Source organism: Lactiplantibacillus paraxiangfangensis (assembly GCF_036246185.1).
In the GTDB taxonomy this organism is placed as follows: Bacteria; Bacillota; Bacilli; order Lactobacillales; family Lactobacillaceae; genus Lactiplantibacillus; species Lactiplantibacillus paraxiangfangensis.
Genome location: NZ_BTPW01000017.1, coordinates 1 through 57,318, shown reverse-complemented (window position 1 = coordinate 57,318; position 57,318 = coordinate 1). Strand labels below are relative to the sequence as shown.

The window sequence follows — 57,318 nt, the reverse complement described above, 5'->3', positions numbered from 1 at the left end:
AAGTCGGCGCCACCAGTTGAGTGTCAGTGGCGGGACGGGGTGTTGCGCACTTCTAAATTGCGCCAGACCCAGAATAAGAAGCAGTGTCAGGTTCAGAATTGCGGTTGGTCCCTTTGGCAGTAAGCAGGCGTTACCGAGTGTACCAAGGAGGGCTAACGGCAAGAAACGTTGTAGCGTTGCGCGTGAGAAAAATAACTGTGCAAATGAGCAATCGATAATAATCACCTACTTAATGGTTCTTTTGGTTCATATTTTAGCAAGCTGATTCGTAAATGGTATTGGACGGAACTTGATTGATAAAATAAATAAACTAAGGGCAACTAGTGTCAATGAATTCAGTAAGTGTGTGAATATCATTGATTAGAGAAGCACGTTTTTTGCTCAACGAAGCAACTATTATTTATTTAAATAACTAAGGATTAATTGCTGTCGTATGAATATCTAGATCAATAAAATTAACTAATTGTAAGTCATTCCGGTTGTCACTAATGACATGCAATTAGCTGATGGTAATAACATCTAGTAAGACTGTTTTGAGCGCAGTCGGACAGAGTTGGTGTGCTGTGTCGGCAAGATTGGCAGGTGTTTCTTATCTGCCAATCTTGCGGGGCGATTCAAAGACGCGGGTTATCGGCTTTGAATCGAGCTTCCAGACCGTCCTGTGGCTGGAACCGTCCCCCAGAGCACCCAACTCTGTCCGACGGAGCGGTGATAATTTAGAAATAACGATCGGTACTGTTACGCTGTTGAGGGCAGGTTTAAACTTTTCAATCTTTAGCTAAATAAATATAAAAATAATGCAAAAAAGGGCTTGCCTTCGACCAACACGAAGCGACTAAAGTAAAGGTACACGCTGAAACAAAAGCGTCGTTTTAAACAAGGGAGCCAGATCAATAAATGAAAAAAATTAATCAACAATATTTAACTGGGGAACGCGCCTTATTTAAGGCCCGTGATCTCCAAATTAATAACAGTACGTTTGCTGACGGTGAATCACCGCTAAAAGAAAGTCGAAATATCAACTTGGATCAGTCAATCTTCAAGTGGAAGTACCCGTTATGGTACAGCGAACATGTTAACGTGACGCACTCAATTTTTGAAGAAATGTCACGTTCCGGAATTTGGTATACCAAGGATATTTCAATTGAAAACAGTACGTTACAAGCCCCTAAGCTGTTTCGGCGGGCCAGTCAAATTAAATTAGATCACGTGCATTTCTCACACGCCGAAGAAACGTTGTGGAACTGTACGGACATCGAGATGCACGACGTTCAGGCTGCCGGCGATTACTTTGGGATGAACAGCCAGAATATTAACATCGACGGGTTTAACTTGGTCGGTAATTACGCGTTTGACGGCGCCAAGAACGTGGAGATTCACAACGCCACGTTGATGACTAAGGACGCTTTATGGAACTGTGAAAACGTCACGGTTTATGATTCTCAAATCATTGGGGAATACTTAGGCTGGAACTCTAAAAACATTCGCTTCGTCAACTGTACGATTGAAAGTGACCAGGGCCTCTGTTACATGGACCACGTGACGTTGGAAAATTGTACGTTACTTAACACGGACCTCGCCTTTGAATATTGCAGCAACATCGATGCCGATGTGATTTCGACTATCGATAGTGTTAAGAATCCAATCAGTGGCAAGATTCACGCTCATGGAATTCAACAAATTATTATGGATGACCCTGAAATTGATACAACGAAGACGATTATCAGTGTTGACCAAGAAAGTCAGGCCAACCATGCCGTATGATTTTGAAACTGTGATTAATCGGCGCCACACAAATTCGGTCAAGTGGGACGTTGGTCCGAATGAACTACCCATGTGGGTGGCGGATATGGACTTTGCGACGGCGCCTGCCATTACCGATGCATTAACCAAACGGGCGCAGTTTGGCCTGTTCGGTTATGAAGAAGTCCCCACGGCGTATTACCAAGCCGTAGCCGATTGGTGGGCTAATGAACACCACTTTCGGCCTCAATTAGATTGGCTGATGTTTTGTACCGGCGTCGTACCGGCGATTTCATCGATCGTGCGGAAAATGACGGCACCGGGGGATCAAATCTTAGTGCAAGCACCGGTCTATAATATCTTTTACCATTCAATTGAAAATAATGGTCGGCACACGCTAGCAAGTAACCTTGTTTATAAAGATGGGCAGTACCAGATTGACTGGGCTGACTTGGAGCGTAAGCTGGCGGAACCTTTGACGACGATGATGATCCTATGTAATCCTCAAAACCCAATCGGTATCGTCTGGTCACGGGCCACGTTACAACGAATCGGTGATTTGGCATTGAAGCACCACGTGTTGATCGTGGCTGATGAAATTCACTGCGACTTGACGTTGAACGGCAACGAATACGTGCCATTTTCGTCACTATCTGACGAAGTGGCCGCTAACAGTATCAGTTGCGTGTCGCCAAGCAAAACGTTTAATGTGGCGGCCTTACACGCGGCAACGTTAATTATTCCGGATGCTCACGTCCGGGACTTAGTGAGCCGGGGAATCAATAATGATGAGCTCGCTGAACCGAACTCGTTTGCCATTCCGGGAAGTATTGCGGCCTATACGCAGGGTCAAGACTGGGTCCACGCCCTCCGAGAAAAGTTGGCGGCTAACCAGCGCCAAGTGCAACAGTTTATGGCAGCGGTGCCCCAGGTGACGGTGATTGAAGCACAGGCGACGTATTTAATCTGGTTGGATGTAAGTCGGATTACGACCGATAGTGCTAAGTTGGCGCAAGCGATTCGGGCACAAACCGGGTTGTTCTTGTCAGCTGGGGATGTTTACCGGGGTGATGGGAATCGTTTCTTGCGGATGAACATTGCTTGTCCAACTGCGGAATTGACCGATGGCTTAACTCGCTTAAAACAGGGCATTGAAGGCTATTTAGCCGATAATAAGGGTTAGTTGAAAAGCGTATGCGCTGATGAGTGCGTACGCTTTTTGAGTGCATTCAAGTTTAAAAATCGGTATGATTAATTTGAGGCGGTGATTAGTATGGAAATTGGAATTATTGGTGCGGGGACGGTCGGGACCGTTTTAGCAAAGACGTTTGCGCGTGGTGGACACCAAGTGATGCTTAGTCGGCACAGTGGTGCGGCAAGTTTGGCACCGCGGCGGCAAGAGTTTGCGGATAACGTCAGTTTTGTGGAAGTCGCAACGGCGTTACAGCAACCGCTAGTTGTTATTGCGGTGCCATTTGAACAGGCGCCGGCCGTTTTACAGCAAGTCACCGATTACCAGCAGCGGATCGTGGTTGACGTGACGAATCAGTTTACGGCGGACTTCAAGAAAATTAAAACGGCCCCGTTAACGGGGAGTGAAGTGCTGGCTAAGTCGGCCAATAATGCCCGGGTGATCAAAGCCTTTAATACGTTGCCACCCGAATTTATGGATGGGCACGTCGACGGTATGGGGCGGCGAGTCTTGTTCTACGCGGGAGACGACGTCGCGGCTAAAAAGGAATTCGCAGCCCTAGTCCGTCCGTTGAATTTCCGGCCGGTTAACCTGGGAAAATTACGTCACGGAGGTAGCGTTATGCAAGTCGGTGGCGGTCTTGGCAACACGCACTTTGTACAGATCGATGAATAAATTGTAGCAGTTTAATAATGAACCTGAAACCAAATTAAAATCACTGTTCAGAAATGTGGCATGTTTCTGAACAGTGATTTTTCTATTATTATGGTCAAAACGAAACATGTCACACTTTACTAAGTAGTAACTGCTGTAACTGGTCAAAGTTAGTGACGGTAGCGGTGGGATGGACGTCACTAAGATTAGCTAGGTGATGCGGATTGAACCAGATACTCGGCAGGCCAACGTTGACCGCACCCGCGATGTCTGAGGCTAAACTGTCGCCAACCATCACGGCATTTTTAGATGACAGGTCGGGATACGTCGTAAAGATGGCGTCAAAGAAACGCCGGTCCGGCTTGGCAAAGCCCACTGATTCTGAAATGAAGACGTGGTCAAATTGGGGTGCTAAGCCTGAACCTGCTAGCCGGTTTAACTGGGTGTCCTGAACGCCGTTAGTCCCAATGAGTAACACCAGTCCAGCACTTTTTAACTTTGTAATCATGGAATCAACGCCAGGTAAAACTTGAAAACCTTGCCCCAGTAAGTCGTTATATTCATGCTGAACCTTGGGCCCGTCAACGGTAATACCCAGTTTAGCAAACACAATTTGAAACCGCTGGTCCAGTAAGTGGTCACGGTCAGCGCCGTGTTCAATCTGCTGCCAGACTTGCCGGTTATACGTGAGGTAAACCCGTTTGGCAACGGCTAAATCGGGGACGTGGTAACGAGTTAAAATAGTTGTTAAACTCGCCTGTTCAGCCGCTTGAAAGTCTAATAGCGTATCGTCCAAGTCAAAAATAACGTATTTCACTACAGCCCACCACCTTAATCATGATAGGGCCATCATACAGCAAATTTTGTGAGTGTGGTATGCTTAAACTATCAACTATTAAAGGAAGTTTAATTAAAAAATGGAAATCGATAACGATCCGGCGTACCAACAGATGATCAACGGCGAACTTTATATGGAATCCCCGATTTTACAAGAACGGCGGCGGGAAGTCCGCACTAAAATTATGCAGTATAACCAGATTGCTGATAGCGACGAACGAAACACGAAGATGAAAAGGTTGTTACGTTCAGTAGGTGACCGTTTTTTTGTAGAGCCAACCTTTGAATTTAGCTACGGTGTCAACATTACGATTGGTAATCATTTCTATGCGAACCACGGGGTCACGATTTGTGACGAAGGCCTGGTTAAAATTGGGAATGATTGTAAATTTGGTCCTAAAGTTGGCTTATATACGCCGCAACACCCTCTTGATCCAACGGTACGGCGTACGGAAGCCGAACGAACAGCGCCGATTACAATCGGTAACGATGTTTGGATCGGGGGGAGTGCCATTATTCTTCCCGGCGTAACGTTAGGGAACAACGTGATTGTGGGTGCCGGCGCGGTCGTCACGCATTCTTTCCCAGGTAACGTGATCGTTGTTGGGAATCCGGCCCGTGTTCTGAAGGAAAATAAACCGAACGCCTAAATTGACAACTGGTCATGAAACAGTGAAAATAAAGATGAAATCTGTCTAAATTTTCCAGATGAGGAGTGGATCAATATGTCAGATATGAGTCCCAAGGAATTTAAACATATTTTAGTTGGGGTCGATGACTCCGATGATGCTCAGATGGCTTTTCGGTATGCCATCAACCGTGCTAAAACGGACGGTGCTAAGTTAACCATTGTGTCAATTTTAGAGCAACAAAATATGAACGTGTACGAGGCAATGAGTAAGGACTTTATCCATGGTCAGCGTAAGGATTTGGAAGAGCACGTTGTGGAGTATCAAAAGTTAGCGCAGGAATTTGGGGTTAAAGACGTTAACGTCGTCGTTGACGAAGGTGACCCTGGTGAAACCATCGTTAAGGATATCATTCCAGCGATTAAGCCTGATTTATTAGTGATCGGCTCCGTTTCCAAGCAGGGCGTTCGGAAGTATTTCGGCTCACAAGCGGCCTACATGGCTAAGAATGCGCCAATTTCTGTGTTAGTGATTCGCTAAGCAGGACGGTATTAATTTAAATAAAAAAAGCGAGTGGCCCCGTGGTCGCTCGCTTTTGTGCTAAAATGGTTGAACAATCTAAAACTAAACGGAGAATACCATGAAATCAATCAACTTACATTTGGTCGTTGCGGGGACGACTTACTTTAATCAATTGGACCGGTTCCAAGGATGGAGTGGCACCCCACTAACGACCGCGGGTCAACAAGCAAGCTCAAACGTCGGCCAACAGTTGACGGACGTTCATTTTGATACGGCGTTTGCTAATGATACGAGTCGGAGTATTCAGACCGGCCAAGCGGTACTCAAAGCGGCAACTGCTAATGTCGAACTCCAACTTCTCAGTACGTTACGGGCACCGTTTTTTGGTGGTTTTGAAGGCTTAAACCGTGCCGATGTCTGGTCGGGGTTTGCAACCAAGTTGGGTTATAGTAGCTTGGAAGCTTTTGCTGCGGATCAAACGCCTAGCGAATTGCAGACGTTACTGCATGACCATGATAGTGAAGGGTTGGCAGAAAGTGGTATGGAGTTTTGGCAACGGTATACCCAGGGCTTAAAGGCCGTTTGGACCGCCACACCGGATCATGGCAACGCACTTCTGATTTTAGACGATGCCAGTTTACGTGATTTGTGGTACCGGGCGACCGGCGAACAAGCGCACCGCGCAACTTTGGCGCCCAGCCAATATGTCCACATGACCTTTGATGGGGATAACTTAACTTTGGTAGATTAAAAGTTATGCACAGTGGATAACGGATAAAAATGTTATCCACAAGGTGTTTATCCCCACGCTTGCGATGGTCTGAAAAATGCGCTAATGTGGATTTGAATTAAAATTAATTAACTAGGAGTTTTTAAAGATGCAAGTAAACGTAGTAACGAGTGTTGTAGCGGGCCAAGAAACGGTTAAGACCGCTGACGTCCAGGCTTTTATGGATGCTTTAAGTGAGCAAGCGGGTAAGAACTTTACGTTTGTCATGGATACGGATTACGGCCAAAGTTTGACGGATCACAGTGCGGATGTCTACTTGGTTTACTTTGGTTCACAAGCAAACTTATCACCAGAACAACGGGCCCAAATGATCATCTACTATTCTGATGAAGATGTGCATAACTTGGATACCCACCGGTTTGTGGATATGTTACAACAACTAGATAAGAAATAAACGGATTTGTGTTAGGAAGTGTGCACATGCAGTTGTTAATATTAGGACTCATTGCCATTGGCTTATTTGTTTTAGAAGAATTCGTATTTACGGCGAGTCGGTACTTTTGGGTAGGCGGCATTGTGCCCATCCTGTGGACGCTCTTTTTGGCGTACCTAGTGGTCATGAATGCGGCTAACTTGGATGTTCGCGACTATACGCTGGCCATCATTGCCGTTGTTATTCCCTACGTTTGTTGGGGCAATGGGTATCAGCGGGGCGTTAACCGGCGGGCAAAGCGATGATTAGCGCGGTTAAAGCGGACCAGCTTCCGCGTGAATTATTGCTGGCAGCTGATCCCGATTGGTCAATCGTCCAAAAGTATTTGGAACATGCGGCCTGTTATGCCGAATGGGTAGACGATCAGATTGTCGGTCTGATCGTTTTGACGTCTCGGGATGCAACAACGTATGAAGTACAAAACTTGGCAGTTGCGCCGAGTTATCAACACCGGGGGATTGCAAAGCGCTTGTTGGCGTTTGCAATTCAGCGTTGTCGTCAAGATAAGACCTGTCAGACCCTCTGGGTTGGGACGGGCAACTCGTCTTTACGTCAGTTAGCGTTATATCAGCACGCTGGTTTTGAGATGCAGACGGTGTTGGTGGACTATTTTGTGGATAACTATCCAGAGCCGATCTACGAAGACGGATTGCAGTGCAAAAGTATGGTGCGACTGTGCATAAAAACTAATTAGGGAGTGAAGGATCGATGTGGCGAGCAGGAAACTTAATCAGTAGTTGGTTTTACGGCGCAATTGCGGTCTTTATGATCATGTTCTTTACGGCTCATCAGACCGTTAACCGGATTATTTTACAATTTAACCCGCTGGTGATTTACAGTATTATCTGTGCGTTGATTCTTTTTCCAATTGTTAAATACCGGTGGCCTAAGATTTTTCAAGTCTGGCATAAGAAGCCGACGCCCCCGTCGACGCGACCAGATGATGACCAGGTTATTCAAGATTCCGGTCGGCCGTGGTCGGTGGCGGCTAAGCGGACCAAGCCAAAGCCCGTACCAAGTGCGTTAACACCACAAGTGGAAGCCAAGAGTGACTTTATGGATGGCTTCATCAACTTTTTCAAAAATATTTTGATGGCCTTGATTTTGGTACCGCTGAGCCCGTTTGTGTGTGGCTTTTTCTGGGTTCAAGATCGGCGAACGGGTGACCACCATTAAACGGCAACGACAGGTCAGTCACTGGCTAGTGCCCATTATGATGGTGTTAGTTATTGGTGGAATGGCGTTGGTTAGCCCGAACCAGTGGGGACAATTTACCGTCTTACTGGTGGGGTTGATCTTAGTGGACCAGTGCCGGCCAGGCCGTGCGTTGAATAGTTTAGTTATCCACTTATTAACGAAGTAAATAAAAGTTATCAACTGTGGATAAACCAGTATGTGGGTTTTCAACAGCCCATGTGGTGATAACTGTGACTAAAAAGGCGACCAGAAATCGGAAAATTTCTGGTCACTTTTATTTTGGATAACTTTGAGTCAAACAAACCCGCAAGTCAAAATGGCTTGCGGGTTTGTTTATTAAACATTATGGTTGGAAGTTGTTAATGTACTGTTTCCGGTTTTGCCAAGGCCAAGCCTTAACAACACCAATCATTTTACTTTGTGGCACGAGTCCCCAGTAACGACTATCGTTGGAGACGCTGCGGTGATCCCCCATGACGAAGTAGTAGCCCTTAGGAACCTTATTCGTCGTAACGGACTTCTTCCAGCCCTGATCGTGGCTCAGACTGTCGAGTGTCCAGCCGGTCACCTTACTGTGGCTGTTAGGCATGAAGGAACCGGTCGTCTGTTGTGACTGGTTCTTCAAGTAGGTCTGCTTAACCAGCTTGTTGTTGACGTACAGCTGACCGCTACTGGTATAACGGACGGAATCCCCAGGCATCCCGATGACTCGCTTCACGTAAACGGCGTTTTTAACGGTTTGATCTGGATCTAAGTTGTACGCGTCAAAGACGACAACTGATCCAGCTTTAATCTTGCTTGTTTTGAAAGCGACGACGCGTTCGTTATTCTGAAGGTTAGGTTGCATCGACGTCCCGTCAACCTTGACCATCGTAAACCAGAATTGACGAATCAGGAATGCGAGCAGTAGCCCGATGACAATCGGCACGACCCAGCTCATGATTGTTTTAAATGTTTTCACGATTTTATCTCCCTTAAATATGTGTATAACTCTTATTATAAACGATGGGTCCCATTTGGCGAGCTAAAAAAAGCTTAAAAGTTAGTTATAGTTAAGAAAATGGGCGTGATTGCTTTTAGAAATGGTTGTTATCGGTATTGAAATCGGTCTCATTATTTGGTTAACTAGGTCGGTAAGCTAAATTAGGATGGTGAATTAAAGTGAAATCACAAAAAGAACGCATGCTAGCGGGTGAGTTGTACGTTGCCCAAGATGAAGAATTAGGCCGTGAAAATAAACGCGCCAAGCGGTTGACGCGCTTATTCAACCAATCAACTGAGGAACAGCAAGAAGAACGGCAACGCTTATTAAACGCCATGTTTAAGCAATTTGGTGCTGGGGGTTACGTCGAACCACCGTTTCATACTGATTACGGGACCAATACGGTTATTGGCAAAAACTTTTATGCCAACTATGACGCTATCTTTGTAGATTGTGGTCCCATCACGATTGGGGATAACGTCTTTATGGGTCCCCGCGTGGGCTTGTATACGGCGGGTCACCCCATTGATGCGGGCATTCGAGCGGAGCAGTTGGAATATGGTAAGGGAATTACGATTGGCGACGACGTCTGGTTTGGCGGTAACGTGGTCGTGAATCCCGGTGTCACCATCGGTAGTAACGTGGTGATTGGGTCCGGTTCAATCGTGACCCACGATATTCCCGATAACGTGGTGGCGGTTGGCAATCCGTGCCGGGTCTTGCGTCCCATTACGCAACAGGATCATGATGAGTGGGCCAAACAGAAAGCTGCTTATTACGCGGATCGGTAGAGCTACGGTAATGCACACAAAAAGGCTTCTCAGAACCTTCTGAGAGGCCTTTTTTCTTTATACGAAGGTTGAAATTAATGTATTTTGGTGTCCTTATTCTTTTTAGTGTCTGCTTGATCCTTTTTCTCAATTCGTCGGAAAAATAGGGTGTTTAAAAAGTAGGTGAACGCAATCATGAAGACGATGAGTAATAAGATGGTTCCGACAGCTTCGGTGACCATGGGATTTGTCCCCCTTTTAAAATGATGTTAACTCATTGTAGGACCGGATTAGGGCGTTTGCAAGTTTGCTTAGTTTAATAGTGTAAACTTAACCGCCCGGATGAAAAGTGGGGTATCATAAAGTGTAAGCGAATACATTAGGAGGTGCTGGGATGGCCTATATTGAAGTCATTAACGAAGCACGTACATTTAAAAATGGTGAGCAGCAGACGGTTGCGAACGCGGATATCTCGTTTGAGGTTGCCAGGGGAAGCGTTGTGACAATCCTGGGTCCTAGTGGTGCCGGAAAATCGACGTTACTGAACATTCTAGGTGGCATGGATAGCCCAACGAGTGGGCAAGTATTGGTGGATGGAACCGATATTGCCCAATTATCAGCCCGGCAGTTGACCACTTACCGGCGCCAAGACGTTGGCTTTGTTTTCCAATTTTATAACTTAGTCCCGAACTTAACGGCCCGGGAAAATGTGGAACTGGCGTCACAGATCACTAAGGGTGCGTTGGACGTTGACCAGACGTTGGCGCTAGTCGGACTGACCGAGCGCGCCCGGAACTTTCCCGCCCAATTGTCAGGTGGGGAACAACAGCGGGTCGCCATTGCGCGGGCCGTTGCTAAGCAACCTAAATTATTGCTGTGTGATGAGCCGACCGGTGCGCTGGACTATCAAACGGGGAAACAAGTTTTGCAGGTGATTCAAGACGCCGCCCGTAAAACGCAAACAACGGTCATTATCGTGACCCATAATAGTGCGATTGCGCAGATGGGGGATCAGATTATCAGGATCAATGATGCCCGGGTTCAGTCGGTCCAACATAATGCGCACCCGACGCCACTAGCCGAAATCGAATGGTAGGTGGGAAGCAATGACAACCGCATATTTAAAGACAATTTTGCGCGAAATCTGGTCGTCTAAGGCCAGATTCGCTTCAATACTATTGATCATTTTCCTCGGCGTTGCTTTTTATACGGGGATTCGGGCGACCGGTCCCGATATGTCGCAAGCTGCTAAGGACTATTACCACCAGCAACAGCTGGCCACCAACAGTGTTCAATCCACGATGGGGCTGACAAAACACGATACGCAGGCTTTGGCGCAGCACAAGGACCAGATTATCACCCAACCCGTTAAGTATTTAGATGTGAATCAGCTTAATAATAACCGGGTCGTACGGGTCACCGAATTGCCTAAGACCCAGAAGCTGAATCAGTTGCGGCTGGTTGCGGGGCGGTTACCCAAGGCGGCTAACGAGATCGTCCTGGATAACCAAGCCCGGCAGTTACAATCGAAACTCAAAGTTGGGGCCACTTATCGAATTGTGAGCACGAAGGCCCTGAATAAAAAGTTGACCCGCCAGACGTTTAAAATTGTTGGCTTTGTGAACTCACCGACTTACGTCGAAAATGCGAGTCGTGGGGTAACGAACGTTGGTAAGGGAACCTTGGATTATCTCGTGTACGTTCAACCGAAAACGTTGAAGCAGTCCGTTTACAGTAGAATCGATGTTCAGTTTAAGAACCTCACCAACGTCACGCCGTATTCGACGCAGTATCGGCGGTTAAACCGGCAGAATAAGGTGGCACTGAAACGCTGGTTAAAGCCCCAAGCTAAAAAACGGCAGGCGACTTTAAGGGCGTCAGCGAGCCGTAAACTAGCGCTGCTACAAACGGCGGTAACTGGTCTGCAGGCACAACTGCCAGCCAATGCGCCTCAACTGGTGGCGTTACAGGGTAAGTTAAAAGCTGCCCAATCCCAGGTTGCGGCAATTAAGACGCCGACTTATTTATACAGCGACCGTAATGATAACCCGGGTTATACCGAGTACCATGAAAATACGCAGCGGGTGGTCGCGTTATCCACCGTCTTTCCACTGTTCTTCATCGCAATCGCCGCGTTAATTTGTTTAACAACGATGACGCGAATGGTTGAAGAACTCCGGTTACAGATGGGGACCTTAAAAGCGTTAGGCTACAGCAATACTGCAATTGGCAGTGAATTCTTGATTTACGGGGGGCTCGCCGCATTGATTGGGACCGTCCTGGGGGTGGCCTTTGGGGTTAACTTCTTCCCACGGTTCATCGCGCAGGCGTACGGCAGTATGTATAATTTACCAGCTATTCATGTCCAATACCTCTGGACCGATATCTGGGTGGCGTTAGCGATTGCGTTAGTCTGCACGTTAGGAACGGCGCTCGTTGTTTTGCGGGTCGATCTGCGCAGTAACCCTACACAGCTACTTCAACCGAAAGCCCCTAAAGCGGGACAAACGTTATGGCTAGAACGCTGGCAAGGATTATGGCGCCGGCTAAGCTTTAACCATAAGATTACGTTACGGAATCTCTTCCGTTATAAACAACGACTGTTGATGACCGTGTTAGGTATCGCCGGTTGTATGGCGATGATGATTACGGGATTCGGGTTGAAGGATTCGATTGGCGATATCAGTACGAAACAGTTCAATGAACTGTGGCATTACGACGCGGTCGTCACGCGGAGCGGCAATGAAACGTCCGCGCAACGGCGCGCCTTGGCAAATTCGAACTTGTACCGGTCCGACCTAAAACTATTATCTAAACAAGTAACTATTCAAAAGAGTGGTGTCGCGGAGCAAACGGCCACGTTAGGCGTTCCCGCGCAAACAACGCAATTACAAAAGTTTGTTGTTTTACGCAACCGGAAGAGTCAGCGTGCGGATCATTTGAACGCGACGGGGGCGGTTATTGATGAAAAGCTGGCGAAACTCTATCACGTTAAAGTGGGTGACAGGTTAAACGTTAAGCTGGCTGGACAGGCCGCCAAGCCAATCAAAATCAGCGCCATTGCGGAAAATTACGTCAATCACTTTGTTTACTTGAGCCCAACCGCTTACCGCCGTGCGTTTGGTAAGCAACCCGTGTATAACGCAAACCTGGTTCAATTTAACCGGGCAAGCGAAAGCCGGGCCAACGGGTACGCCGACCAACTATTAAAACACGCGGGCATCTTAAACGTCACGTTAATGAGTACTGAAAAGAAGACGAACTTTAAGATGCTCGATAGTATGAACTTAGTCGTTTTAATCTTTGTTATTTCGGCGGGTGCCCTGGCATTAGTCGTACTTTACAACTTGACGAACATTAACGTGTCGGAACGAATCCGGGAACTCTCGACGATTAAAGTCTTAGGCTTCTATGATGGCGAAGTGACGATGTATATTTTCCGCGAGAATTTGATTCTCACCTTACTAGGGATCTTCTTCGGGTGCTTCTTAGGTGACTGGCTTCACGCTTACATCTTGCAAACCGCGGAGACCAACGCCTTAATGTTTTCACCGGATATTCACCCGCTGAGTTACGTTTATTCAGGACTGTTGACCTTAGCCTTTAGTTTGCTGGTCATGTTGTTAATGCACTGGAAGTTGAAACGAGTCAATATGTTAGATGCGCTAAAGTCCGTTGATTAGGTTAATTGGCTTGAACAACCGGTGTAAAAGTGCTGTAATTTAGGTAGAACGATTAAATTGATTATATCAGTTTATACAGAATGTTAATGGGGATGAAGATATGGATGAAACAGAACAAGCATTAACGGACATTGTGAAAATGAATACGGTGAACGACCATGAAGAATTGGTCGCTAACTACCTACAAAAACTATTTGCAGACCATGGAATTGAGTCTAAATTAGTGACGTATTCGCCAGGACGTGTGAGCTTAGTGGCTGACATTGGTGATGGTAACGGGCCTTTAGTTGGGTTTGATGGTCACGAAGATACGGTTGCATTGGGTGATGCCAGCAAATGGGCGTCCGATTCGTTATCCGCAACGATCAAGGACGGCCACTTGTATGGTCGGGGCGCAACGGATATGAAATCCGGTTTAATGGCCGGCGCCTTTGCGTTCATTCATTTGCATGATCAAGCCGTACCGCTCCACGGAACGTTGCGTTTTATGGCAACGGTTGGGGAAGAAAATGGTCATTTAGGTGCGGACCAGTTAGTTGAAATGGGCTACGCTGATGGCATGCAAAGTGTGATTGTTGGTGAACCTAGCGGCGCGGACAAGCGGCTGCTTGGTCAAAAGCAGATCCAAGCCATGCTGGGTATTGATGGTACAACGGCTGAAAAAATGGCCGCAGCCAATCCAACGGGCGAACAACACTTTATCGAGTTAGCGCATAAAGGGTCGTTGACGTATACGATTCATTCTCAAGGAGTCGCTGCGCACAGTTCCATGCCAGAACTAGGAAAAAACGCAATCGAGGCGTTACTGACTTTCTATCAGAAACAGGCGGACTATTTCAAGCAGCATACGGCAGCGGTCAACCCGGTACTAGGGCCAACCGTACCCGTCGTTACGCTGATTAATGGTGGCGAACAAATTAACACCGTACCGGCGAGTGCTGAAATGGGCGTTAAGATTCGGACGATTCCCGAACTCCGTAACGATAAGATCATTGCGGATGTACAGGCCATTATTGATGAATGCAATGCGAATGGGGCACAGTTGTCCATGGACATTTCCAGCAGTTTCTATCCGGTACACACACCGGAGGACGCGCCACTGATTCAAGCCGTAAAAGCAATTGGTGAAGCCGTGCTTGAACAACGGTTACCATATTTTGGGGCTCCTGGTGGCACGGACGCTTCTTCGTACATTGTTAAAAATGACAAAATGCAGATTGTCGTCTTTGGTCCCGGAAACATTACCGCGCATCAAGTAAACGAATACGTGGATTTGGATATGTATCATCGGTTTATTAAGTTATATGAACAATTAATGACCAAATTATTGGCCTAGAAAGAGTGCGGTAAAGGGCGATTAGTTTGTGAGCATTAACGTGAAATCAGCGATTATTCCTGGGTTTGGAATGGTCGCTGATTTTGGGTTAAGTGGAGCAAACTGCCCCTGTATCACACGTTTCGACCATAATAATAGGAAAAACCGTTCAAAAACATTTAATGTTTTTGAACGGTTTTCTTTACCAGATTATTTTGTTAGTAATTTTATTCCTGATGGCCAAAGCGTTGCAGGTAGTTGGCAAAATCTTCGTGGTCCTGAGTGACGCCAGCTTCCTTTTCTTCGTACCAATTGATTTTATCGTTCAAGATTTGCAAGTGATGTTGGACTTCCGTGAATTGAACCAAAAAGTCAGCTTTAACTTGTTTTAACAGTTCCAAACGTTGTGGAATTGTTTGATCCCCAGCGGCCCGCCAGACGACGTACTGTTTGAGTTCACTAATACTCATGCCGGTTCCTTTGAGGTGTAGCAAAAATTTGACCCAGTTAACGTCGGCTGCTTCGTAATAACGCCGGCCATTTGCTAGTCGGTGTGGTTCAATCAAGCCTTCATTTTCATAGTAGCGTAGCGTGGGTGCGCTGAGACCAACGGCTTTGGCGAAGTCGCCAATTGAGTAACGAACTTCCGTGACAGTTGCCATAGTAAGACCTACTTTCTTAAAGTTACTTTAACAATGATAATAGCACAAAAACTTATTTTAACAAATTTGAACTTTTGTGTTGACTTAAAGTGTACTTTAAGTTGTAATCTAAATTCATCGATTAGGAATTCAGTCATTTAAAGGAGAGCTTAAAATGGAAAAAGAAGCAAAAAGTGGCGTATTTGGCTTAGGTGAAGAGAACGTGGCTTATCAAAAATACTTTATTGGCCAAAGCTATTTGAATAGTTTAGCTGGTGGGGATGACATTGACGTGAACGTCGCCAATGTTACCTTTGAACCAGGATGCCGTAATAACTGGCATATTCATCACGATGGCTACCAAATTTTGTTAGTGACTGGTGGCGAAGGCTGGTACCAAGAAGCTGGGAAACCCGCACGCTTGTTACACGCTGGGGATGCCGTAACGATCCACGAAGGCGTTAAACACTGGCACGGTGCCACTAAGGATAGCTGGTTTAGTCACGTAGCAATTACGAAAGGTACGAGTGAATGGTGCGAACCCGTCGACGATGAAGCATACGCAAAATTAGGTTAAGGAGGAAGCAATTATGGCTGAAAAACAAACTGCAGGTCGCGATAACTTGGGACAATTAGCACCCAAGTTTGCGGAACTAAATGACGACGTCCTATTCGGTGAAGTGTGGTCGCGTGAATCCAAATTAAACTTACGTGACCGGAGCATGATCACGATTGCGAGCTTGATGACAAGTGGGAGTTTTCCACAGTTAAAAGCCCATTTTCAAATGGGAAAGGCCCACGGGATTACTAAGGACGAAGCGGTTGAAATTGTGACCCACCTTGCCTTTTACGCGGGCTGGCCTAAAGCGTGGTCCGCAATGGCGTTAATCAAAGAAGTTTACGGCGAATAAGGAGAAAATCAGTGACAGTTAAAGATAAAGTAATTGTGATTACTGGTGCCTCGTCTGGCATCGGTGAAACGACCGCCAAACTGTTAGCCAAGCACGGTGCAAAAGTTGTTTTGGGTGCACGGCGCGCGACACGTTTGCAGGCCGTAGTCGATGATATTCAAGCCGATGGTGGTCAGGCGGTCTACCAAGTAACGGATGTGACTAAACCAGCGGAAGTGCAACAACTCGTTCAACTCGCCCAAGATAAATTTGGCGGCTTAGACGTGATTTTCAATAATGCAGGTATCATGCCAACGTCCCCAATTAGTGCATTGCACACGGATGAGTGGAATCAGATGATCGACATTAATCTCAAAGGGGTCTTGAATGGCGTTGCGGCCGTAATGCCAATTTTCACCGCCCAAAAGCACGGTCAGATTATTACCACTTCTTCGGTAGCCGGTATTAAGAGCTTTGCAGGCTCAGGGGTCTACGGTGCCACCAAGTTTGCGGTTCGGAACTTGATGGAAGTCATTCGGATGGAAAGTGCTCAGGAAGGGACTAATATTCGGACGGTCAGTCTCTACCCAGCAGCTATCAATACTGAATTGTTGCACACCATCACAGATAAAACGGCCAAGCGCGACATGGATGCCTTTTATCAACAAGTCGGCATTGAACCATCGGCGGTCGCAAACGTGGTAAACTTTGCCATTGATCAGCCGGAAGATGTCAACGTTAATGAATTCACGATTTATCCAACTAAACAGGCTTAAATCAATAAAAGAACAGGCGCCAAAATTAGTCCTAGTGACTGATTTTGGCGCCTGTTTTTATTTGGCCTAAAGGTTGAAATGATTGTTGATGACATACTAGCAGTTATTTTTAAATTAGTCGCTCCGTCGGACAAAATCGGGTGCTGTGGGGGACGGCCCCAGCCACGGTGCGGTCTGGAACCTCGATTCAAAGCCGATAACCCACGTCTTTGAATCGCCCGGCAAGATTGGCATAAGAACCGTCTGCCAATCTTGCCGACACAGCACACCGACTTTGTCCGACTCCGCTAATCACGCTTTTTCGGTCGTTGATAATTTAACTTTGTTGAATGATCGGAGGTTGTCGCTGATAGCACCGGTCGTGATTGTGTTCTTAGGACGACGAATTTTTCGTCCTTAGAACACGGACGGTCTGGGACAGTTGCGTTCTTTGCAATTGTCCCAGACGAGAATCAAGACATTTTTCAGGCTTGGCCCGGTCCCACGACCGCGTGTTATCAGCGACAGCCGGATTAGATCATTAGTTAGAGAAAAAATACTTACTTTAAAGTAAGTCCTCGTTTTAGATTACCCCAGAAGCCGAGTTCGTCCGTCTGGAGCATTAAGCCACCGTAGATGCGACCAATGTAGGCCATGCTGCCAACGATCGTTGCAATCAATAGGAGCATTGAAATACCAGCTTGTAGGCCGGATGCGGTATTGTTGATTAAGCGCAACGGCATCAGGTACGACGAGAAGAACGGCACGTACGAGAAAATTCGGACAAACGTATTGGTGGGGTTACCTTGAAAGGCAAGCGCCACGGCAAAGGTAATCAGGTTGAGGTAGACGACTGGTTGTGACGCCTTACCAGCATCTTCGATTCGGGTCACGAGTGCGCCACAGAAAGCTGAAATAACGGTATACAACAGGACGGCCAGGAGGGCAAAGAGCAAGTTGATCGATAATAAATTATGCAAGACTTGGTTGATCACCCCGGTGTTTTGCGACCATAAGTTGGCCGTGACCCGGCTGTGTTGTGCGACCTGAACAATCACTGCGCCCCCTAAGAGGTAAATTAGGAGCTGGGTCACGATCACGAGTAAGACCCCGTATACTTTACCGTTGAAGTATTTCCGCGGTGTCGTGCTCGAGAAGATGACTTCCATGATCTTGGTCCCTTTTTCCGCGGCAATTTCTTGGGCCGTGATGGATGAATAGGTCGTTAAAATTAGGTAAACGAAGAAAACGATGATGTAGAAAGAAATTCGTTTAGCCAGTTTGTTCGTGGCGGTCTTCTTTTGTAACGATTGCTTAAATTTGGGTTGAACCGCTAAAGCACGGGTCTGATTGGGCGATAATTTAGCTAAACGCAGGTTCAAAGCCGTTTGGTTAGTCGCTAAGAACCGTTGGATTTTAGCTTGATCACCACTATTGACAGCGTCGGGTCCGTGAAAGGTTGCTTGTAATTGTTGGTCCTGCATACTCAAGGTCAGGTAGCCGTTGATGTCGCTCCGTTTAGTGGCCCGCTGCGCACTAGCGACGGTATCGTACTTATCAGTTGTCGCCACGCCACTACTTTGGATGAAGTTCGCACGGAGTTGCGTGTCCTTACTGATGACGGCGATATCGCTCTTGTTTTGATTAGGCACCGCTAAGTAGGAAAGCCCAAAGGACAGTCCAACGAAGAGGAAAGGCATTAAGACCAGCGTCAAGAAACTCCAAGATTTGACCTGACGCAGATAAGTTTCCAGTGTAACGATCCAGGTCTTATTCATGTGCGCCACCCCCTGCTTCTGTCCGGAAAATTTCATCCAGGGTTGGTGGTTGCTGGCTAAATTCAGGAACGTAATGTCCGGCCGTCACCGCGTCAAAAACGGCTGGGCCAACGTTGGCGTCGGCTAATTGCAGACGGTAACGTTGCGGACCAATCGTTTTGACACTCGTCACGCCGTTTAGCGCTGCTAGCTGGTCGCTGGTCCAGTCGGTGGTCAAGAATAGGCGGGTCCGGCCAAATTGTTGGCGGACATCGTCGATCGTACCCTTGAGTACGGCCTGCCCGTTGCGCAACATGACGAGGGCGTCGCAGATTTCTTCGACGTTACTCATATCGTGACTTGAAAAAATAATGGTTGCGCCCCGTTGTTTAGCGTCTAAGATAGCCTGCTTTAATAAGTCGGCGTTGACTGGGTCTAATCCGCTAAACGGTTCATCAAGGATAATGAGTTGTGGGTCGTGAATCAAGGTACAGATCAATTGGACTTTTTGTTGGTTCCCCTTTGAGAGCTTTTTAATGCGGTCACTGGGCTGTCCTTTGACAGCAAAGCGTTGCATCCATTCCTTGATCTTGGGCTTAGTAATACTAGCCGGTTGATTTTTTAAGCGTGCTAAGTAGACGATTTGTTGGGTAATGGTTAGTTTGGGCATTAGACTACGTTCTTCGGGTAAGTAACCAATTTGGTTATAGTCATCCGCAGTTAGTGGTTGCCCGTTCCAAGTAATTTGGCCGTCGAATGCGAGAAAGTTGAGAATACTGTGAAACGTGGTTGATTTACCAGCCCCGTTTTGACCGATTAAGCCCATGATTTCCCCGTCATGGACGTCAAACGAAACGTCGTTTAACGCTTTAACCGTGCCAAAGGTTTTACTGATGTGTGCTACCGATAGCATTGTGTCGCCCCCAATACATAGAATATGTTCATAATGGCATAACTCCGTAAGTCAGGCAAGTTTCCACTAATGTAGTGCGTTATTTTGCTCGAGGTCCAGTAGGGCCGTCTTCATCGGTAAACCACCCCGATAGCCACCTAACGTGCCATCCTTGCGTAAGACGCGGTGGCAAGGCACAACGATTAGGAGCGGATTTTTACCAACGGCACTCGCAATCGCGCGGACAGCGGTCGGCCGGTTTAAAGTGGTGGCTAATTCGGAATAGGTCACCGTTTGACCGTATGGAATTTGCTGTAAAGCGTGCCATACTTGCCGTTGAAGTGGGGTGCCGGACGTTTGGTCAAGGGGAAGGTCAAAGGACTGGGACTTGCCAGTTAAATAAGTGGCTAAGGCAGTTGCTGCGACTTGGTTAGCTTGTTGAACGATAATTGATGTCGCTTCAGGATAAAAGCGTTGGTATTCAGTTTTAGGACCGTCAGCACTTCCAACGAAGGCTAGACCTTGTTGGGTACTGCCAAGCCAGTAAGTCTGGTGATCAATGGTCGTTGAACTTAAAACGAGCTTCATAATAATGGCCTCACTTTGTTTGATTATCGTCAGTATAGCAGACAAAGTGAACGGCAATGTTTAAGAATCTTGCTTTTTAATGTGGGATAAGGTTATGCTGACAGAAAAGCGGTTATACTGCTGATATGGAGGTGAGTGCGATGGGACCAACTAAGTGTCAGTGGCAAGCCATTCAAACGAATGATGATCGTGCCGATGGCCAATTTTATTACGGTGTGATGAGTACGGGAATCTTTTGTCGCCCCAGCTGTAAGTCCAGATTGCCGTTACAACGTAACGTTCAAATCTTTGAAACGCCCACTGCAGCCGTTGAAGCCGGTTTGCGGCCTTGCAAACGGTGCCGGCCAACTGGTGACCTAGTTTCACCGGACGTTTGGGTAGCAGAAATCAAAACGATTATTGAACACCATTATGCGGAGAATTTGACTTTGACGGAACTGGCCTCACTAGCACACGGAGCGCCGTACTATTTGCACCACGTGTTTCGGCGGACAACGGGGCTGACGCCGTTAGCGTACTTGCAACAAGTTCGACTTCGGCGTGCGCAGGAATTGCTACGTACAACCACTTGGACCGTACGGGAGATCGCACAGCGGTGCGGGTTCCGTTCGCCAAGCTATTTCAGTACGCAGTTCAAAACGTCAATCGGTCAGACGCCGCGTGAGTTTCGGGAAAAGTAAGTAGCCTAAAAATAGGCGGTCAGAAATTGTGTGAGAAGGTTCTATCTTTTTAGCCGAAACGTGGGCAAAAAGGCAGTTTGTTCCGCTTAACCCGGAATCAGGGACTATTCCAAACCCGGGAATAATCCCTGATTCCACGTTAATGCTCACAACCTATTCGCCTTTTTGCCCACTCTAAAAAAAGAGACACCAATAAATGGCATCTCAGTGATTTTACGTATTTATTTAGTACCAGCCATTATTGAGCCAGAACGTCTTAGCGGCGCTCCATGAACCGTAACGGTTTTGAACGTACGTATTGGCAGTAGCTTCCTGATTAGCAGGGGAGTAATCGCCGTTTAGCAACGATTTAGTTAATTGATACTTACCATAGAATTGACCGTTAGTTGCGGTGTAAGAACCACCTGATTCGTGAGAAGCAATCCATGCTTGGGCTGCTGATTCTGACGTATCAGTCGTTGCCGTAGTCGTCGTGGTAGCAGCTGGCGCTTTGGCCTGACTCGTCGCGGCTGAACTAGTGCTTTGGCTAGTTGGTTGACTGGCAACACTAGTCGTTGAGCTAGCTTTAGCTTGGCTCGTTGCACTCGCTTGACTAGTAGCACTTACTGGTGCAGTACTAGTTTGACTAGCACTTTGCTGAACGGCCTTTGGTGCTTGGCTTGCGCTACTGCTAGTAGCACTGGTTGAACTGGCCGACTTCGCTTGGCTAACAGGTGCTTGACTTGCCGTGCTTGTTACTGAAGTGGCGCTAGCTTGACTGGTACTGCTACTCGTAACGCTAGTTGAGCTAGCCGACTTCGCTTGGCTAGCTGGCGCCTGACTGACCGTTTGTGTCGCTGAAGCTGCACTAACTTGGCTAGTACGACTGCTGCTGGCAACGCTGATCGTTGATGCGGCACTAGTTTGGCTAGTTGCATGCTGAGTAGTTGTCGTCACAGTCTTAGTACTGCTACTGTTCGAAGTTACCGGTGTCGTACTAGTTTTGGCACTAGCTGGCGCGGTTGTAACGGCGCCCATTGGGACGACTGCGTGCGCCGTCGTTTTCTTAACCACGTGACGGGTGTTAACGTTAAGTTTGTCACCAACGTAGATTAAGTTGACGTTCTTTAAATGGTTAATTTTTTGAATCGCTTTAACGGTCGACTTATGTGTCACGGCGATTTCGCTAACCGTATCACCGGCTTTGACAGTCACCGTGTCAGCCTTAGCAGCGGTCGTGCCGAGGGCGATCGCGCCAGTTGCGGCTAATGATGATAATAATATGTTTTTAACTTTCATACGGATGTTCACTCCCAGTATTTAAATGTATTCACCTTGAATTTTAACATTTAGGGCGCAATTAGTTAAGCGGTAACAAGTATTATTAATCAACTTAGTGAACAAAGTTAGTAAAGAAGACTCTGTGTACTAAATGGACTAATTAGTAAATAGTATAATTAGTTGAAAGTAGTCGTTAATTTTGGCGATGGGAAAGTAAACGCTCAAATTGGGTTAATAAGACTGATGAAATGGTAAAGTCTGTGAGTAAATTACAAACCGGGTGCCCGAAGTTTGCTATAATCATAGGCGTCAGGCACATTGTGGACACGAGGGAGCGAAATTTATGTATTATTTTGTTAATACCAGTATTAATCCCAAAAAATCAGGGATCGAACACGCTGAAATGAAGCGGCTAGCACTTTTTAATCAGCATCAGGTGCCCGCTAAAATGGTGACGCGTTTCTTTTCATTGTCACTACATAAAACATTAAAAGACGCCGGTATTGCGGAAGCTAATCAGATTAACTTATTTGATTACTTACAACAATCATCGGATTTTAAACCAGTTAAGTTTACGATTGAAGATTTACACTTAGCTGACGATTTACGAATTGAAGCGGATGGGCGCAATTACATTGTTTATCAGCGTGATCAGTTGTTGATGCGTATCAATACGTTTGCCAACACGCAAAAACAATTGAACAACGTTCAGTACTATGACCAAAAAGGAAAGTTGGTCAAGACAGACTGGTACGATACGCGTGGGTTCAAAGGACTAGAACAGTTTTACACGTTTGATGGGCAGGTTGCCAGTGAACAAGTCTTTGATCCTGAAGGTAACGTGGTGTATCAGACGTTTCACATGCCAGACCGGCAAAGCCAAGTTCAAAATTCACTGTACCGGTTTGTGAACTATCACGGTCAGGATTGGTCGTTTACGGGTGAAACGGCGATGACGACGTTCTTCTTAGATGAATTAAATCGGGAAACCCCCGGTGCGGTATTCGTCATTGACCGGACTTACGAACTCGCTTATGCGGCTTTAAATATGCAGACCAAGGCCTTCAAGGTAATGCATCTGCATAGTAACCACGTGAATGACCCGGCACATCCGCAGACCGCCACTTTGAACTTTAATTATGCCTATGCGTTGCATAACTTATCTCAGTGGAACGGGGTGATTGCGTCAACGGAACAACAAACGCAGGATTTCGTGGCTCGTTATGGAAACAAGCCGGCAACGTATGCGATTCCGGTGGGGATTGTTCCCGACGCGACCTTAAAAGCCAGACACCCAGCTTGGAAGACGCGGACGCCCGGTAAGATTATTTTTGTGGCGCGCTTAGCGGAAGAAAAGCAACAAGACCAAGTGATTCGGGCGTTCAAACAGGTTCGCCAAACGGTGAAGAATGCGACACTGGATTTCTGGGGCTACGCCAACGGGGATACTGGCAAGAAATTAAAACAATTAGTCACGGATCTGAACTTAACGGATAGCGTGACGTTTAACGACTACACGACTGATTTGACGAGTGTGTATAACCACGCCCAACTCGCGATGCTAACGTCGCGGGCGGAAGGCTTTGCTTTAGCACTTCTAGAAGGCCAGGCCCACGGTGTACCGCAGGTGGCGTATGACGTTAAATACGGCCCCCGGGATATTATTCGGGATGGTCAGGATGGGATTTTAGTTCCCGTTAATAATGAAGCTGCGCTAGCGACTGCAATGATTGACTTATTGAGTGATTCTGACAAAAGTCAGGCGTTCAGCAAGCAAGCTTATGAAGATGCCAAACGGTACGGAACAGACGCGGTCTGGCAACGGTGGGAACCATTGATGGCAGCAGCTAAGGCGTTTTACCAAACGGAAGGTGGGGAAGCATAATGTATTTTTTTGTTAATCAATACGTGATGGCCTTAAATTCCGGGGTGGAACACGCGGAATTTAAGCGACTGCAATTATTTAAAGAACACCAAACACCGGCGCAACTGGTCACGCGCCAGTTTGATGGGTTGTTACATCAAAATATGCGTCGGTTTAACCTGGAAGACAATCAAATGGCGAACCTCTTTGATTTCTTTCGGGGAACGGCCACGTTTGAACCGCGCGTTTTGAAGATTGAAGATTTAAATTGGCCGGGGGCTTACGAAATTAAGCCTAACCCGAACGTGAGTGAAGTGCACGCCGGTGACCGGTTGATTGCTAAAGTTCACTTTGTCCCAAGCACGGTTGGGCACGTTTATTACGTTGAAATCTTTGATAAGTTCAATAACCGGGTCCAACGAACTGATTATGACGAACGGGGATTCAAAGCCCGGGATCAATTTATTGCACCGAATGGTGAAGCAGTAACGGATATCTTTTATCGGCCGGACGGGAGTCGTTTTGCGGAACAATACTACGCACATGACGGTAACGGTGCAAACACGGTTTCGATGTGTAAGTTGATTGGGTACCAAGGCAAAGACTATTACTTTAATGGTGAATTGGAATTTTACCGGTTCTTCCTAGATGAATTAAACCGTGCTAATGGCGAAAATAACGTCTTCATTGCGGACCGACCTTTAGCCGCACAGTGGCCGGTTATCAACATGCAAAGTAAGGCTCAGAAGTACTTATGGTTACCAACTCCACATACGGTCAACCCTCAGGACCAGGTCTATGCTAATTTGAATAACGCCTACGTTTATGGGATTCATGAGTACCTAACGTCCTTAGACGGGGTCATTACTAGCACACCGCAACAGCGTGATGATCTCAGTAAGTGGTTAGGCGGCAAGCCTAAACGACCAATCCGGGCAATCTCAGCTGCGGTTGTTTCTAAGGAGCAAGCTAGTCAGCCACACGTTGCCATGAGTGCGCGGCGGCCCCACCAAATCATTTATACTGGGCGCGTTGATAATGAACGACGGGTTGACCAAATTATCACGGCTTTCTCACAAGTTCGACGCCGGATTAAGGACGCAACGTTACTGATACACGGGTACGGTGGTGCCGTTGATACGCTTAAAGAACAGGTGAAAAAGCTCGATTTAGACGGTGCGGTGACCTTTGCGGGTTACCAAGTCGACTTGCAACAGGACTACAATCTGTCGGGGGCTTACGTTTACGCTGGGGAAAGTGACGCGCAACCCTTATCGTTAATTGAAGCACTAAGCCACGGAATTCCGGCCGTTGCGTACGATATCAATTACGGTCCCAAGGATGTTATAAAAGATGGCCGTAACGGATACTTGGTTAAGAACGGCGCGGTCAATCAACTCGTGACCGCCTTAACGAAGGTTCTAGAAAATCCACAACGACAACAAAAAATGAGTGATGCGGCGTACCGTAGTAGTGCGCAGTATAGTAGCGATGCTGTCTGGAAACAGTGGCAAGTTATCGTAAAAGATTAGCTTAGAATAAATAAATAAGGCCCATCAGAAATTCACCCGTTTCTGATGGACCTTATTTGTTTTGAACTAGTGCCACCGTTGTAAGTAGTTGGTGATGACTTGCTGGATTGATTCTAAATCAGTGTTGGGCTGCGTTTTTGTCAGTAGAAAGAATCGCCGTTGATAATGATCACTTAAATGTTCAACGGGGACCTGGTCGGTTAAGACGTGTCGTGAAATGATCGATTGACCGACGCCTTGGTCCAGTAAGTCCGCAATCACTTGATTACTGTGAATGACCATGACCTGTTGGGGTTGAACGTTACGGGCCTTTAAAAAGGCGTTGGTGTAGTGGCGAACGCCAGAATTCGGTTCGCGTAATAGCCAGAGGGGACTGTCGAAGTTACCCGCGTGGACGAGTTCATCGTGTCCGAAGGCGAGGCGGTTTAAGTTGTCCGTGACCAGCGGTTTTTCAACTAGGCCAAAATCCAGTTTATGCTGGGACATCGCCGTTAAAATTTCTGCTGAATTGGCTAGGCTGACCTTGAAATCAAAGTGCTCACCGTATTCTGCCAGTGTTGCTAATAATCCCGGAAGAATCAGGTTTCCCGTGGTGTGGGAGGCGCCGATACGGCACGAAATTTTGACTAATTGGCCAGTCGCGCGGACGGCCGCTTTAGTCGTATCCCAAGTTTCAAGTAACTGCTGCGCTTGCCGGTACAGCAGTTTACCACTCGCCGTTGGCACGATTTCTTGACGGCCGTTTCTAGTGAACAGGGTGGTGTTCAGTTCAGTTTCTAACTGTTTGATCTGAGTCGAAACGGTTGGTTGTGAAATGAAGAGTTGCGCGGCGGCGTGTGAAAAATTACGGGTCTCGTATACGATTCTAAATGTCTGTAATTGTTTAAACATAGTGTTTTCCTCACTATTCAGTGTCGGCCAAGCTGGAGTGTGGCTGAGCCTTGATTTATTATTACGATTATTAATAGTAACTATCATAATAATTTATTTCTCAAATGTAAATCATTTCCGTATACTAAAAGTTATCGAAGAAAACGGGAGTGAATCAAATGACGGTCAAAAGGATCTTACCAGGCTTAGGCATGAGTGTCGTGATTGCAATTATTAGTCAATTCTTGGCACAATATATTCCAGCATTGGGCGCAGCCACGATTGCGATTTTATTAGGAATCGTTGGTGGAAATACGTTTTTGAAACAACCACAACTTAATCGGGGGACTAAGTTTGCGGAAAGTAAGTTATTGGAATACTCCGTAATGTTGCTCGGGGCAACGATGACGGTCCAGACCATCGGCAAAATTGGTGGCTGGGGCGTGGGGTTCATTTTGATTCAAATGACGATTACGATCGTGGGCGCACTCTGGCTCGGTAACCGCTTAGGGTTTAGTCAAAACATGCGATTATTAATGGCTGGTGGGAACGCCGTCTGTGGGTCATCCGCGATTGCGTCGATTGCACCAGTCATTGAAGCTGATGAAGATGATAAGGGAACGGTCATCACCTTAGTTAACCTAATGGGGACGGTCTTAATGTTGACCTTACCACTATTAGGGGGCGCCGTCTTTGGCGGAAGCGTCATCTTGAAGGGGGCCTTGATTGGTGGGACGTTGCAATCAGTAGGTCAGGTGGTTGCTGCTGCTAGTATGGTCAACCAAACGACGGTTCAATTTGCCACTATTTTTAAAATTATGCGGATCATGATGTTAGTTGTCGTTGTCTTAATCTTTGGCCGGCTTCACAAACGAACGATTGAAAATGAATTGGCCGAAGACGCTGAAGTTAGCGGTAATGGTAGTGGTCACTGGTTACCATGGTACGTTGCGGGATTCCTGATTCTATGTGCCCTCAACAGTTTAGTGACCTTGCCAGCCATCGTGGGTGCGACTGCGCACACGATTAGTAGTTGGTTTGAAATCACCGCATTAGCTGCAATTGGCTTGCGGTTGAACCTGGCTAACTTTTTGAAGGCCGGAAAACGCCTCGCATTATACGGATTAGGAGTTGGGACGATTCAAGTTGTGAGTGCCCTAGCTTTAATCACGTTATTATTACGACATTAAGCATTTTTAACTAAAAATTAGTCGCTTGTAAGTTATTCCGGTTGCCACTGATGACATGCGCTCGTGGGACCGGGGCTAGCCTGGGGATCGGTCTAGTCCCTCGCCCGGAACAATTGCAAAAGACGCAATTGTCCCGAACCGTCCGTGGGGTAGGCCCGGCAAAAAGCGCCGCGCCAACGCCACCAGCACGACCGATGCCATCAGTGGCAACCTCCGAGCATCCAACTAAAATAACGATAGTAAGACTATTGTTAGTGGAGTCAGGTGAGTCCTTGCGGTGCAATTCAAATACGTGGGTTATCGGCTTTGAATTGAAGTTCCAGACCGTCAAGTGGCTGAAACATCAAACTTGACCAATTTATTTTAAGACAATCTTAGCGTAGCCGGCAGAGTCAGCGGCCGTGTCGGCACTGTTAGCTGGCGTTTCTTGCCAGGTTACAGTGCGGGGCGACTTGAAAGACTCGTCCTTTGAGGCTTTCAAGCGAGGCGGAAGACCGCTCTTTTGGCTGTAGCCGACCCCACGGCCCACTGATTCTGCCGGCGAAGCGCTGAAAAATACTAATCTTCTAACGATAAGTAGTGCCATGGCAATGATTGAACTAGTTCTAGCATTTTCAATCTTGAGATTATTAAATAAAAAGAATTGGTTTGAGAAATTTTCTCAAGCCAATTCTTTTTTACTGTGATTTAGTTTTTAGCTTTTAATGTTACGGTGGTCCATGACGTTGGAATCGTGAAGACGTAATGTCGACTGACAACCGCAGCTTTGCCGGCGCCTAAGTGGAACAACGTCTTGACCGCGTGGTTGCGATATTCCCAGCGCGTTGTGGCAATTTGGACCTGCGCTGCCGTGCCGGTCGTGACCTTAGTCGTGGTCGTCGCGTCCGCCACCGTATGACTAGGCTTAGTAGCGTTAGCGACCCGGTAAATGATCGTTTTTTCGGAACCAGTGCCAAGGGGCTGGTTGAGTAATGCGGCACGTTGCGAACGCACGGGCACTAAATCTTCAATCGTGGTCGTGGTCACTTGGTGCATCCCCCAGTGAGCGGTATCGTTACCCGCTAAACCGATGAGACTGCCCGCGATAAGGATAAAACTAATGGCAATGGTAACGTTACGGGTCAGACTAGCGTGGCCGAAAATCATGGCTCCGGCGAAAACAAACGTCGCTAAAATTAAAAGAAGAATGATCATGCTGCATCGTCCTCCCGTTCAACCTTGATAGAGTGGTGTGCTTTTAATAAACAACTTAAAATAAAACCAAAGGCACAAAAGATCAGTGACACGATGAAGGCCATGTGGTAACCGGTCAACGTCGCGCTGATGGTAGCTGATTTATATTTCAAAGGTGCCGATGTGAGCATGTGCTGGCTAGGTAAATTCCATTTAGAAACACTGGAATAGACACTAATCAGCACGGCCGTTCCCATGGAAGCAGCGACTTGCCGTAACGTGTTGTTAGCGGCCGTCCCGTGAGAAATCAAGTTAAATGGTAAGGCGTTGATCCCAGTAGTTGTCACGGGCATGGTGACCATGGTTAAGCCAAACATCCGGATCGCATAGACAACGATAATCCAAAGAATCGGGGTCGTTGCGCTAATGGATAGGAAGAAGGCCGTTCCAGTTGTTAAGAGCAACATCCCGGTCATGGCTAAACGGCGTGCACCGATGTGGTCAAAAATGCGGCCGGTAATGGGACTCATAATCCCCATCATGATGGCACCGGGCAGCAGAATGAGTCCGGAATCCATTGCGGAGCGTCCTAAGACCGTTTGAATATACATTGGTAGGATCATTTCGACCCCCATCATGGCCATGTAGGCGAGGGCGGTCAGAATAGCGGATAAGGTGAACGCTGGAATTTTAAAGACTCGGAGTTCCAATAATGGCTGTTCCATATGCAATTGACGGTAAACAAACAAACCGATAAAGATGATTCCAATAATCAAAGTGGCAATGACGACGGGGTCGCCCCAACCGGATTCACCGACTGAAGAGAAGCCGTACAGCATACTCCCAAAACCGATGGTGGAAATCAGAACTGACCACCAGTCGATGGGTTGTTTAGACGTTGGGAGAACTTTGCGGAGTGTGAAAAATGAAATAATAATGACGGCTAAGTTGATGGGCATAATGAATAAAAATAGTGCACGCCAATTATAGTTGTCAATAATCCATCCAGATAATGTCGGTCCAATTGCGGGTGCTAACCCAATAACGATCCCAGCGGTTCCCATGGCAGAGCCCCGTTTTTCTGGCGGGTACACTGACGACATGATGGTTTGGAAAACTGGGGCGGAAATACCAACCCCCATCGCCTGAATCATCCGGGCAATCAGTAACATTTGAAAATTGACGGAGAGGTAGGCCAGAATGGTGCCCAGTCCGAAAATGACCATTGCAGCTAAGTACAGGTACTTGGAGTTGATCCGTGTCAGCATCCAAGCGCTGACGGGAATCATGATTCCCATGATCAGCATAAAACCAGTGGTTAACCACTGCACAGCGTTTGCCGAAATATTGAAATAGTTCATTAACGTTGGGAATGCAGTTGTTAACAAAGTTTGGGTAATAAAAGTGCTAAAGGTTCCGACTAGCAGGGTTAAAACTAACCACGTGCGGTGGTACGGTTGACCGTTAGCATCTAAGGGTAAGGTGGAATTGTTGGTTGGCATAGTACCGTCCTTTCATAAAATAATTTATAAAACACAATTAATAAGTATAACACGATAACTATACCAATCACACATATATGCCTTGGTAACAGAAAATGACAGCGCCTAAAAACTAGGCCAATTTTAAAAAAAGCGCTGTGCTAAAATAATATTGAGTACATGAAAGGTGATTGAAAATGATGAAAAGTAACTATTTAACGTTTGATTGTTACGGCACTTTAATCAACACCGATCCGGTATACCAATGGATCGAAAATTTAGCGTTAGCTGCGGGGGTAGATCCGCAGGCCGTTAGAAACGCATATGCATCTTATGAAGATGACCCGGTCAGCGTTCACCCTTACTTGGACTTTGCTGATTTAGTGCGGGAAAACTTAAAACACTTAGATGGTATGTTTGACCAAGAACACTTTTTTGAAAGCCACTACGTCGAAGGGCTACAAATTCAACGTCACTTGTTGCCTTATCCTGACGTTGTGTCGACGCTTCAAGATTGGCATGATCAGGGCTATCAGCTGATTATCATGTCCAATTCTTCGTGGGACATCATGTCCGCCAATTTAGCGGCGCTAAAAGTCCCGTTTGACGCGGTCATTACCGCCGAAGATGTTCAGGCGTACAAACCCGATTTGAAATTTTTCAAGGCCGTTCAGAATCAGTTCGCATTCACACCAGCAAACCACTGGCACGTCGCACGGGGCTACGACTCCGACGTTGTACCTGCCGAACAGATGGGATGGCCAATGCTGTGGATCAATCGCGGTCAGGAAAAACCAAGTCGTACTGAACAGCCAACGCACACGGTGGCGGATTTGGCTGCTGCAAAGGCGTGGATTGGGTAATGATGGCTACGCGGATTTTACCAGTGGACCAGCAGCTTAAGCACTGGTTGATTATCAGAGTTGAACAGGCCTTTTGATGACAATCCTCGTTGATGGTCGTGTTGTTAACTTGAAAGGACCTAATTGTGAAAAGTAAATCTTTAAATCGAAGTACCGTCTTACTCATGGCGGTTTCGGCCGCCATCGTTGTGGCCAATATTAACTATATTCAGCCGATTGAAGCGGACATCGCACGGCAGTTTAATTTAGCGAATGCCGTTGTGGGTGCTGTTGCCATGCTAACGCAGCTAGGCTACGCATTTGGACTATTATTGATTGTCCCAATGGGTGACATTATGAACCGACGAACGCTGATTTTGCGGTTGCTCGCCTTAGCGATTTTATCAGCTTTGTTGGCCTTCATGGCGCCAAATATTTGGGTGTACGCAGCGGCCAGCTTACTGATTGGGATCACGTCGGTGGCACCGCAAGTCATTATTCCGTACGCTGGTTTTCTAGCGCCACAGGGGCAACGAGGCCGGGTACTCGGCAATATCTTAAGTGGGCTACTCGTTGGGGTGCTCCTCTCAAGAACGGTCAGTGGAGTGCTCGCCAGTGTGTTACCGTGGCAAGACGTTTACCTGATTGCGGCGGTCATGATTGCCTTGTTGGGGATTGTTTTAATTAAAAAACTGCCACGGGACCCAGTGACGACCCACACGACGACGTACCGGTCGATGATCAAAACGGTTCCCCAACTGGTGAAGCAGTATCCCGTGTTGCGAGCAGCGGCCGTGAATGGGTTTGTGTTGTTCGGCGTTTCCAACATTTTCTGGGCGACCTTAGTCTTTTACTTACAACACCAGTATGGCTGGGGCAGTCGTGAAGCCGGATTATTAGCTTTACTTGGCGTGACCGGCGTGTTGGCCGCACCGCTGATTGGCCGGTTAGCTGACCAGTTCCGTCCGCGGACGATCATTGGCCTGGGACTAGTCTTGTCAACGGTGGCTTACGTCGTTTTCATTCTGTTTGGAACCCGCGTTGCCGGTCTGATCGTCGGCATCGTTATTTTAGACTTAGGAACGCAATTTGGGCAGGTCGCGAATCAAACCCAGATTCAAAACATTGCGTCCAATACTAGCAGTCGGTTTAACTCGGTCTTTATGTTTGGCTACTTCATGGGTGGCGCGCTCGGGTCATTTTTCGGTAACCTATTATGGGACGTTGCCGGCTGGTACGGGGTCTGCGGCTTGGGCTTTGTTGTATTAGTAATCGGGTTTTACGCCCACTTTATTCACTATCCGCACGTAATTGCTAAAAAGAAAAACAGAACGCAAACTAATTAAAATAGTCTCAATAAGGAGTTTGCGGCAAAATTAAAAAAGCCAATCAGAAAAATTTCTGGTTGGCTTTTCCTGTTGTTAGGGTCGAAACATGCTCGCAAACTAACCGCCTTTGGCCCACCCTAATGTAGGTTCATCAAGGCAAAAACAAGTGGAATCGAAACAACGCTTAAGATGGTTGAAATACTCATCAACGCAACGGCTGGACCGGGGTTGCCGTGAACCTTTAGTGTGAACAAGACCACAATTCCGGCTACCGGACAAGCGGCCATCAAAACGGTCGTAAATAGGGGCACACCGGTAATCCCCATAAATTGGAGTACCACGATGGCTAGGTAAGGGAATAAGAAGTTGCGCAGCAATAGGACGCCCCATAACCGTTTATCCAAAGTCTCGCGGTTTAGTTTGACGTCGGCCAAGCTGTTCCCGATGACAATCATGGACAGCGGGGTGTTGATCGAACTGACGTAGGTCACGGCACTGTTCGCAATCGATGGTAAGCGGACGGAGGTCATAAACAAAATCAGACCAACAATAATTGCAATGATGTTGGGATTTAAGACAATTTGTTTGAGATTCTCTTTGCGACTACCTTGGTTACCCGTAAATAAGGAAATCCCGTGGGTCCAACTAAAAATGTTGAAAGCGGCCAGTGAGGCAACCGCAAAAAAGACCCCGGTGGAACCGAATAGTGAGCTGGTTAGTGGGATGCCCATAAAACCAGCGTTGGAATAGACGGACCCGTAGCGCATGATGCGGCGCAAGTTGGGATCGGCGACGCGTTTAAATATTAATTGAGTGATTAAAATCATAATGACATAGATAATGACAATTCCTAAAATGACCCGCCCCAACATTTGCAGCCGATCAGCTGAGAATGTTTTTTCAAACGCGTTGATAATCAAACAGGGTGAGACCACGTAAAGTAAGATGTTGGTGAGATCCGTTGAAGTTTGGGCGTGCATGAACCCAATCTTGTTGATCAGCAGACCGACCAGCATTAAAAGAAACATTAAAATAATTTGATTCGTTAATTGTGCTAGGTTCATAGGCTTCAGTCCAATAAATTAGAATACTCTCATTATTGGGGCTAAGCTGATTTAATGTCAACGCATTTTATAGGTGAAAGCGTTTTTAAATTCACTTGTCTAACCTGCATGGTGGCTTGCTTGTACCACGTCGACGTGGTGTTTGAGGTTTGGAAAGACGTGCGTATCGGACCAGCCCATGATGGCGCCCTGAGCGACCAAGGCGAAGACGGTCCCAATCCCAATAGCGTGCAGTTGGCCGGTGGCAATAAAGGAAATAATAATAATCAGCACTGGTGGCAAGTAGCTGGCCCATTGCGCAATGATGGCTGATCCGTGTAAAAAGCGGAAGCGTAAGATATAGGACAAGTCATCGTTAGGGTGCTGGATCAGGTTACAACGCTGGTAAATGGAAACGGCGGCCGCAACGGCTACCAGACCGACAAAGTTTAAAATCAAGCGTGCGGTAAAGGAAAAGTTTGGCACGCCCAGCCACTGCCAAAAGTAGCCAATAAATTCAACTAAATAACTAAATGGAATAATGTACAGCAGGTTTGAGATGAAGCGCCGACGGTCAAAATGGCCCAGTAAGAGCTGGTTCAAGAGGGTCACGACGATGCCGTAAAGCAATAACGTCGTTCCCAGTGGAATTTGAATCCAGTTCGACAGGTTGACGCTGGACCCTGTCCAAACGGCACTGCCGAGGTCGGCGGAAATGGTTAGGGCGTTACCCGCGGAGTTGAGCAGGATTGAAAAGACGAGAAAAAAGAAGCGTTGGCGAAAATCAACGATATTAAACACGGTAGAGTTCCTTTCGAGATGACTTGAATAACCTCATTATAGCGGTTTTACCAAGTGACCGTCACGGCTAGATAAATGAAAATGTGCTATACTTGTTTCATAAATTAATAATTCGGTTGAAGGGCACTTCAAGAATTCGGACTGTTTTTGGGTTGGACAGTCGTTTTCTTGGCGCGCCCTTTTTTAGGAGGCAACATGGATTTTATTGGAAGTTTGAGTTTAATATTGATCGTGACGGCGTTGGCTGGGCACATCAGTGTACGGATGGGATTACCCGCCGTAATTGGCCAGCTAATTAGTGGGATCGTTTTAGGGCCAGCCGTACTAGGGTGGGTGACGGCCACTAGTTTTATTAAAGACTTTGCGGAACTCGGTGTAATTATTTTGATGTTTATGGCCGGGCTAGAAAGTGATTTGCAATTATTAAAAAAATATTGGAAACCAAGCTTGCTGGTTGCGGTTTTAGGTGTGATTTTGCCAATTGGTGTCATCGATTGGTGTAGTCAGTTATTTCATTTAAACAGTACGGAAAGCCTCTTTTTAGGCGTGACGTTTGCTGCCACCTCGGTCTCGATTTCAGTAGCTGTTCTGAAGGAACTTGGCGTTTTGGATGGCAAGGAAGGCACGACGATTTTAGGAGCGGCGGTGGTCGATGACGTGCTCGCCGTTCTAATCTTGAGCTTGATGATCAGCTTATTTGGAAATGAAGTTAGCGGGGGCGGTAACCACGCTTCAACTAGTTTGGCAGTCTCACTGACGATCCAACTGGCGTTCTTTGTCGCTTTGTATTTCGTGGTCAAATGGTTAGTGCCGCACTTGATGTCCGTCGGGAACGCGCTGTTAGTGCCGACCTCGGTGACCTTAATGTCCTTAGTGATTTGTTTTGGCTTATCCTACCTAGCGGACATGATTGGCTTGAGCGCCGTCATTGGGGCGTTCTTTGCCGGAATTGCGGTGGGGCAAACGGACTACCATGAGATTATTGACGAGCATATCCAGCCAATTGGGAATGCTGTTTTCATTCCCGTATTCTTCGTTAGCATCGGCTTAAATATGTCATTTAAAGGTTTCCTGAGTGACTTCTGGTTTATCGTGGTCATTACGATTGCAGCCATTTTGACGAAGCTGATTGGTGCTGGCATTGGTGCTAGGATGGTGGGCTTTAGTTGGCTTAGTGGTTATGAAATTGGGGCCGGAATGGTTTCGCGGGGTGAAATGGCCCTGATTATCGCCCAGATTGGTTACCAAGGAAAACTATTGTCGGAAAATCGTTATTCAGCGGTTATTACAGCAATTATCTTAACAACGTTAATTGCGCCAATCCTACTACGACACGCCGTCAAACGGATGAAGTTAAGCGAGGCGTCGTAAAAAAGTAGTAGCATCTAAAAATGGTTCTACAGAAATCAGTGAAAATTTCTGTAGAACCATTTTTTTGAGACTTTTTTTCTAGTTAACTGAAGGTTGAAAGTTAAATTTAAGGATTAAGTATTGTTGCATCAGCACTAAGCCCATGAAAATTAGCTACTTGTAAACTATTCCGGTTGCCACTGATGACATGCGGTCGTGGGACCGGGTCAAGCCTGAGGAGCGGTCTTGCCCCTCGCCTGGAACAGTTGCCAAATGCGCAATTGCTCCAGACCGTCCGTGGTTTAAGCCCGGAAAAATCACCGGCCTAAGACCACCTTCACGACCGATGCCATCAGTGGCAACCTCCGAGCATCCGATGGAAGTTACATTTATCATAGACAATTGCCAGCTATGTTGAGGTTGCTATCAAACTTAACCGGCTTGTTTTAAAGCAATCTTAGCGTAGCCGGCAGGATCGGTGGACCGTGTCGGCACTGTTTTCTGGCGTTTCTTGCCAGGTTACAGTGCGGGGCGACTTGAGAGACTCGTTCTTTGAGGCTTTCAAGCGAGGCGGAAGACCGTTCTTTGTCTGTAGCCGACCCCATGGCCCACTGATTCTGCCGGCGAAGCGCCGAAAAATACTAATTTTCTAATGATAAGGAGTGCTATGGCAACGATTGAACTAGTTTTAGCACTTTCAATCTTTAGCTAGTTAAAACGTGCGTTGCAACCTATTTGCCTTTTTCCCCATGCTGTTTTCGATAGTGGACTTCCGCTAATTGCCCGTATTGATTGGTAGCTACGAGTTCGAAGCGTTGCTGATGATTAATGGTCGTAAATAACGGAATGCCGCTACCTAGGATAACGGGCGCGATTTGGATGAACATTTCGTCGATGAGGTTAGCTTCCAGTAATGGCATTAAAATACCGGCACCACCGACAATCCAAATGTTTTGGCCCGCTTTTTGACGTAGTCCCTGAACCAACTCAGTGACGGCAGCGTTGGTGAATTGCGTGTGGTCGTCACCGGGATGTGGGGCGGAGGTCATCACGATACTTTGCGTGTCAGGATTAAACGGATTGATCAATTGATCAGTCGTTTGCTCCATGGTGTACTCATAAGTATGGCGCCCCATAATGGCGGTGTCCACTTGTTGCATGAACGTTTTGGTTGGCGCTTCGTCCGCACCACTAGTCTGGAAAAGCCAGTCTAGCCGATTATCCTTAGTAGCGAGATAACCGTCGATTGAGATTGCCCCATAAAATTGTACTTTACGCATGGTATGACACCTACTTCTAGTCTTTTTAATAGTCACATTGTACCATGATTACAACTTACGATTATGAGAAATCAACTGTGAACTGTATGTTAAATAGTGGATTAACCAAACAGCGATTAGATTCTGAAGATAAGCAGAATCTAATCGCTGTTTGTGTTTATTTAGCTAAGTGATGACGGACAATGGCTTTACGTAATTCTTCAATTAAGATTAACGGAATCGGGATGCTAAGGAGTAATCCCCAGTCACGGCCCGCAATTCCGGTCGTATTGAACAGTCCCTGTAAGACGGGGACGTACATTAAGAGCGCAATTAAGATAATCTCAAAGCCAATCCCGAACCAAATGCGGTGGTTACTGAATAAGCCAATTTTGAAGACTGAGGTCAATTGGGTCCGACAGTTGATAGCCGCGGCAATTTGGCAAAAGACGATGGCTGCTAAGGTCATGGTCGTTGCCATCACGTAGACGTTTCCACTGGTTGCTAAGGCAACGTGTGGCCAACCGTGTAACCAGTTAACGAAGAAGTAGGCGACGGTAGAGAGCACCGACGCAATCATGCCGTACCAACCAAACGCTTTCCAAACAATCGTCTTATTGAGAAGGTGGGCCGTACGGGCACGTGGTGGTTGATCCATGATTCCAGGCTCACTCTTTTCAGCGCCCAGACCAAGCGCGGGCAGCATGTCCGTTCCAAGGTCGACCGTTAAAATCTGCATAACGGTCAATGGGAGGGGAATCAGTCCCCGTGAGAATAAGAAGAGTACGGACGGAATCGCTTCGGGAACGTTACTGTTTAAAATGTAGAGCAGGAACTTTTGCAAGTTACTGTAGACGGTCCGGCCTTCTTCAATAGCTGCGACGATCGAAGCAAAGTTATCATCGGTCAAAATCATGTCGGCCGCGTCTTTAGCGACGTCCGTCCCGGTGACACCCATGGCAATCCCGATATCGGCTTGCTTCAGGGCGGGGGCGTCGTTTACGCCGTCACCGGTTGAAGCGACGATTTCGCCGTTATGCTGGTTGGCTTTAACGATGCGGTACTTTTGTTCGGGGGCGACCCGGGCAAAAATGACTTCGTGTTTCACTGCCGCTTGCAGGTCGGAATCACTCATTTTGGTGAGTTCGTCACCGGTAATAACGCGAACTTGGTCATCGTCAATCCCAATTTTCATGGCAATGCTCTTAGCTGTCAGGGGACTATCCCCGGTGACCATGATAATGCGAATGTTAGCGCGATGGCACTTTTCAACGGCATCGTAAATTTCTGGCCGCGGTGGGTCTGCCATTACGGTTAACCCAACGAAGGTCAAGTGTTGTTCCGTATTGGCAATTGTGCAATCGGCGCTGTCTGCGGGAAGCCCGTTTTGACCGTCAAATGGTCGGTAAGCGATGGCCATGGAACGCAACCCCTGAGCGGCGTAATGCCGGTTAGCGGCGTTGATTTTGGTAATATCTTCGTCCGTTAATGGTCGTGCGTGCCCGTTTTCTAGTAACTGATCACTGATGGCCAAAATACCGTCTAGGGCGCCTTTAACGTAAATAACGGCCCCCGCATGATCGGGTTGCATGTGAATCGTGGTCATGCGCTTACGGTCAGAATCAAACGGTAGTTCTTGCACCCGGGGATACTGCTTGTTGAGCTGGTCTAAATCTAAACCGGATTTTTGTGCCAGTACGAGGTGGGCAGCTTCCGTAGGGGTCCCGATAATCTTTGGCTTGGCAGAAGTTTCTTCTTGAATTTCAGTGTCATTGTCGAGGGCGGCGACCCGGATGACAGTTGCGAGGGCCGGGTGCTGAGACAAGTCGATTGGTGCTTGGTTAAATTGAATTTGACCGTTGTTGACGTAGCCTTCACCACTGACCGTATATTCGCGGTCGGGAAGCCAGACGTGGTTGATCGTCATTTGATTTTGGGTGAGGGTCCCGGTTTTATCTGAACAAATCACGGTCGTTTCGCCTAAGGTTTCCACGCTACTTAGTTCTTTGACCAGCGCGTGTTTTTTAGACATGCGGGTCACCCCTTGTGCTAGTGACAGGGTCACGGTTGGTAACAAACCTTCTGGAATGAAGGCGACAATCATGCCCAGTGCAAACACAAACGATTTCGCAATGGGGTAGTGGACAAAAAAGATAGCGGCAACGAAGAAAATTAATCCAATTAAAATGGCAATGAGAGAAATCTGCCGGGTCAAGCGGTCGAGTTCGGCGGTTAACGGTGAAACCGTATCTTTTTGGTGTTCCGTTAACGAGGCGATTTGACCGAATTCAGTCTGCATCCCGGTCTGGATAGCGACCGCGGTGGCCGTCCCGTTGACCGCAACGGTACCCGCGTAAACGACGTTTTGTTCTTCAAAGCGACCGTCACCCTTGGCATAGGTTGGCGTCTTGTCGACGGCTAGTGATTCGCCAGTCAAAGCGGACTCGTCAACTTGCAGGGCCGTGGCTTCGATAATGCGGGCGTCTGCTGAGATACTGTTACCAGCCTGAATGGTAAAGACGTCACCGGGAACGAGGTCGTCGGCATCGATTTGCTGGGTAACGCCGTGACGCAAAACGTGGGTATAGGTTGGCAACATCTTTTTGAGGGAATCCGTTGCCTTTTTGGCGGCGTGTTCCTGCCAATAACTGAAACAACCATTGATTAGGTTGACCGCCCAAATGGCAATCCCTAGTTCCAACATCCCGGTAAACATTGCGATGAGGCCACTGACCCAAAGTAGTAGGGCCATCAAGCTAGTAAAGTTCTTGATGAACGCTTTAAATTGTGAGCGTGACTTGGTTTGTTGAATTGTGTTGGGACCGACTTCTTCTAGTCGCTGTGCGGCGACGGTATCGGTTAATCCCGTTGGTTGCGTTTGTAAAGTTTTGTAAAACTGATCGACGGATAAGTGTGCTAATTGGTCGGTCGTCATCTTAGATTTAGACATCCTTTTCACTCCCGAAAACCGGCTAGAACAACTGTTGAAGCACGTGAAACGTTGTAATGACGTGTTGTTGACGGCTTGGTCGGTAAATGTATCGATTACAATTCTTAGAATAGTCCCATTAGTTCGAAAATACTACCATAAAATTCAGACGGAAATGGGTTGTTTTCAAACTGAGACGCTTTCGGTATAATTGAGACGCATTTATAAAATAGTGGGAATGTATCGGACAATGCGTCCGGTGCACCCACTGGCTGGTTCGTAAACTTCCCAGCATAAAAAACCAAGAACTTCACTTAATCGGAGGTAAGAAAATGAATGCAACTCGTAACGTCATCATTGACTGTGATCCGGGCATTGATGATAGTTTGGCGCTTTTATTAGCGTTGAATTCACCAGAATTAAACGTCGTGGGAATCACGACGGTCTGTGGTAACGTCCCGACTCACATTGGCGCACAAAATGCGCTGAAAATGCTCGATTTGGTCGACCGGTTGGATATTCCAGTCTACCTAGGTGCGAATCGGCCGTTAAAAGTGGCTTACACAAGCGCACAAGATACGCACGGTGACGACGGCCTGGGCAATAGTCATCTTCCCGAAGTCACCGCAGTGGGCCCGGCACAAGATGCTGTTCAGTTTATTGCGGATACCCTCACTGAAGATCCGACAATGTCCATTTTGGCGCTGGGGCCTTTGACCAATATCGCGCAGGTACTGCAACGTGATCCACAGTTGTTTGAACAAGTGGACCGGTTTACCTTGATGGGCGGTAGCTATTTGAGTCACGGTAATTGTTCTCCGGTGGCGGAATACAATTTCTGGTGTGATCCGGATGCCGCACAGCTGGTCTTTGATCAGATGCCGGTACCGATTCAAATGGTTGGCTTAGACGTGACCCGTAAAATTGTGCTCACGCCAAGTCTATTAGAATATATTCAAGCTATTAATCCTCAAATGGGGGTGCTGATTAAAAAGATCACCCGCTTCTATTTTGATTTTCATTGGCAGTATGAACGGGTGATTGGTTGCGTCATCAATGATCCGTTGGCCGTGGCTGCGTTCATTGATCCTGAAATTTTACACGGCTTTGAAAGCTTTACAACGGTGGCCGTGGACGGGGTCGCCCGTGGACAGTCCATCGTGGATGCCCATGACTTTTGGCATGAGCCAGCGAACAGTCAAATCATGACGAACGTTGACGTTGAAGCGTTCTGGCGCTTGTTCTTAAGGCGGGTCGCGGGCGCAACTGATCCTGATTTAACGCGGGTCCTACAACAACTTGGGGTGGCGCCATGCACAAAATAAAGACGCGGACCCTAACGTTATTAGCGTTATGCATTGCGCTAAACGTGGTTGGTGCCAATATCGCGCTCATGCTGAAACTCCCAATTTATTTAGATTCAATTGGGACGGTTTTAGCCGCGGCCGTTTTTGGCCCACTAGGCGGGATGCTAGTCGGGGGTGCGTCCGCACTGTTGGCTGGGATTACCGACCTATACGCCTTATTTTTCATGCCCGTTCAACTTTTGACTGGGTGCGTCGCTGGGTTGTTATACCGGCGGTTTAAACCGGGAACTTGGCGGTCTAACTGGTGGATGGCGTTGGCCATTTCACTGCCAGGGACCGTGGTCAGCACGCTCATTACGGTGATCTTATTTCACGGAATTACGTCATCGGGCTCCAGCATGCTTGTCCAAATGTTACTTGGTACCGGGATGAGCAAGGTAGCGGCGGTCTTTCTGATTCAAATTGCGACCGACTACTTGGACCGGTTCATCACGGTTTACGTCGTAGCGCTTGTTTACCGGATACTACGGTATCGGTTACCGCAAGCCAACTAAGGTAAACTAACTCAAAAATTTTAAATGGCATTTCAGACGTGTTAAACTTTCTGGAATGCCATTTTTGATTCGTAATAAAATGCCACGACTAGCAATTAATTGGGGTGAACCGCTTGACCCTGACGTGGCGTCACCCCTTATGCTAAGTCGTGTTGAAAGGAAGGGTGACCATGACATATCAGACAAAACAACTTGCTAATTTGGCGGGCGTCAGTGTGCGGACGTTGCGCTACTACGACCAGATTGGATTACTAAAACCAGCTTGGGTCGGGGCCAATGGGTACCGGTACTATGAAAACGCCCAAGTAAACCGGCTACAACAAATCTGTTTGTATCGTGCCATGCAATTGCCGCTAGCAGAGATTCAAAAGTTATTAGCGCAAACCACTGATCAGCAGGTTGTCGGCCTTCAACAGCAATATCAATCGTTACTGCAACAGCGGGAACATTTAGATCAACTGTTGACCCTAGTGCAGACGACGATTCGAACTCATCGGGAGGAAACAACGATGAATAATAACAATGATGAAGCGAAGTTTAAGGCGTTTAAAGCGGCTCAGTTAGCCCAAAATGAAGCACAGTACGGGGAAGAACTACAAGAACGGTACGATGAACCAATAATCGAACAATCTCAGACCAAGTACGCAAATTTGAGCGCAACCGACTATCAGCGGATGCAAGCCATTGAAGCTGAATTGGTGACGGATTTAACCGCATTGCTGCAGCAGCCGACGTTGGATGATGGATTAGCACGGCAAGTGTATCAGCTTCACCGGCAGTGGCTCAGCTTTACGTGGCCCCATTACACGGCGACGATGCACCGTGGCTTAGCTGATATGTACGTGGGGGATGACCGGTTCACTAAATATTATGATCAGCGTGCTGGCATTGGTGCGACGGCGGTACTGGTTGAGAGTATTAAAAAGTATGCGCAGGATTAAGTACTGCTATATCAGTATCTAAGTCCATGAAAATTAGCTACTTGTAAACTGTTCCGGTTGCCACTGATGATATGCGGTCGTGGGACCGGGGCTAGCCTGGAAAGCGGTCTAGCCCCTCGCCCAGAACACTCTTTGAATGACAGCTGTCCTGGACCGTCCGTGGTCTAAGTCCGGAAAAATCACCGGACTAAAACCACCTTCACGACCGATGCCATCAGTGGCAACCTTCGAGCATCCGACTAATGCTACATTTATCATAGACAACTTCCAGCTATGTTAAGGTTGCTATTAAAATTGACCAATTTATTTTAAGACAATCTTAGCGTAGCCGGCAGAACTAGCGGGCCGTGTCGGCACTGTTAGCTGGCGTTTTTTGCCAGGTTACAGTGCGGGGCGACTTGAAAGACTCGTCCTTTGAGGCTTTCAAGCGAGGCGGAAGACCGTCCTTTGTCTGTAGCTGACCCCACGGCCCACTGGTTCTGCCGGCGAAGCGCCGAAATAACGATAAATAGTGCCGCTGCAACGATTGAACTAGTTTTAGCACTTTCAATCTTTAGACAGTTAAAATAGTGCCGTGAATAGAATAATTACATTCTGTTCATAGCACTATTTTATTTGGTCAAACGTTGGCGAGTGGTATATTTAACTTAGTTAATCAGATTACTGAATTAAGGGGCTGGCAAGATGAATAAAGGACGGGTCGAAGCGTTTACCGATGCTGTGGTGGCCATTGTATTGACGATTATGGTATTGGAGTTTGACGTGCCGAATGAGCCGACATTTGCGGCCCTAGCGGAGAATGGAAGCTATTTGATTGCGTACTTGATTAGTTTCCTGTTTATCGGTGTGGCGTGGTATAACCACCATTACATGCTGACGTTAACGAAACATATCACGAAACGGATTTATTGGCTGAACAACTTTTGGATTCTCACGATGTCGTTACTACCAGTGTCGACGGCTTGGGCTGGGAAGTTTATTGATCAGCCACAACCAGAATTGTTCTATTTCATTATCTTTATCCTATGGACAATTGCCTACGCAATACTTTCACGTGCAATCGCACAGGCTAATGTGGCCGATCATCCTAAAATTGCGGCAAAGATTCAGGCGATGCCGGCTTATCGGATTCATGCCAATGTTTTTTTCTGGGCGATTGCGGTAATCGTCGTTTTTATGATTATCTTTGTCTGGCCACCATTATCCATGGTGTTTACGGTGATTGAACTGATTCTGATGGCGCTGCGTACGCCCGCTGACAGTGATAAGATCGCTGAGTAGTGAAAGCCTGTGCCAAGAGGCGGAAAAAGTGCCTTTTGGTGCACGTTTCGACCATCACAATAGGAAAAAGCCATTCGAAATTATTTTTTCGAATGGTTTTTTGAGTTTTGTACCTGACTTTTGTAAGACCAAATACTGATAGATGAAATGGGTGACAAAAGGGATGCGTGCTATTTTTCTGTGATAAGGGTCAAAATTTCCGTTAGTCTGTCCGGGTCATCTTACCATCTTCAATTTGATAGACAACGTCGCAGTTACTAATTAAGCGCTGATCATGGGTGACCATGACGATGGCTTTATTGTGGTGATGCGCTTCGTCAGCTAGTCGTTTCACAACGTCAATTGAACGGGGGGTATCCAGACTAGCGGTTGGTTCGTCGGCGAGAATCACACTCGGGTTGTTATAAAGTGCACGTGCAATGGCCACCCGTTGACGTTCACCACCGGACAATTCGTTAGGATAAGCATCCTTAACGTCGCCTAGGGCCAATTCATCGAGTAATTTTAAGGTTGCTGATTTCTGAAAGACACGGTGAGCCATTTTATCGACTAATTTGAACTGTTCAGTGACGGTCAAAAAAGGAATTAAGTTGGAGCTTTGAAGAATAAAGCCAATTTCATTAAAGCGGTAGGCTAGACGCTGTTTTTCGCTCTGTTGCGTCAAGGCTTGCCCGTTGAGGAGGACTTTGCCGCTAGTCGGGGTTTGTAGCCCGGCCGCAATGGTCAAAAAAGTACTCTTTCCGGAACCGGAAGGCCCAATGATGGCTATAAATTCTCCGGCGTTGACCCGAAAGTTGGCGTCAGCAAGTGCGGTGACCGCGGTATGACCATGGCCAAATTCTTTATTGATATGTTGTAATTCTAAAACGCTAGTTGACATATTGAGTCCTCCTTATCCGATGGCAACAACGGGATCGATTTTGGCAACGGTTCGCCAAGAAAGCAAAGCGCCGACGACCGCTGCGCCTAATAACGCCAAACTGTAAATACCAAAGGCTTGCCAGTTGATTACGAACGGCAACCCGGCCGGCATAATTTGTGCTAAGCCAACCGTGATGGCAAGGCCTAACCCGATACCAATCAGCGCCATGACGACACTTTGACTGAGTAGCGCAGCGATAATGTGGCTGGTTCCAATGCCTTGAACTTTCAAAACGCCAAACAAGGCTTGTTTTTGAAGGGTTAAGACGAACATGAAAATCCCGATGACTGCTAGGGCAATCACGAATAGGAAGTAAATCATGGTGTTTAGTGTCAGTTGTTCAGCGCTGTAACCCGGAAGGTTATCAATAAAAGTAGCAATGCTCATTCGTTGCAAGTTGCCATGATGAGCGGTTTTAAACTGACTCTTTTTAGTTACGAATGCGTTGATCGGTTGTTGTTTACCGGTCGTAATGGGACTGTTCTTTAAACGATTGATTGTTGACGTATCCGTGTAGACGGTTGGCGCAATACTGTAAGTGCTGCTGGCGTACGTCCCCACGATTTTAACGGTCCGTTTCGTTGTTCCAATGCGGACCTTTTGTCCAATGTGGTAGCCCTTGTCCTTTAGTGTTGCCGAAATTAATAACTGATTTTTGCCGTTGATTTTATGGCCGCTGATAACGGTAGGCATCAAGAAACTGTTACGGCTAGTCCCGAATGCGCTGGCCGTCGTTTTTAAGTGGTTGTTGCTTGTCCGCAACGTTCCAGACAAGTTTGATAGGGGCGCAACCGTGTTGCCATCAATATGTTTTTTATCAGCCAGCGTTAACTGTGAGGCAGATAACGTTTGGTTGGCGTTTTTATTCAGGTAAACGGTCGTCGCGTGCCACTGATCCACGGCTTGCCGGTTCCCGTTAGAAAGACCATTTGCTAATCCCGCTAACATGAAGACAACGAGGGCAATCAGCAGCAAAACCCCACTCAGTAGACTGTAGCGGATCTTTTCGTGCCGCATTTCCTTTAATCCTAGATACATGCTACGAACCTTCTTCCAATTTGACTTATCAAGTGATAAATGAATATTAGAAGCATAACACGCTTAATTCGCAAATTCAAATTTTTATTTATTAATCGATAATTTGAGCTTAATTGTTACGAACTTATCGGTAAGGCTGGTATGATAAAGTTATTGAATAGAGAGGTAGGTTTTATTGATGACTAAAAAGTGTTTTAACCACCGCGCAGCCATGATTGCGGGCGTTACTGGCGGAATTATCTCGGGTTTAGTTAAGTTGGGCTGGGAGAATATTTTGCCACCGCGGACACCTGAACGGGATCAAACCAATCCACCACAGCAACTTCTTCAACAAGTGGGGGTTCCTGCAAGCGTGACCCATGCGACTTATTCGTATTCAGGGCATGACTTACCGGTAGTTAGTTACATGATGCACTTTGGTTTTTCAACAACCTTTGCCGTTGCTTACAGTTTGTGGGCCAGAAAGCATCCGAAGGCCAAAGCGGGGAGTAGCGCGTTATTTGGTCTCGGTATTTTCAGTGCGTTTCATCAAGTGATTTTACCGGCACTGGGAACCATTCCCGCAGCTAAGGATCAACCCGCGACGGAACACGTTTCGGAAGCCCTTGGCCACGTCTTATGGATGTGGACCGCTGATTGGGTCAGCGCGACGGTTTATGAACGCTTAACAGCTGATAAGAAAAAAGCTAAATAATGATGATGAGGACGTTTCCGCCGACAGTTATTGGGTGGAAACGTTTTTTTACTTTAGTAAATTCTAATTAGGCTCTCATTTAATTAATGATTGTGCTAAAATATTAATATTGTTGCACAAAATCAGTGGAAATATTCAGTAATTAGAACGGGGCGAATGGGTTTTGAAAACAGAAACACAGATGAAGCGGTATCACCGGTTTTGGTTAAGTTTAGGATGGCAAATCCTGATTGGGCTAGTTTTGGGGATCGTGTTAGGGGTTATTTTTTACGGTAACCAAACGGCCATTACGGCGATGCAAAATATTGGAACGATGTTTATTAGTTTGATTCAAATGATCGTGTTACCAATCGTGGTAGCGTGCCTGATTACCGGGATCGCCAACATGGGTGACTTAAAGAAATTGGGTCGAATCGGTGGTAAGACCATCATCTATTTTGAAGTGATGACAACGATTGCGATTGCCTTAGGACTATTGATGGGTAATATTTTCCACCCCGGAGATTACATCAATATTCATCAGTTACACGCTTCTAATATTAGTCAGTACGTCCAGACCGCCAAGACGGTATCCCATAACGGCGTTTGGTCGACGGTCATGGGGATTATCCCGACGAACGTCTTCAAATCGTTATCGGAAGGTGACATGATTCCGGTCATCTTCTTCGCCGTGTTCTTTGGCTTAGGGACCGCCGCCATTGGTGAACAAGGTAAGATTATTTTAGACTTCATGAATGCCGTTGCCGAAGCGATGTTTAAAGTGACGAATTGGGTCATGCATACGGCACCGATTGGCGTCTGTGCACTGATTGGGGTTACGGTCGCACAAATGGGATTAAAAGCCTTGGCACCATTGGGTTATTTCATTATCCTAGCATATATCACAATGGCCATTTTTATTGTCGTTGTCATGGGACTAGCTGCTCGTTTGTTTGGTTTGAATATCTGGCACCTTCTGCGAGTGATTCGTGATGAAATGGTGTTGGGATTTTCAACGGCGAGTTCGGAAGCGGCCCTACCACGGATTATTGATAAAATGGGTAAGTTCGGGGTCAGCGAAGGCATCGTGTCCTTCGTGATTCCGACTGGTTACACCTTCAACCTGGATGGTTCGGCTATTTACCAATCATTGGCCGCGCTATTCTTGGCACAGGCGTACGGTATCCATTTATCACTAAGTCAACAGATTACGTTACTGATTGTCTTAATGATTACGTCTAAGGGGATTGCGGGTGTGCCCGGCGCCTCGTTTGTGGTCTTGCTAGCCACTATCTCGACCATTGGGGTTCCCGTACAAGGGCTAGCCTTCATTGCCGGAATTGATCGATTGGTTGATATGGGCCGAACCGTGGTCAACGTGGTTGGTAATTCACTAGCTGCGGTCATTATCGGTAAATCGGAACATGAATTTGATGAACCACAAAGTGAGCGCTACTTAGCGGAAGTCCGTGAGGGACACGTAACTAGTGCGGTTAAATAACTAAAGAATGAGTCTGAGCCTAGTAGCTCGGGCTCATTTTTATCACAAGCTAAAAGAAAAGTCTAAAATTGCCATTAACACTGTAATAGTAGTGATAGCCATACTTAAGTTATCCGCTTCGTCGGGTAGCCCTGGTGTGCTATGGGGGACGGCCCCAGCCGGAGTGCGGTCTGGAACCTCAATTCAAAGCCGACAACCCACGTCTTTGAATTGCCTCGCAAGATTGGCGGAAAATTCGCCCGCCATTCTTGCCGACGCAGCACACCAAGGCTACCCGATTGCGCTAAAAACAGTCTTACTATTATTACTATCGGATAATCAGAGGTCGTCAGAGGTAACCGGATTGTCTTATAAGTGGCTAATTTGTATTAGTCTAGATACTGATACAATAGTAATCAATTTCTAAATTTAACTTTTAACCTTAGTCACAAACTAGTCATATGGAAATGAATAGGGGGAAATATCGTGCAACCTGATTTAACGATTGGTCAGTTGGCGAAACTATTTGACGTTCCCGTTGCTACATTACGATACTACGATCAGATTGGTTTATTGACGCCGGCTAGGGTCGATCCGCACAGTCATTACCGGTATTACGAAACGGAACAATTTGAACGGTTAAGCACGATTAAGTATTTTCGTGCGTTGGGTCTGCCACTGGACCGCATCGCAGATTTTTTTGCAGCCCGGCAATTGTCGAAGTTGGAGGAAATGTTGACGGATCAGCAGCAAACGGTTCGTCAGCAGTTACGCACACTATCGGCAATTGATCAGCGAATCCAGAATCGATTGGCGCAAGTTCAAACGGCTCAAAGTGCGGTGATGGCGCAAACCGAACTGGTATGGTTACCATCCCGAGACATGGTGGTGTTTGAGCAGACGTATACCCCGAAGGATGACATTGAGCTAGTCATTGCCAAACTCCGGGCCCAGTACGGCCTAACAGAAAGTATCTTCTTGGGCAAAATTGCGTTACTGCTAGCACAAAAAGACTTATTAGCTGGTCAGTTTAGCTATTACGCGGGGGTCTGCCTGTTATTTGAAACGGGGGAACCAACCCCTGGTGACCGAACACAGCTACCAGCGGGGCACTATGCCCAGTTAACTTTTCACGGGACACATGCGGATGCCAGCTCGTATTACCGACAACTATTAGCGGATTGCCGCCAACACGGCTGGGTCGTTAGCGGTGACGCCATCGAGCTAGCATTAATTGATTATGGGATTACGGATGACTTAGACCAGTCAGTGACCCGAATTCAAATTCCAGTTACTGTTGACTCTCAAGCTACTTGAGACTTTATAATGGGAGTATAAAGTTTGATGGGGTGAAGTGATGATAGGAACGATTTTTAACGTTGGGATGATCCTAGTTGGTTGCACAGTTGGGAGCTTGTTTAAGCACGGTATCAAACCCGCGTACCATGAGATCTTGATGCAAGCACTGGGACTAGCGGCGTGCATGATTGGAATCAACGCGGTGGTGCAGCACATGCCGCAGAGTAAGTACCCGGTCTTGTTCATTGTGAGTTTGGCGCTTGGTGGGCTCATTGGACAGGCGTTAGATTTACAGGGCCGTTTTGACCGTCTCGTGGGCCGGTTTTCAAGTGGAAATTTGTCGGAAGGCTTGGCGACGGCGGTACTACTATATTGTATCGGGTCCTTATCAATTTTAGGGCCCATTGAAGCGGCACTTAAACACGACTATACGTTCTTGTTTACGAATGGGATGTTGGACGGGATTACGTCGATCGTACTGGCATCAACGTTCGGGTTTGGAATCGCAATCGCTGCGGGAGTCCTGTTTGTCTGGCAAGGCTCGCTGTACGTGTTGGCACTGGTATTGCAGGGTGCGTTAAGTACGGCAATTTTAAATGAAATCACCATTGTTGGGGGCATTTTAATTCTGGCGTCCGGGTTAGGGCTACTGAAGATTAAGCAGATCAATACGTTAAATTTATTGCCAGCGCTGTTAATTCCACCATTGGTCATTAGTGTGTGGCAACTATTCTAGAACTTTTATGACTAAACTAAAAAAAGCATGATTTCCGTAAGTTAGTTTACGGTAATCATGCTTTTTTGGTTTAGTTAGCTAGGTGGTGTCGTTCACGGAACTCGCGCCGGTTACGTTCCAAATGCTTGTGGATTTTTTCAATCAGCAGTTCGTGTGCAGCGGTTGATTTGCAAGGCATCGCAGTTTCTGGAAAGCGGACATCGATATTGATTGTATCTGGTGTAATCGCCGTTTTAGCAGCTAGCGCGATGGCGAGGCTATCCGGTGTGTGTTGGTACATGAGGTCATTGCGAATGGCAAATTTAATATTTTGCTGGTTGGCAAGTCGAACGTAACGGTTGAGAATGTCTTGATCCAAAAGGCCGTGTAGTAGCAGTTGATAGTCGGGGTGCGCCGTCATTTCTGTTTGAAATGCGTCGGAGTAATCACGAGTCAGTGCTTGGGTAAACGTGGCGCCCAGGTCGATGCGTTCGTGAAACGTTCCCAAATTACGGTGCTGTTCGTCGGGATGCAGTACCGGAGTACCAAACATAGCGGATTGGAGGTGCTTATCCATTTGCTCATCAGATAAAGACATGGCGGTCAGTTCCTTTCAGAATATGAAGTGTTATTACTATCATTGTAGTAAAGAAACCGGTTTTATCAAACAAAAATTTTCTAAAAATGTTTAACGCTTCACAATTAAGCAGGCCAAAAACGTGTCATCCTTGATTTTATAAGTAACATTGAGCTGTTTATTTGCTAACTGTTCAATGCTAGTTAGCCCGTAGCCCAAGTGTCCGGGTTTCGTCGTGAAGCGACTTTTAGAAATGCGAGCTAAGTCGACGGTATCATTAGCTGGAAATTTATTTTGAATTCTAAAGGTCACGGCTGCCGTCGTCGTTTCAATGGCTAAATGAACTTGATGATCAACCTTGGTAGCAGCATCAATGGCATTATCCAGTAAGTTACCTAAAATTCGAACAAGCTTGACCTGGTCCGTTTCTGGAAGGTCAACGGTTTGGAGAATCGAAATTGAGAGTGTGACGCCGAGACTGGCAGCGGATTCGTACTTGGAATAGATTAAACCGCTGAGCGCCGGAGCGTGCAGGTAGCGTAATTGTTCGGGTGCGCTGGTCGCTAATTTTTGATCGTTTGGGAGGACTTCGTGTTCAAAGTAATGTTTGAGGCCGGTCATATCGTCTTTTTGGATATATTGCGACAGGCTGAGCAAAACGTTTTGATAATCGTGTTTGAAAAGGTGTAATTCTTGATTGCGGTGACTGAGGAGGATGTTATATTGAGAAACTTCTCCGAGTAGCTGAGCATCAGATAGCCGGCTATTTTTGCTGCTGACTAAGTAGAAACTGACGATACCAAAAATGACGCTGGAAGCCACGGCAACGTACATTTGTGAGACGACGGATAGTTCCATAGCGTAAGCGTATGCCAGAATGTAAAGTCCGTAACAGAGAAGCACTAGTAAGTAGTCGCTGCGGTCAATTTTAACGTGCTGAAAGAAATCAGCTGCCGCGGAACGGATAACTAGGTGGTGGGCCCACAACCCAATTAAAATAATGAACGGTAAACTGAGTGCGACGGCGTAAAATAAGTCCAAGTTAGCCGCAAAGACTTTTAGGCTAAGGGCTTGCCGTAAACGCATTTCGAGCGTAGAACCCATGATAACCTTGACTAAACTGCCTGAAAGTCCGCCGACTAAGCGCTTAAAGGCATTTAAAAAGACCACGATGGGTAGCGTTAAAATCCACTTAGTATAAAGAAGTCGGGTGCACATGACCGTATTAAAGATCGTAATCGGGACGATCCAGAAAAAGACAAGTGGGACGTGTGGGAAAAGGGTTGTTGCGACTTGAGCAAAAACAGCACCAAAAATCACCAGACCCGTCCAGACAGTGGCAATTCGCCAAGTCAGAAATTCACGGAAGGCTAACATCAAGATCAGCATTTCGTACGTGCCGGAAAACAGCGATAAGATGTAAATCAGTATCTGCAAAAGATTCACCTCGTAAGGAATAATAATAGCCAAAAAAACAGTTTGTTAATTGACATTACTATCATAAAACAAATTCTAATTATTACGAAAGAAATTTTTAATTTAAGCGGAAAAAGTAGGAACTGGATAATTAATAATGTTTGGTTAACAGGTACAGGCACAGCTTTTAAAAATGATAGCTGTGTGCACCTCGATTCTAGAAGGTTATCAAATTAAATACAAAAAATAATGACAGGAATGATTTAACCGTAAAAATTGGTTCCTGCTAGGCGCAGTAAGCGGGAGAAAAATGGGTGCTTTTTTTATTGCGTCAGAGCGGCTTAATACTTAAAAAAGCTAAGATTCTAAAGGTGTTTTTATTAATTAGTTCATGGTATGATACGCATTGACTGTTAGAACTTTATTGTTCAATATTTTAAACAAGGAAACGGGTGGAAAGTGAATGCCAAGACATTTAAAAAGACGGCAACGACGACCATGGTCGTTGATCCTGATTGTTGTAGTGCTTTTTGGGGTCATTGGCTTTACAATTACGCAGGGGTCGGACTGGATCGACGCATCGTTTGCAACTAAGCGGTCATCAGCTAAACCGACTGCAAAAGCACAACCACAAAAGAAAGTTAATCAGGTCATGCTCGATGTGCCACTAATTAATCAAATGACGGCACCGAGTTTGTATAATGGTTGTGAAGTGACCTCATTAGCGATGATGATGAATTATGACCACATTAATGTGACTAAAAATCAGTTAGCGGACCAATTGACTAGTGTGCCTATCACTTATGACAATGGGCAACACGGTAATCCGAATTATGGGTTTGTTGGGGATATCAATGGTAATGATCCCGGCCTAGGGGTTTACCATGGTCCAATCTATAAAGTTGCCAAAACACAAACGAGTCACGTTAAAGATTTGACGGGGGCTAGTTTTGATGACGTGGTCAAGCAGTTGGAAGCCGGGCGCCCGGTTTGGACGATTACGACGGTTGCGTTTGCGCCGGTTAGTTCAATGGAAAACTGGCAGACACCACAAGGCCCAGTCAAGGTGACTTATGATGTACATAGCGTTGTCATTGTTGGCTTTAATCGTGCAAAACAAAAAATTTACATCAATAATCCTTATGGTGAAAAACAGCAGGCCGTTGATTGGCAAAATTTCCAGGCTGCTTACAAGCAGATGGGACAACAGGCCATTGTGCTAACTTTAAAACATTAGAAGGCGAAAAGAGTGTGCCAAAAGGCGGTTAGTTTGTGAGCATTAACGTGGAATCAGCGATTATTCCTGGGTTTGGAATGGTCGTTGATTCCGGGTTAAGCGGAGCAAATTGCCTTTTGGCCCACGTTTAGACCATAGCAATAGCAAAATCCATTCGGAAATCCTCTGGATGGATTTTTTGTTTTGCCCCAGACTTTTTTTGTTGTAATGGGAATTTGTTAACAAGCTGTAACTTAATTGCAATCGAATTGAAGTCGTTTTTCACAAAAAAAGCGTTTATGATAAAAGAGTATATAAATATTAAAATAATCATGAATAGATTAACTGCTCTGGTAAGCTTAGTTGCCGTAAATTCTGATAAATTCAGGTATTGCCATATATATTTTGATATTATAGTATAAATGCGGTCGTGTACGGGGAACGGTATTATAAGTTGACCTATACCGGGGACCGCTGGTGAACAGGGGCACAAGCAACATCATTGTTCAGTGTTTGTAAAAATAGGGAGGACATTTTTTATGGATTTTAAGCGCAAAGTTAAATTAGGTATCGCAACTGCCACCGGTGCGCTGGTGTTAGGTTTAGTTGCCGTACCATCAGTGAACCACGTCTTGCACGCGGCTTCTAATAACGTTAGTTCGGTGAGTCAAACGGCTGCACCAACGAATGTCAAGGCGACGAATCAAACGGTCAGTGCGAAGAGCGCTAGCGGGACCAAGTCAAATTATAGTGTTAAGTACGTCAAGGCTGGCACTAACGCAACCACTGCTACATACAAAAATACGGACTATAACACGAAGAGTGACGCCAAGGATCAAGTGAACTATCTTGGTGCGACCCAGGGTGATACGGTTAAGTTGGATAATGGTGAAACGGCAACGGTTCAAGGAACAATGGGCCGAATTTACGTTCACTGGAATACCGGTAACTGGTCCGTTACAACGATTGCCAACACGGAAGACGTTGCTAAAGATCCAGCTAAGTTTGCCAACCAAGTTAATAATCAAATTCAAAAACAAGATTTAACGGATAAGAATGTCACGAATGGTGCGGTCACGGTTTACAACCAAAGCCAATCAGGACAAGCCAACTCTGTTAAGTGGCAAAAAGCGGACAAAGTCTCACAAGTTCAAGGACAACAAGCAAATACGGTCATCAAAATTGCGGCGGATGCCAAAAACTAGTCAATCAATTCAGCTTAGGCGTTAGGCCTAAGCTTTTTTGGTCCCTTAAAACGTGATTGACTTTTAGCATGGTAGTGCTTATCATGTTAGATAATAATTAAAAGTAGTGATCTTTAATTAGTAGTGGCTGACCCAACAGTTAAGCGACTCGGTGGATGGTGCGAACCGAGCTGTGGTTAGACATGAATTACATGAAGTGAACTGCCAATCGGCCGGATGATTTTCGTTATCAATCAATGAGCGATCACGTTAAGCGTGATAACTTGGGTGGTAACGCGGAAAAACTCGTCCCTGTTGTATAGACAGGGACGAGTTTTTTGTTTTATTCGGACCTTAACTTAGGAGGAAAACAGATGAACATTATTGACGATTTAAAATGGCGCGGCGCAATCAATCAGCAGACTGATGAAGCGGGGCTTAAGGAATTAACTGAAAAGCAGTCAGTATCATTGTACTGTGGGATTGATCCAACTGGTGATAGTATGCATATCGGGCATTTGATTCCCTTTATGATTTTGAAACGGTTCCAGTTGGCCGGTCACCATCCATACGTGGTTGTCGGTGGTGGGACTGGTGCCATTGGTGATCCTTCGGGTAAGAACTCCGAACGGAAATTACAAACGATGGATCAAGTTAAGCATAACCAAGACGGTCTGAACGCTCAGATGCACAAGTTGTTTGGTTCTGACGAAAACTTCTCAATCGTGAATAACTACGACTGGTTATCAAAAATCTCATTATTAGACTTTTTACGTGATTACGGGAAGTTGTTCAGTGTGAACAACATGTTGAACAAAGAAGTTGTGGCAAGTCGTTTGGAAGTTGGTATTTCATACACCGAATTCACTTACCAAATTCTTCAATCCGTGGACTTCTTGCACCTTTACCGTGCAGAACACGTGCAGTTACAAATCGGTGGTGCTGACCAGTGGGGGAATATCACGGCCGGAACGGACTTGATTCACCGGTTAGAAGGAAACGATGCAAAGGCATACGGTTTAACGATTCCATTACTATTGAAGGCTGATGGTACGAAGTTTGGGAAGACGGCCGGTGGTGCTGTTTGGTTAAATCCTGAACGGACGTCACCTTACGAATTTTACCAATTCTGGATTAACCAAGATGACCGTGACGTGGTCAAATACCTCAAGTACTTTACGTTCTTAAGCCATGAAGAGATTGATCGGTTGGCAGAAACGGTGAAGACTGCGCCTGAAAAACGGGAAGCACAACGTCGCTTAGCTGAAGAAGTTACGGAATTTGTCCATGGGAAAGAAGCCGTCGTGGAAGCTGAAAATATCACTAAGGCGCTATTTACCGGGGATGTTCAGAACTTAAACGCCGATGAAATTGAACAAGGCTTTAAGGGTGTACCTTCTGCAGACGTTACTGCTGAAAAGCAAAACATCGTCTTGTGGTTAGTGGATGCAACTAAGTTTGAACCATCACGGCGACAAGCACGTGAAGATATTCAAAATGGTGCAATTCGGATCAACGGCGAAAAGGTCACTGACTTGGATGCTGAAATTGATCCAACGACAGCGTTTGACGGTAAGTTCGTCATTGTCCGTCGTGGGAAGAAGCGTTACTTCTTAGCACGCGTTAAATAAAACTAATGTTTAATTGGCTGGACCCTTGGTGGTTCGGCCTTTTTTGATGTTTTAATGCTGATTTGTAGTAGAATTAAAACATCGATGGGGACGTTGTAGTGAAGGGGCATACTAGAGAGGATGAGTCATTTGGCAGGACAACGGCATCAAAAGGTTACCACGAGGCTAGTCACGACTTTGGGGATTTTAATTGCAGCAACGGTTGTGATTTCCTTGTTTTTCCATATTCCAATTCCAATGACGCACGGCTATATCAACTTGTGTGACGCGGGCATTTTTATTGCGGCGTTACTATTTGGTCGACGTGGCGGTGCAATTGTAGGTGGCGCTAGTGGGCTATTGTTGGACTTGTTATTAGGATATTCGCAATATATGATCTTTTCATTAATCGTGCACGGACTGGAAGGCTGGGTTGCTGGACAATTTGGTGCGGGCCAGCGCAAGGGACGTCAAGTCGTCGTTTTGGGGGTAGCGGTCGTTGTGATGGTAACGGGGTACTTTATTTCTGATTCAATTATGTATACCGTGGCAACGGGGTTAATTGGTATTCCAACGAACTTGATTCAAGGTGTCGTGGGCGGTTTGATTGCTTTTCCAGTGGTTGCTCAAGTTAAGCGTCACGTCAAAACTGAATTTAATGCTTAATGTAGTAGTCTGGTGAATCGTGCTAGGACTGCGATTTCAGGAACTGATCAGGAGTGGTCAGTTCCTTTTTATATGAAAATAAGCATATCTGGTTGGGCATTTTTACATAATTATGAAAAACAGCGTAAAAAATCATTGACAGTTTCGCATCGGCTTGGTATATTAGTAAACGTTGTTGCAACGGACAACGATCAGTTAATTAAAAATTGTTGTTGACAATGATTTTGTTAATTGGTATGATTGTTCTCGTTGTCACAAGACAACTTATCGTTTGAAGCCGTGTTAATTAACTTGAAAAAAGTTGTTGACGGTAAGCGCTTTAAATGCTATGATGATTAAGCTGCATGAGGGAAACCGAAGCAGTCAATTAGACCTTTGAAAACTGAACAAAGTTTCGACAAATCAAATGTGTAGGGTCTCTTGATCTTGTATCAAGAGCAAAAAACATTTGCGAAGTCAATTCGTGAAAACAATTAATAAATTTGAACCAACTTTTTAAATGAGCTTTTTTAGAACTCATCATTAATTTGAGAGTTTGATCCTGGCTCAGGACGAACGCTGGCGGCG

The 57,318-nt window shown here is 46.4% G+C and carries 57 protein-coding genes, 1 riboswitch and 1 other annotated feature (1 of these 59 only partly in view); of the genes, 37 read left to right on the top strand and 20 right to left on the bottom strand.

Annotation, left to right across the window (positions count from 1 at the left end):
• Positions 1–225, bottom strand: the 5' portion of a protein-coding gene (locus tag AAA939_RS10315) for a hypothetical protein (RefSeq protein ID WP_338210690.1). Its footprint begins 180 nt before the window's first position; only the first 225 of its 405 coding nucleotides appear in the window; the start codon lies at positions 223–225; the stop codon falls past the left edge of the window.
• A gap of 672 nt (positions 226–897) precedes the next feature.
• On the opposite strand from AAA939_RS10315, the gene AAA939_RS10310 reads away from it, so the two are divergent.
• The 3 genes from AAA939_RS10310 to AAA939_RS10300 all read left to right on the top strand — a co-directional run bounded on the left by AAA939_RS10310 (position 898) and on the right by AAA939_RS10300 (position 3,610).
• Positions 898–1,764: a DUF3737 family protein gene (locus AAA939_RS10310; RefSeq protein WP_338210688.1), complete on the top strand. Its 867-nt coding sequence runs from the start codon at positions 898–900 to the stop codon at positions 1,762–1,764.
• Positions 1,754–2,926 carry a MalY/PatB family protein gene (locus AAA939_RS10305; RefSeq protein ID WP_338210729.1) on the top strand — a complete coding sequence of 391 codons (1,173 nt, stop codon included), beginning with the start codon at positions 1,754–1,756 and terminating at the stop codon, positions 2,924–2,926. The genes AAA939_RS10310 and AAA939_RS10305 overlap by 11 nt, the downstream gene beginning before the upstream one ends.
• A gap of 90 nt (positions 2,927–3,016) precedes the next feature.
• Entirely contained in the window at positions 3,017–3,610 is a 594-nt protein-coding gene (locus AAA939_RS10300; RefSeq protein WP_338210686.1) for an NADPH-dependent F420 reductase, read from the top strand.
• Between the two features lie 109 nt (positions 3,611–3,719).
• On the opposite strand, the gene AAA939_RS10295 is transcribed toward AAA939_RS10300, so the two are convergent.
• A complete protein-coding gene (locus AAA939_RS10295; RefSeq protein ID WP_338210684.1) occupies positions 3,720–4,406 on the bottom strand; it encodes a YjjG family noncanonical pyrimidine nucleotidase in 687 nt (228 codons plus the stop codon).
• 100 nt (positions 4,407–4,506) lie between these two features.
• Here AAA939_RS10295 and AAA939_RS10290 point away from each other — a divergent pair, with 100 nt between their 5' ends.
• The 8 genes from AAA939_RS10290 to AAA939_RS10255 all read left to right on the top strand — a co-directional run bounded on the left by AAA939_RS10290 (position 4,507) and on the right by AAA939_RS10255 (position 8,163).
• Positions 4,507–5,076 carry a sugar O-acetyltransferase gene (locus AAA939_RS10290; protein WP_338230870.1) on the top strand — a complete coding sequence of 190 codons (570 nt, stop codon included), beginning with the start codon at positions 4,507–4,509 and terminating at the stop codon, positions 5,074–5,076.
• Positions 5,077–5,151: 75 nt separating this feature from the next.
• Entirely contained in the window at positions 5,152–5,595 is a 444-nt protein-coding gene (locus tag AAA939_RS10285) for a universal stress protein (protein WP_057706616.1), read from the top strand.
• A gap of 100 nt (positions 5,596–5,695) precedes the next feature.
• Positions 5,696–6,328, top strand: coding sequence for a histidine phosphatase family protein (locus AAA939_RS10280; protein ID WP_338210679.1), 633 nt, complete (start codon positions 5,696–5,698; stop codon positions 6,326–6,328).
• Positions 6,329–6,455: 127 nt separating this feature from the next.
• Complete coding sequence (locus AAA939_RS10275) at positions 6,456–6,761, top strand: hypothetical protein (RefSeq protein ID WP_057706618.1); 306 nt, start codon at positions 6,456–6,458, stop codon at positions 6,759–6,761.
• Between the two features lie 26 nt (positions 6,762–6,787).
• Positions 6,788–7,045 (top strand): hypothetical protein, encoded by a 258-nt coding sequence (locus AAA939_RS10270; protein ID WP_338210677.1) that lies wholly within the window; start codon positions 6,788–6,790, stop codon positions 7,043–7,045.
• Positions 7,042–7,494, top strand: a complete 453-nt coding sequence (locus tag AAA939_RS10265) for a GNAT family N-acetyltransferase (RefSeq protein WP_338210675.1) — start codon at positions 7,042–7,044, stop codon at positions 7,492–7,494. Before AAA939_RS10270 ends, AAA939_RS10265 begins: the two co-directional genes overlap by 4 nt.
• A 14-nt stretch (positions 7,495–7,508) precedes the next feature.
• A complete protein-coding gene (locus tag AAA939_RS10260) occupies positions 7,509–7,976 on the top strand; it encodes a hypothetical protein (RefSeq protein ID WP_338210673.1) in 468 nt (155 codons plus the stop codon).
• The gene (locus tag AAA939_RS10255) at positions 7,963–8,163 is read left to right on the top strand and encodes a hypothetical protein (protein WP_338210671.1); all 201 of its coding nucleotides are present in this window, start codon (positions 7,963–7,965) and stop codon (positions 8,161–8,163) included. Before AAA939_RS10260 ends, AAA939_RS10255 begins: the two co-directional genes overlap by 14 nt.
• A gap of 177 nt (positions 8,164–8,340) precedes the next feature.
• Here the strand turns inward: AAA939_RS10255 and lepB are convergent, their stop codons facing one another.
• The gene (gene lepB, locus AAA939_RS10250; protein ID WP_338210669.1) at positions 8,341–8,958 is read right to left on the bottom strand and encodes a signal peptidase I; all 618 of its coding nucleotides are present in this window, start codon (positions 8,956–8,958) and stop codon (positions 8,341–8,343) included.
• 200 nt (positions 8,959–9,158) lie between these two features.
• Here lepB and AAA939_RS10245 point away from each other — a divergent pair, with 200 nt between their 5' ends.
• Positions 9,159–9,770: a sugar O-acetyltransferase gene (locus tag AAA939_RS10245; protein WP_057706625.1), complete on the top strand. Its 612-nt coding sequence runs from the start codon at positions 9,159–9,161 to the stop codon at positions 9,768–9,770.
• A gap of 74 nt (positions 9,771–9,844) precedes the next feature.
• Here the strand turns inward: AAA939_RS10245 and AAA939_RS10240 are convergent, their stop codons facing one another.
• Entirely contained in the window at positions 9,845–9,991 is a 147-nt protein-coding gene (locus AAA939_RS10240) for a hypothetical protein (protein ID WP_338210667.1), read from the bottom strand.
• A 152-nt stretch (positions 9,992–10,143) separates the two neighbouring features.
• On the opposite strand from AAA939_RS10240, the gene AAA939_RS10235 reads away from it, so the two are divergent.
• From AAA939_RS10235 to AAA939_RS10225, 3 genes are all read left to right on the top strand, one after another.
• Positions 10,144–10,845: an ABC transporter ATP-binding protein gene (locus AAA939_RS10235; protein ID WP_338210666.1), complete on the top strand. Its 702-nt coding sequence runs from the start codon at positions 10,144–10,146 to the stop codon at positions 10,843–10,845.
• Between the two features lie 10 nt (positions 10,846–10,855).
• Positions 10,856–13,432: an ABC transporter permease gene (locus AAA939_RS10230; protein ID WP_338210664.1), complete on the top strand. Its 2,577-nt coding sequence runs from the start codon at positions 10,856–10,858 to the stop codon at positions 13,430–13,432.
• A gap of 100 nt (positions 13,433–13,532) precedes the next feature.
• Positions 13,533–14,768, top strand: coding sequence for an ArgE/DapE family deacylase (locus tag AAA939_RS10225; RefSeq protein ID WP_338230869.1), 1,236 nt, complete (start codon positions 13,533–13,535; stop codon positions 14,766–14,768).
• Between the two features lie 206 nt (positions 14,769–14,974).
• On the opposite strand, the gene AAA939_RS10220 is transcribed toward AAA939_RS10225, so the two are convergent.
• Positions 14,975–15,409 carry a MerR family transcriptional regulator gene (locus tag AAA939_RS10220; protein ID WP_057706629.1) on the bottom strand — a complete coding sequence of 145 codons (435 nt, stop codon included), beginning with the start codon at positions 15,407–15,409 and terminating at the stop codon, positions 14,975–14,977.
• 154 nt (positions 15,410–15,563) lie between these two features.
• Here AAA939_RS10220 and AAA939_RS10215 point away from each other — a divergent pair, with 154 nt between their 5' ends.
• Genes AAA939_RS10215 through AAA939_RS10205 form a run of 3 tightly spaced genes read left to right on the top strand, consistent with a single transcriptional unit; the run spans position 15,564 to position 17,054 of the window.
• Entirely contained in the window at positions 15,564–15,965 is a 402-nt protein-coding gene (locus AAA939_RS10215; RefSeq protein WP_338210659.1) for a cupin domain-containing protein, read from the top strand.
• A gap of 13 nt (positions 15,966–15,978) precedes the next feature.
• Complete coding sequence (locus AAA939_RS10210; protein ID WP_057706631.1) at positions 15,979–16,299, top strand: carboxymuconolactone decarboxylase family protein; 321 nt, start codon at positions 15,979–15,981, stop codon at positions 16,297–16,299.
• A gap of 11 nt (positions 16,300–16,310) precedes the next feature.
• Positions 16,311–17,054 carry an SDR family oxidoreductase gene (locus AAA939_RS10205; RefSeq protein ID WP_338210656.1) on the top strand — a complete coding sequence of 248 codons (744 nt, stop codon included), beginning with the start codon at positions 16,311–16,313 and terminating at the stop codon, positions 17,052–17,054.
• Between the two features lie 539 nt (positions 17,055–17,593).
• On the opposite strand, the gene AAA939_RS10200 is transcribed toward AAA939_RS10205, so the two are convergent.
• From AAA939_RS10200 to AAA939_RS10190, 3 genes are all read right to left on the bottom strand, one after another.
• On the bottom strand, positions 17,594–18,811 hold the full coding sequence (locus AAA939_RS10200; protein WP_338210654.1) for an ABC transporter permease: 1,218 nt from the start codon (positions 18,809–18,811) through the stop codon (positions 17,594–17,596).
• Positions 18,804–19,703, bottom strand: a complete 900-nt coding sequence (locus tag AAA939_RS10195; protein ID WP_338210653.1) for an ABC transporter ATP-binding protein — start codon at positions 19,701–19,703, stop codon at positions 18,804–18,806. Before AAA939_RS10195 ends, AAA939_RS10200 begins: the two co-directional genes overlap by 8 nt.
• Before the next feature lie 66 nt (positions 19,704–19,769).
• Entirely contained in the window at positions 19,770–20,270 is a 501-nt protein-coding gene (locus tag AAA939_RS10190; protein ID WP_338210651.1) for a methylated-DNA--[protein]-cysteine S-methyltransferase, read from the bottom strand.
• Between the two features lie 140 nt (positions 20,271–20,410).
• Here AAA939_RS10190 and AAA939_RS10185 point away from each other — a divergent pair, with 140 nt between their 5' ends.
• Positions 20,411–20,950, top strand: a complete 540-nt coding sequence (locus AAA939_RS10185; protein WP_338210648.1) for a bifunctional transcriptional activator/DNA repair enzyme AdaA — start codon at positions 20,411–20,413, stop codon at positions 20,948–20,950.
• Positions 20,951–21,175: 225 nt separating this feature from the next.
• On the opposite strand, the gene AAA939_RS10180 is transcribed toward AAA939_RS10185, so the two are convergent.
• The gene (locus tag AAA939_RS10180; protein ID WP_338210646.1) at positions 21,176–22,228 is read right to left on the bottom strand and encodes a LysM peptidoglycan-binding domain-containing protein; all 1,053 of its coding nucleotides are present in this window, start codon (positions 22,226–22,228) and stop codon (positions 21,176–21,178) included.
• 325 nt (positions 22,229–22,553) lie between these two features.
• Here AAA939_RS10180 and AAA939_RS10175 point away from each other — a divergent pair, with 325 nt between their 5' ends.
• Together AAA939_RS10175 and asp1 are read left to right on the top strand one after the other, a co-directional pair.
• Positions 22,554–24,095, top strand: coding sequence for a glycosyltransferase (locus AAA939_RS10175; RefSeq protein ID WP_338210644.1), 1,542 nt, complete (start codon positions 22,554–22,556; stop codon positions 24,093–24,095).
• Entirely contained in the window at positions 24,095–25,606 is a 1,512-nt protein-coding gene (gene asp1, locus AAA939_RS10170; protein ID WP_338210641.1) for an accessory Sec system glycosyltransferase Asp1, read from the top strand. Before AAA939_RS10175 ends, asp1 begins: the two co-directional genes overlap by 1 nt.
• Before the next feature lie 66 nt (positions 25,607–25,672).
• Here the strand turns inward: asp1 and AAA939_RS10165 are convergent, their stop codons facing one another.
• Positions 25,673–26,497, bottom strand: a complete 825-nt coding sequence (locus tag AAA939_RS10165) for a LysR family transcriptional regulator (protein WP_338210639.1) — start codon at positions 26,495–26,497, stop codon at positions 25,673–25,675.
• Positions 26,498–26,655: 158 nt separating this feature from the next.
• Between AAA939_RS10165 and AAA939_RS10160 the strand changes: the two genes are divergently transcribed.
• Positions 26,656–27,666, top strand: coding sequence for a YeiH family protein (locus AAA939_RS10160; RefSeq protein WP_338210638.1), 1,011 nt, complete (start codon positions 26,656–26,658; stop codon positions 27,664–27,666).
• A 687-nt stretch (positions 27,667–28,353) separates the two neighbouring features.
• Here AAA939_RS10160 and AAA939_RS10155 read toward each other — a convergent pair.
• The gene (locus AAA939_RS10155; RefSeq protein ID WP_338210634.1) at positions 28,354–28,860 is read right to left on the bottom strand and encodes a DUF4811 domain-containing protein; all 507 of its coding nucleotides are present in this window, start codon (positions 28,858–28,860) and stop codon (positions 28,354–28,356) included.
• Positions 28,857–30,341, bottom strand: coding sequence for an MDR family MFS transporter (locus tag AAA939_RS10150; RefSeq protein ID WP_338210632.1), 1,485 nt, complete (start codon positions 30,339–30,341; stop codon positions 28,857–28,859). The genes AAA939_RS10155 and AAA939_RS10150 overlap by 4 nt, the downstream gene beginning before the upstream one ends.
• Before the next feature lie 179 nt (positions 30,342–30,520).
• Between AAA939_RS10150 and AAA939_RS10145 the strand changes: the two genes are divergently transcribed.
• Positions 30,521–31,183 carry an HAD family hydrolase gene (locus AAA939_RS10145; protein ID WP_338210727.1) on the top strand — a complete coding sequence of 221 codons (663 nt, stop codon included), beginning with the start codon at positions 30,521–30,523 and terminating at the stop codon, positions 31,181–31,183.
• Between the two features lie 125 nt (positions 31,184–31,308).
• Positions 31,309–32,508, top strand: coding sequence for an MFS transporter (locus AAA939_RS10140; protein WP_338210630.1), 1,200 nt, complete (start codon positions 31,309–31,311; stop codon positions 32,506–32,508).
• A 119-nt stretch (positions 32,509–32,627) separates the two neighbouring features.
• On the opposite strand, the gene AAA939_RS10135 is transcribed toward AAA939_RS10140, so the two are convergent.
• Both AAA939_RS10135 and AAA939_RS10130 read right to left on the bottom strand, forming a co-directional pair.
• Positions 32,628–33,554 (bottom strand): AEC family transporter, encoded by a 927-nt coding sequence (locus AAA939_RS10135; RefSeq protein WP_338210628.1) that lies wholly within the window; start codon positions 33,552–33,554, stop codon positions 32,628–32,630.
• Between the two features lie 99 nt (positions 33,555–33,653).
• The gene (locus tag AAA939_RS10130) at positions 33,654–34,334 is read right to left on the bottom strand and encodes a DUF6198 family protein (protein ID WP_057705414.1); all 681 of its coding nucleotides are present in this window, start codon (positions 34,332–34,334) and stop codon (positions 33,654–33,656) included.
• Positions 34,335–34,529: 195 nt separating this feature from the next.
• Here AAA939_RS10130 and AAA939_RS10125 point away from each other — a divergent pair, with 195 nt between their 5' ends.
• Complete coding sequence (locus tag AAA939_RS10125; protein WP_338210626.1) at positions 34,530–35,705, top strand: cation:proton antiporter; 1,176 nt, start codon at positions 34,530–34,532, stop codon at positions 35,703–35,705.
• Positions 35,706–36,415: 710 nt separating this feature from the next.
• Here AAA939_RS10125 and AAA939_RS10120 read toward each other — a convergent pair.
• Both AAA939_RS10120 and AAA939_RS10115 read right to left on the bottom strand, forming a co-directional pair.
• Positions 36,416–36,964 carry a dihydrofolate reductase family protein gene (locus tag AAA939_RS10120; protein WP_338211415.1) on the bottom strand — a complete coding sequence of 183 codons (549 nt, stop codon included), beginning with the start codon at positions 36,962–36,964 and terminating at the stop codon, positions 36,416–36,418.
• A 157-nt stretch (positions 36,965–37,121) separates the two neighbouring features.
• Entirely contained in the window at positions 37,122–39,893 is a 2,772-nt protein-coding gene (locus tag AAA939_RS10115) for a cation-translocating P-type ATPase (protein WP_338211413.1), read from the bottom strand.
• Between the two features lie 245 nt (positions 39,894–40,138).
• Positions 40,139–40,183, top strand: a riboswitch (PreQ1 riboswitch).
• A gap of 21 nt (positions 40,184–40,204) precedes the next feature.
• Here AAA939_RS10115 and AAA939_RS10110 point away from each other — a divergent pair.
• From AAA939_RS10110 to AAA939_RS10095, 4 genes are all read left to right on the top strand, one after another.
• A complete protein-coding gene (locus AAA939_RS10110; protein WP_338211411.1) occupies positions 40,205–41,197 on the top strand; it encodes a nucleoside hydrolase in 993 nt (330 codons plus the stop codon).
• Positions 41,185–41,733 carry an ECF transporter S component gene (locus AAA939_RS10105; RefSeq protein ID WP_338211409.1) on the top strand — a complete coding sequence of 183 codons (549 nt, stop codon included), beginning with the start codon at positions 41,185–41,187 and terminating at the stop codon, positions 41,731–41,733. Before AAA939_RS10110 ends, AAA939_RS10105 begins: the two co-directional genes overlap by 13 nt.
• Positions 41,734–41,903: 170 nt before the next feature.
• On the top strand, positions 41,904–42,674 hold the full coding sequence (locus AAA939_RS10100) for a MerR family transcriptional regulator (protein ID WP_338211407.1): 771 nt from the start codon (positions 41,904–41,906) through the stop codon (positions 42,672–42,674).
• Between the two features lie 684 nt (positions 42,675–43,358).
• Positions 43,359–43,955 (top strand): TMEM175 family protein, encoded by a 597-nt coding sequence (locus AAA939_RS10095; RefSeq protein ID WP_338211405.1) that lies wholly within the window; start codon positions 43,359–43,361, stop codon positions 43,953–43,955.
• 202 nt (positions 43,956–44,157) lie between these two features.
• Here the strand turns inward: AAA939_RS10095 and AAA939_RS10090 are convergent, their stop codons facing one another.
• On the bottom strand, positions 44,158–44,835 hold the full coding sequence (locus AAA939_RS10090; RefSeq protein ID WP_338211403.1) for an ABC transporter ATP-binding protein: 678 nt from the start codon (positions 44,833–44,835) through the stop codon (positions 44,158–44,160).
• Positions 44,836–44,847: 12 nt separating this feature from the next.
• Entirely contained in the window at positions 44,848–45,915 is a 1,068-nt protein-coding gene (locus AAA939_RS10085; protein WP_338211401.1) for an ABC transporter permease, read from the bottom strand.
• A gap of 178 nt (positions 45,916–46,093) precedes the next feature.
• Between AAA939_RS10085 and AAA939_RS10080 the strand changes: the two genes are divergently transcribed.
• From AAA939_RS10080 to AAA939_RS10065, 4 genes are all read left to right on the top strand, one after another.
• Positions 46,094–46,609 carry a YagU family protein gene (locus AAA939_RS10080; protein WP_338211399.1) on the top strand — a complete coding sequence of 172 codons (516 nt, stop codon included), beginning with the start codon at positions 46,094–46,096 and terminating at the stop codon, positions 46,607–46,609.
• Between the two features lie 181 nt (positions 46,610–46,790).
• Positions 46,791–48,089 carry a dicarboxylate/amino acid:cation symporter gene (locus tag AAA939_RS10075; RefSeq protein ID WP_338230871.1) on the top strand — a complete coding sequence of 433 codons (1,299 nt, stop codon included), beginning with the start codon at positions 46,791–46,793 and terminating at the stop codon, positions 48,087–48,089.
• A gap of 465 nt (positions 48,090–48,554) precedes the next feature.
• On the top strand, positions 48,555–49,385 hold the full coding sequence (locus AAA939_RS10070; protein WP_338211397.1) for a MerR family transcriptional regulator: 831 nt from the start codon (positions 48,555–48,557) through the stop codon (positions 49,383–49,385).
• Positions 49,386–49,425: 40 nt separating this feature from the next.
• Positions 49,426–50,103, top strand: a complete 678-nt coding sequence (locus AAA939_RS10065; protein ID WP_338211396.1) for a DUF554 domain-containing protein — start codon at positions 49,426–49,428, stop codon at positions 50,101–50,103.
• Positions 50,104–50,173: 70 nt separating this feature from the next.
• Here the strand turns inward: AAA939_RS10065 and AAA939_RS10060 are convergent, their stop codons facing one another.
• Both AAA939_RS10060 and AAA939_RS10055 read right to left on the bottom strand, forming a co-directional pair.
• Positions 50,174–50,680 (bottom strand): YueI family protein, encoded by a 507-nt coding sequence (locus AAA939_RS10060; protein WP_338211394.1) that lies wholly within the window; start codon positions 50,678–50,680, stop codon positions 50,174–50,176.
• A gap of 90 nt (positions 50,681–50,770) precedes the next feature.
• Positions 50,771–52,105 carry a sensor histidine kinase gene (locus AAA939_RS10055; protein ID WP_420914937.1) on the bottom strand — a complete coding sequence of 445 codons (1,335 nt, stop codon included), beginning with the start codon at positions 52,103–52,105 and terminating at the stop codon, positions 50,771–50,773.
• Between the two features lie 433 nt (positions 52,106–52,538).
• Between AAA939_RS10055 and AAA939_RS10050 the strand changes: the two genes are divergently transcribed.
• The 4 genes from AAA939_RS10050 (at position 52,539) to AAA939_RS10035 (ending at position 56,751) form a co-directional block, all read left to right on the top strand.
• On the top strand, positions 52,539–53,312 hold the full coding sequence (locus AAA939_RS10050; protein ID WP_338211391.1) for a C39 family peptidase: 774 nt from the start codon (positions 52,539–52,541) through the stop codon (positions 53,310–53,312).
• A gap of 518 nt (positions 53,313–53,830) precedes the next feature.
• Positions 53,831–54,496 (top strand): hypothetical protein, encoded by a 666-nt coding sequence (locus AAA939_RS10045; RefSeq protein ID WP_338211390.1) that lies wholly within the window; start codon positions 53,831–53,833, stop codon positions 54,494–54,496.
• A 97-nt stretch (positions 54,497–54,593) separates the two neighbouring features.
• Positions 54,594–54,792 (top strand) — a binding site (T-box leader).
• Between the two features lie 57 nt (positions 54,793–54,849).
• Positions 54,850–56,106: a tyrosine--tRNA ligase gene (tyrS, locus tag AAA939_RS10040; protein WP_338211388.1), complete on the top strand. Its 1,257-nt coding sequence runs from the start codon at positions 54,850–54,852 to the stop codon at positions 56,104–56,106.
• 129 nt (positions 56,107–56,235) lie between these two features.
• On the top strand, positions 56,236–56,751 hold the full coding sequence (locus tag AAA939_RS10035; protein WP_338211386.1) for an ECF transporter S component: 516 nt from the start codon (positions 56,236–56,238) through the stop codon (positions 56,749–56,751).
• Positions 56,752–57,318 lie beyond the last annotated feature (567 nt).

Bases quoted from the DNA above. Each gene is read 5' to 3' on its own strand.
- AAA939_RS10225 (WP_338230869.1), top strand. From the start codon at position 13,533: ATGGATGAAACAGAACAAGCATTAACGGACATTGTGAAAATGAATACG.
- AAA939_RS10050 (WP_338211391.1), top strand. From the start codon at position 52,539: ATGCCAAGACATTTAAAAAGACGGCAACGACGACCATGGTCGTTGATC.
- AAA939_RS10235 (WP_338210666.1), top strand. From the start codon at position 10,144: ATGGCCTATATTGAAGTCATTAACGAAGCACGTACATTTAAAAATGGT.
- tyrS (WP_338211388.1), top strand. From the start codon at position 54,850: ATGAACATTATTGACGATTTAAAATGGCGCGGCGCAATCAATCAGCAG.
- AAA939_RS10260 (WP_338210673.1), top strand. From the start codon at position 7,509: ATGTGGCGAGCAGGAAACTTAATCAGTAGTTGGTTTTACGGCGCAATT.
- AAA939_RS10110 (WP_338211411.1), top strand. From the start codon at position 40,205: ATGAATGCAACTCGTAACGTCATCATTGACTGTGATCCGGGCATTGAT.
- AAA939_RS10045 (WP_338211390.1), top strand. From the start codon at position 53,831: ATGGATTTTAAGCGCAAAGTTAAATTAGGTATCGCAACTGCCACCGGT.
- AAA939_RS10305 (WP_338210729.1), top strand. From the start codon at position 1,754: ATGCCGTATGATTTTGAAACTGTGATTAATCGGCGCCACACAAATTCG.
- AAA939_RS10115 (WP_338211413.1), bottom strand. From the start codon at position 39,893: ATGTCTAAATCTAAGATGACGACCGACCAATTAGCACACTTATCCGTC.
- AAA939_RS10240 (WP_338210667.1), bottom strand. From the start codon at position 9,991: ATGGTCACCGAAGCTGTCGGAACCATCTTATTACTCATCGTCTTCATG.
- AAA939_RS10075 (WP_338230871.1), top strand. From the start codon at position 46,791: ATGAAGCGGTATCACCGGTTTTGGTTAAGTTTAGGATGGCAAATCCTG.
- AAA939_RS10195 (WP_338210653.1), bottom strand. From the start codon at position 19,703: ATGCTATCGGTAGCACACATCAGTAAAACCTTTGGCACGGTTAAAGCG.
- AAA939_RS10270 (WP_338210677.1), top strand. From the start codon at position 6,788: ATGCAGTTGTTAATATTAGGACTCATTGCCATTGGCTTATTTGTTTTA.
- asp1 (WP_338210641.1), top strand. From the start codon at position 24,095: ATGTATTTTTTTGTTAATCAATACGTGATGGCCTTAAATTCCGGGGTG.
- AAA939_RS10080 (WP_338211399.1), top strand. From the start codon at position 46,094: ATGACTAAAAAGTGTTTTAACCACCGCGCAGCCATGATTGCGGGCGTT.
- AAA939_RS10105 (WP_338211409.1), top strand. From the start codon at position 41,185: ATGCACAAAATAAAGACGCGGACCCTAACGTTATTAGCGTTATGCATT.
- AAA939_RS10135 (WP_338210628.1), bottom strand. From the start codon at position 33,554: ATGAACCTAGCACAATTAACGAATCAAATTATTTTAATGTTTCTTTTA.
- AAA939_RS10095 (WP_338211405.1), top strand. From the start codon at position 43,359: ATGAATAAAGGACGGGTCGAAGCGTTTACCGATGCTGTGGTGGCCATT.
- AAA939_RS10175 (WP_338210644.1), top strand. From the start codon at position 22,554: ATGTATTATTTTGTTAATACCAGTATTAATCCCAAAAAATCAGGGATC.
- AAA939_RS10230 (WP_338210664.1), top strand. From the start codon at position 10,856: ATGACAACCGCATATTTAAAGACAATTTTGCGCGAAATCTGGTCGTCT.
- AAA939_RS10065 (WP_338211396.1), top strand. From the start codon at position 49,426: ATGATAGGAACGATTTTTAACGTTGGGATGATCCTAGTTGGTTGCACA.
- AAA939_RS10220 (WP_057706629.1), bottom strand. From the start codon at position 15,409: ATGGCAACTGTCACGGAAGTTCGTTACTCAATTGGCGACTTCGCCAAA.
- AAA939_RS10100 (WP_338211407.1), top strand. From the start codon at position 41,904: ATGACATATCAGACAAAACAACTTGCTAATTTGGCGGGCGTCAGTGTG.
- AAA939_RS10180 (WP_338210646.1), bottom strand. From the start codon at position 22,228: ATGAAAGTTAAAAACATATTATTATCATCATTAGCCGCAACTGGCGCG.
- AAA939_RS10085 (WP_338211401.1), bottom strand. From the start codon at position 45,915: ATGTATCTAGGATTAAAGGAAATGCGGCACGAAAAGATCCGCTACAGT.
- AAA939_RS10090 (WP_338211403.1), bottom strand. From the start codon at position 44,835: ATGTCAACTAGCGTTTTAGAATTACAACATATCAATAAAGAATTTGGC.
- AAA939_RS10275 (WP_057706618.1), top strand. From the start codon at position 6,456: ATGCAAGTAAACGTAGTAACGAGTGTTGTAGCGGGCCAAGAAACGGTT.
- AAA939_RS10290 (WP_338230870.1), top strand. From the start codon at position 4,507: ATGGAAATCGATAACGATCCGGCGTACCAACAGATGATCAACGGCGAA.
- AAA939_RS10265 (WP_338210675.1), top strand. From the start codon at position 7,042: ATGATTAGCGCGGTTAAAGCGGACCAGCTTCCGCGTGAATTATTGCTG.
- AAA939_RS10060 (WP_338211394.1), bottom strand. From the start codon at position 50,680: ATGTCTTTATCTGATGAGCAAATGGATAAGCACCTCCAATCCGCTATG.
- AAA939_RS10185 (WP_338210648.1), top strand. From the start codon at position 20,411: ATGGGACCAACTAAGTGTCAGTGGCAAGCCATTCAAACGAATGATGAT.
- AAA939_RS10120 (WP_338211415.1), bottom strand. From the start codon at position 36,964: ATGCGTAAAGTACAATTTTATGGGGCAATCTCAATCGACGGTTATCTC.
- AAA939_RS10150 (WP_338210632.1), bottom strand. From the start codon at position 30,341: ATGCCAACCAACAATTCCACCTTACCCTTAGATGCTAACGGTCAACCG.
- AAA939_RS10285 (WP_057706616.1), top strand. From the start codon at position 5,152: ATGTCAGATATGAGTCCCAAGGAATTTAAACATATTTTAGTTGGGGTC.
- AAA939_RS10210 (WP_057706631.1), top strand. From the start codon at position 15,979: ATGGCTGAAAAACAAACTGCAGGTCGCGATAACTTGGGACAATTAGCA.
- AAA939_RS10215 (WP_338210659.1), top strand. From the start codon at position 15,564: ATGGAAAAAGAAGCAAAAAGTGGCGTATTTGGCTTAGGTGAAGAGAAC.
- AAA939_RS10155 (WP_338210634.1), bottom strand. From the start codon at position 28,860: ATGATCATTCTTCTTTTAATTTTAGCGACGTTTGTTTTCGCCGGAGCC.
- AAA939_RS10165 (WP_338210639.1), bottom strand. From the start codon at position 26,497: ATGTTTAAACAATTACAGACATTTAGAATCGTATACGAGACCCGTAAT.
- AAA939_RS10125 (WP_338210626.1), top strand. From the start codon at position 34,530: ATGGATTTTATTGGAAGTTTGAGTTTAATATTGATCGTGACGGCGTTG.
- AAA939_RS10200 (WP_338210654.1), bottom strand. From the start codon at position 18,811: ATGAATAAGACCTGGATCGTTACACTGGAAACTTATCTGCGTCAGGTC.
- AAA939_RS10190 (WP_338210651.1), bottom strand. From the start codon at position 20,270: ATGAAGCTCGTTTTAAGTTCAACGACCATTGATCACCAGACTTACTGG.
- AAA939_RS10300 (WP_338210686.1), top strand. From the start codon at position 3,017: ATGGAAATTGGAATTATTGGTGCGGGGACGGTCGGGACCGTTTTAGCA.
- AAA939_RS10280 (WP_338210679.1), top strand. From the start codon at position 5,696: ATGAAATCAATCAACTTACATTTGGTCGTTGCGGGGACGACTTACTTT.
- AAA939_RS10310 (WP_338210688.1), top strand. From the start codon at position 898: ATGAAAAAAATTAATCAACAATATTTAACTGGGGAACGCGCCTTATTT.
- AAA939_RS10160 (WP_338210638.1), top strand. From the start codon at position 26,656: ATGACGGTCAAAAGGATCTTACCAGGCTTAGGCATGAGTGTCGTGATT.
- AAA939_RS10145 (WP_338210727.1), top strand. From the start codon at position 30,521: ATGAAAAGTAACTATTTAACGTTTGATTGTTACGGCACTTTAATCAAC.